Source organism: Rhodococcus ruber (assembly GCF_027270735.1).
Taxonomy (GTDB): Bacteria; Actinomycetota; Actinomycetes; order Mycobacteriales; family Mycobacteriaceae; genus Rhodococcoides; species Rhodococcoides rubrum_A.
Genome location: NZ_JAPWIJ010000015.1, coordinates 17127 through 74797 on the forward strand (window position 1 = coordinate 17127; position 57671 = coordinate 74797).

The 57671-nt window shown below is 64.3% G+C and carries 48 protein-coding genes, 1 tRNA gene and 1 pseudogene (1 of these 50 only partly in view); 28 read left to right on the forward strand and 22 right to left on the reverse strand.

Annotated features, from left to right (window positions below; translation table 11 throughout):
- The 10 genes and pseudogenes from trpC to O4220_RS25350 all read left to right on the forward strand — a co-directional run.
- Nucleotides 1-544 (forward strand): indole-3-glycerol phosphate synthase TrpC (gene trpC, locus O4220_RS25305; RefSeq protein WP_269608308.1); only part of this gene is annotated, 544 nt, incomplete at its 5' end.
- A 69-nt stretch (nucleotides 545-613) separates the two neighbouring features.
- On the forward strand, nucleotides 614-1951 hold the full coding sequence (trpB, locus tag O4220_RS25310; protein WP_420030466.1) for a tryptophan synthase subunit beta: 1338 nt from the start codon (nucleotides 614-616) through the stop codon (nucleotides 1949-1951).
- Nucleotides 1948-2751, forward strand: coding sequence for a tryptophan synthase subunit alpha (trpA, locus tag O4220_RS25315; protein ID WP_269608309.1), 804 nt, complete (start codon nucleotides 1948-1950; stop codon nucleotides 2749-2751). The genes trpB and trpA overlap by 4 nt, the downstream gene beginning before the upstream one ends.
- Nucleotides 2748-3755 (forward strand): prolipoprotein diacylglyceryl transferase, encoded by a 1008-nt coding sequence (lgt, locus tag O4220_RS25320; protein ID WP_269608310.1) that lies wholly within the window; start codon nucleotides 2748-2750, stop codon nucleotides 3753-3755. The genes trpA and lgt overlap by 4 nt, the downstream gene beginning before the upstream one ends.
- Nucleotides 3748-4590, forward strand: a complete 843-nt coding sequence (locus tag O4220_RS25325) for an NINE protein (protein WP_269608312.1) — start codon at nucleotides 3748-3750, stop codon at nucleotides 4588-4590. The genes lgt and O4220_RS25325 overlap by 8 nt, the downstream gene beginning before the upstream one ends.
- A 41-nt stretch (nucleotides 4591-4631) precedes the next feature.
- Nucleotides 4632-5207 (forward strand): annotated as a pseudogene (locus tag O4220_RS27970) (TM2 domain-containing protein); the annotation flags it as partial.
- 266 nt (nucleotides 5208-5473) lie between these two features.
- Nucleotides 5474-10057 carry a glutamate synthase large subunit gene (gene gltB / locus O4220_RS25335; RefSeq protein WP_269608363.1) on the forward strand — a complete coding sequence of 1528 codons (4584 nt, stop codon included), beginning with the start codon at nucleotides 5474-5476 and terminating at the stop codon, nucleotides 10055-10057.
- Nucleotides 10050-11555 carry a glutamate synthase subunit beta gene (locus O4220_RS25340; protein ID WP_269608313.1) on the forward strand — a complete coding sequence of 502 codons (1506 nt, stop codon included), beginning with the start codon at nucleotides 10050-10052 and terminating at the stop codon, nucleotides 11553-11555. The genes gltB and O4220_RS25340 overlap by 8 nt, the downstream gene beginning before the upstream one ends.
- A 122-nt stretch (nucleotides 11556-11677) precedes the next feature.
- Nucleotides 11678-13096, forward strand: a complete 1419-nt coding sequence (gene pyk, locus O4220_RS25345) for a pyruvate kinase (RefSeq protein ID WP_222095777.1) — start codon at nucleotides 11678-11680, stop codon at nucleotides 13094-13096.
- The gene (locus O4220_RS25350; RefSeq protein ID WP_269608314.1) at nucleotides 13097-14023 is read left to right on the forward strand and encodes an acyl-CoA thioesterase; all 927 of its coding nucleotides are present in this window, start codon (nucleotides 13097-13099) and stop codon (nucleotides 14021-14023) included.
- Here the strand turns inward: O4220_RS25350 and O4220_RS25355 are convergent.
- Nucleotides 13989-14513 (reverse strand): DNA-deoxyinosine glycosylase, encoded by a 525-nt coding sequence (locus O4220_RS25355; RefSeq protein ID WP_269608315.1) that lies wholly within the window; start codon nucleotides 14511-14513, stop codon nucleotides 13989-13991. The two genes, O4220_RS25350 and O4220_RS25355, sit on opposite strands and share 35 nt — an antisense overlap.
- A gap of 56 nt (nucleotides 14514-14569) precedes the next feature.
- On the opposite strand from O4220_RS25355, the gene O4220_RS25360 reads away from it, so the two are divergent.
- Entirely contained in the window at nucleotides 14570-14773 is a 204-nt protein-coding gene (locus O4220_RS25360; protein WP_269608316.1) for a hypothetical protein, read from the forward strand.
- Here O4220_RS25360 and O4220_RS25365 read toward each other — a convergent pair.
- Nucleotides 14749-15240: a DUF1772 domain-containing protein gene (locus tag O4220_RS25365; RefSeq protein ID WP_269608317.1), complete on the reverse strand. Its 492-nt coding sequence runs from the start codon at nucleotides 15238-15240 to the stop codon at nucleotides 14749-14751. The two genes, O4220_RS25360 and O4220_RS25365, sit on opposite strands and share 25 nt — an antisense overlap.
- The gene (locus O4220_RS25370) at nucleotides 15237-16118 is read right to left on the reverse strand and encodes an NAD(P)H-binding protein (RefSeq protein WP_269608318.1); all 882 of its coding nucleotides are present in this window, start codon (nucleotides 16116-16118) and stop codon (nucleotides 15237-15239) included. Before O4220_RS25370 ends, O4220_RS25365 begins: the two co-directional genes overlap by 4 nt.
- A 123-nt stretch (nucleotides 16119-16241) precedes the next feature.
- On the opposite strand from O4220_RS25370, the gene O4220_RS25375 reads away from it, so the two are divergent.
- Nucleotides 16242-17216: an AraC family transcriptional regulator gene (locus tag O4220_RS25375; protein WP_269608319.1), complete on the forward strand. Its 975-nt coding sequence runs from the start codon at nucleotides 16242-16244 to the stop codon at nucleotides 17214-17216.
- A 16-nt stretch (nucleotides 17217-17232) separates the two neighbouring features.
- Here O4220_RS25375 and O4220_RS25380 read toward each other — a convergent pair whose 3' ends face one another.
- The 3 genes from O4220_RS25380 to O4220_RS25390 all read right to left on the reverse strand — a co-directional run bounded on the left by O4220_RS25380 (nucleotide 17233) and on the right by O4220_RS25390 (nucleotide 18295).
- Nucleotides 17233-17964 (reverse strand): AAA family ATPase, encoded by a 732-nt coding sequence (locus O4220_RS25380; RefSeq protein ID WP_269608321.1) that lies wholly within the window; start codon nucleotides 17962-17964, stop codon nucleotides 17233-17235.
- Between the two features lie 3 nt (nucleotides 17965-17967).
- Complete coding sequence (locus tag O4220_RS25385; protein ID WP_269608322.1) at nucleotides 17968-18144, reverse strand: hypothetical protein; 177 nt, start codon at nucleotides 18142-18144, stop codon at nucleotides 17968-17970.
- A 74-nt stretch (nucleotides 18145-18218) separates the two neighbouring features.
- Nucleotides 18219-18295: transfer RNA gene (locus O4220_RS25390), tRNA-Leu, on the reverse strand.
- Nucleotides 18296-18415: 120 nt separating this feature from the next.
- Between O4220_RS25390 and O4220_RS25395 the strand changes: the two genes are divergently transcribed.
- Nucleotides 18416-19048 (forward strand): ANTAR domain-containing response regulator, encoded by a 633-nt coding sequence (locus tag O4220_RS25395; RefSeq protein WP_032378977.1) that lies wholly within the window; start codon nucleotides 18416-18418, stop codon nucleotides 19046-19048.
- 173 nt (nucleotides 19049-19221) lie between these two features.
- Nucleotides 19222-20556, forward strand: a complete 1335-nt coding sequence (locus O4220_RS25400; RefSeq protein WP_269608324.1) for an ABC transporter substrate-binding protein — start codon at nucleotides 19222-19224, stop codon at nucleotides 20554-20556.
- A gap of 142 nt (nucleotides 20557-20698) precedes the next feature.
- Here the strand turns inward: O4220_RS25400 and O4220_RS25405 are convergent, their stop codons facing one another.
- Genes O4220_RS25405 through O4220_RS25420 form a run of 4 tightly spaced genes read right to left on the reverse strand, consistent with a single transcriptional unit; the run spans nucleotide 20699 to nucleotide 24926 of the window.
- Nucleotides 20699-21502, reverse strand: coding sequence for an ABC transporter ATP-binding protein (locus tag O4220_RS25405; protein ID WP_032378975.1), 804 nt, complete (start codon nucleotides 21500-21502; stop codon nucleotides 20699-20701).
- Nucleotides 21502-22596, reverse strand: coding sequence for an ABC transporter ATP-binding protein (locus tag O4220_RS25410; protein ID WP_242459193.1), 1095 nt, complete (start codon nucleotides 22594-22596; stop codon nucleotides 21502-21504). Before O4220_RS25410 ends, O4220_RS25405 begins: the two co-directional genes overlap by 1 nt.
- Nucleotides 22589-23578: a branched-chain amino acid ABC transporter permease gene (locus O4220_RS25415; RefSeq protein ID WP_032404006.1), complete on the reverse strand. Its 990-nt coding sequence runs from the start codon at nucleotides 23576-23578 to the stop codon at nucleotides 22589-22591. Before O4220_RS25415 ends, O4220_RS25410 begins: the two co-directional genes overlap by 8 nt.
- Before the next feature lie 7 nt (nucleotides 23579-23585).
- Nucleotides 23586-24926 carry a branched-chain amino acid ABC transporter permease gene (locus O4220_RS25420; RefSeq protein ID WP_269608325.1) on the reverse strand — a complete coding sequence of 447 codons (1341 nt, stop codon included), beginning with the start codon at nucleotides 24924-24926 and terminating at the stop codon, nucleotides 23586-23588.
- Nucleotides 24927-25186: 260 nt separating this feature from the next.
- Between O4220_RS25420 and polA the strand changes: the two genes are divergently transcribed.
- A complete protein-coding gene (gene polA, locus O4220_RS25425; protein WP_269608326.1) occupies nucleotides 25187-27928 on the forward strand; it encodes a DNA polymerase I in 2742 nt (913 codons plus the stop codon).
- A 92-nt stretch (nucleotides 27929-28020) separates the two neighbouring features.
- On the opposite strand, the gene trxA is transcribed toward polA, so the two are convergent.
- The 3 genes from trxA to O4220_RS25440 all read right to left on the reverse strand — a co-directional run bounded on the left by trxA (nucleotide 28021) and on the right by O4220_RS25440 (nucleotide 30186).
- The gene (gene trxA, locus O4220_RS25430) at nucleotides 28021-28392 is read right to left on the reverse strand and encodes a thioredoxin (RefSeq protein ID WP_269608327.1); all 372 of its coding nucleotides are present in this window, start codon (nucleotides 28390-28392) and stop codon (nucleotides 28021-28023) included.
- 84 nt (nucleotides 28393-28476) lie between these two features.
- Nucleotides 28477-29475 (reverse strand): helix-turn-helix domain-containing protein, encoded by a 999-nt coding sequence (locus O4220_RS25435; RefSeq protein ID WP_269608329.1) that lies wholly within the window; start codon nucleotides 29473-29475, stop codon nucleotides 28477-28479.
- A 204-nt stretch (nucleotides 29476-29679) separates the two neighbouring features.
- A complete protein-coding gene (locus tag O4220_RS25440) occupies nucleotides 29680-30186 on the reverse strand; it encodes a 2'-5' RNA ligase family protein (RefSeq protein WP_269608331.1) in 507 nt (168 codons plus the stop codon).
- Nucleotides 30187-30196: 10 nt separating this feature from the next.
- On the opposite strand from O4220_RS25440, the gene O4220_RS25445 reads away from it, so the two are divergent.
- Nucleotides 30197-31294 (forward strand): isocitrate/isopropylmalate dehydrogenase family protein, encoded by a 1098-nt coding sequence (locus O4220_RS25445; protein WP_269608364.1) that lies wholly within the window; start codon nucleotides 30197-30199, stop codon nucleotides 31292-31294.
- A 12-nt stretch (nucleotides 31295-31306) separates the two neighbouring features.
- Here the strand turns inward: O4220_RS25445 and O4220_RS25450 are convergent, their stop codons facing one another.
- Nucleotides 31307-32134: a class I SAM-dependent methyltransferase gene (locus O4220_RS25450; protein ID WP_269608332.1), complete on the reverse strand. Its 828-nt coding sequence runs from the start codon at nucleotides 32132-32134 to the stop codon at nucleotides 31307-31309.
- Between the two features lie 214 nt (nucleotides 32135-32348).
- Between O4220_RS25450 and rpsA the strand changes: the two genes are divergently transcribed.
- Nucleotides 32349-33827, forward strand: coding sequence for a 30S ribosomal protein S1 (gene rpsA / locus O4220_RS25455; RefSeq protein WP_027497255.1), 1479 nt, complete (start codon nucleotides 32349-32351; stop codon nucleotides 33825-33827).
- A 161-nt stretch (nucleotides 33828-33988) separates the two neighbouring features.
- On the opposite strand, the gene O4220_RS25460 is transcribed toward rpsA, so the two are convergent.
- Nucleotides 33989-34198, reverse strand: a complete 210-nt coding sequence (locus O4220_RS25460) for a hypothetical protein (RefSeq protein ID WP_032378969.1) — start codon at nucleotides 34196-34198, stop codon at nucleotides 33989-33991.
- A gap of 129 nt (nucleotides 34199-34327) precedes the next feature.
- Here O4220_RS25460 and coaE point away from each other — a divergent pair, with 129 nt between their 5' ends.
- Nucleotides 34328-35545 carry a dephospho-CoA kinase gene (coaE, locus tag O4220_RS25465; protein WP_269608334.1) on the forward strand — a complete coding sequence of 406 codons (1218 nt, stop codon included), beginning with the start codon at nucleotides 34328-34330 and terminating at the stop codon, nucleotides 35543-35545.
- Between the two features lie 16 nt (nucleotides 35546-35561).
- Here the strand turns inward: coaE and O4220_RS25470 are convergent, their stop codons facing one another.
- Nucleotides 35562-36107, reverse strand: a complete 546-nt coding sequence (locus O4220_RS25470) for a DUF402 domain-containing protein (protein ID WP_269608336.1) — start codon at nucleotides 36105-36107, stop codon at nucleotides 35562-35564.
- 78 nt (nucleotides 36108-36185) lie between these two features.
- On the opposite strand from O4220_RS25470, the gene uvrB reads away from it, so the two are divergent.
- Both uvrB and O4220_RS25480 read left to right on the forward strand, forming a co-directional pair.
- Nucleotides 36186-38348, forward strand: a complete 2163-nt coding sequence (gene uvrB / locus O4220_RS25475; RefSeq protein WP_269608337.1) for an excinuclease ABC subunit UvrB — start codon at nucleotides 36186-36188, stop codon at nucleotides 38346-38348.
- 64 nt (nucleotides 38349-38412) lie between these two features.
- Nucleotides 38413-39279, forward strand: coding sequence for an SCO6745 family protein (locus O4220_RS25480; protein WP_269608338.1), 867 nt, complete (start codon nucleotides 38413-38415; stop codon nucleotides 39277-39279).
- Nucleotides 39280-39285: 6 nt separating this feature from the next.
- Here O4220_RS25480 and O4220_RS25485 read toward each other — a convergent pair whose 3' ends face one another.
- Complete coding sequence (locus tag O4220_RS25485; protein ID WP_269608339.1) at nucleotides 39286-40143, reverse strand: ABC transporter permease; 858 nt, start codon at nucleotides 40141-40143, stop codon at nucleotides 39286-39288.
- Nucleotides 40140-43001: an alpha/beta fold hydrolase gene (locus O4220_RS25490; RefSeq protein WP_269608340.1), complete on the reverse strand. Its 2862-nt coding sequence runs from the start codon at nucleotides 42999-43001 to the stop codon at nucleotides 40140-40142. The genes O4220_RS25485 and O4220_RS25490 overlap by 4 nt, the downstream gene beginning before the upstream one ends.
- Before the next feature lie 182 nt (nucleotides 43002-43183).
- On the opposite strand from O4220_RS25490, the gene O4220_RS25495 reads away from it, so the two are divergent.
- The gene (locus tag O4220_RS25495) at nucleotides 43184-43636 is read left to right on the forward strand and encodes a universal stress protein (protein ID WP_032378962.1); all 453 of its coding nucleotides are present in this window, start codon (nucleotides 43184-43186) and stop codon (nucleotides 43634-43636) included.
- 71 nt (nucleotides 43637-43707) lie between these two features.
- Here O4220_RS25495 and O4220_RS25500 read toward each other — a convergent pair whose 3' ends face one another.
- The 3 genes from O4220_RS25500 to O4220_RS25510 all read right to left on the reverse strand — a co-directional run bounded on the left by O4220_RS25500 (nucleotide 43708) and on the right by O4220_RS25510 (nucleotide 48191).
- Nucleotides 43708-45993, reverse strand: coding sequence for a HelD family protein (locus tag O4220_RS25500; RefSeq protein ID WP_269608341.1), 2286 nt, complete (start codon nucleotides 45991-45993; stop codon nucleotides 43708-43710).
- A 184-nt stretch (nucleotides 45994-46177) separates the two neighbouring features.
- Entirely contained in the window at nucleotides 46178-47368 is a 1191-nt protein-coding gene (locus O4220_RS25505; RefSeq protein ID WP_269608343.1) for a DoxX family protein, read from the reverse strand.
- 133 nt (nucleotides 47369-47501) lie between these two features.
- Entirely contained in the window at nucleotides 47502-48191 is a 690-nt protein-coding gene (locus O4220_RS25510; RefSeq protein WP_269608365.1) for an MBL fold metallo-hydrolase, read from the reverse strand.
- A 260-nt stretch (nucleotides 48192-48451) separates the two neighbouring features.
- Here O4220_RS25510 and uvrA point away from each other — a divergent pair, with 260 nt between their 5' ends.
- Entirely contained in the window at nucleotides 48452-51382 is a 2931-nt protein-coding gene (gene uvrA, locus O4220_RS25515; RefSeq protein WP_269608367.1) for an excinuclease ABC subunit UvrA, read from the forward strand.
- Between the two features lie 78 nt (nucleotides 51383-51460).
- On the opposite strand, the gene O4220_RS25520 is transcribed toward uvrA, so the two are convergent.
- The gene (locus tag O4220_RS25520) at nucleotides 51461-51847 is read right to left on the reverse strand and encodes a DUF1844 domain-containing protein (RefSeq protein ID WP_269608344.1); all 387 of its coding nucleotides are present in this window, start codon (nucleotides 51845-51847) and stop codon (nucleotides 51461-51463) included.
- A 381-nt stretch (nucleotides 51848-52228) separates the two neighbouring features.
- Between O4220_RS25520 and infC the strand changes: the two genes are divergently transcribed.
- From infC to pheT, 6 genes are all read left to right on the forward strand, one after another.
- A complete protein-coding gene (gene infC / locus O4220_RS25525; RefSeq protein WP_052058412.1) occupies nucleotides 52229-52969 on the forward strand; it encodes a translation initiation factor IF-3 in 741 nt (246 codons plus the stop codon).
- Nucleotides 52970-53085: 116 nt separating this feature from the next.
- On the forward strand, nucleotides 53086-53280 hold the full coding sequence (rpmI, locus tag O4220_RS25530) for a 50S ribosomal protein L35 (RefSeq protein WP_008715923.1): 195 nt from the start codon (nucleotides 53086-53088) through the stop codon (nucleotides 53278-53280).
- A gap of 86 nt (nucleotides 53281-53366) precedes the next feature.
- Nucleotides 53367-53756, forward strand: coding sequence for a 50S ribosomal protein L20 (rplT, locus tag O4220_RS25535; protein WP_032378959.1), 390 nt, complete (start codon nucleotides 53367-53369; stop codon nucleotides 53754-53756).
- Nucleotides 53757-53794: 38 nt separating this feature from the next.
- On the forward strand, nucleotides 53795-54601 hold the full coding sequence (locus O4220_RS25540; protein WP_269608345.1) for a TrmH family RNA methyltransferase: 807 nt from the start codon (nucleotides 53795-53797) through the stop codon (nucleotides 54599-54601).
- 104 nt (nucleotides 54602-54705) lie between these two features.
- Nucleotides 54706-55773 (forward strand): phenylalanine--tRNA ligase subunit alpha, encoded by a 1068-nt coding sequence (pheS, locus tag O4220_RS25545; protein ID WP_269608346.1) that lies wholly within the window; start codon nucleotides 54706-54708, stop codon nucleotides 55771-55773.
- A gap of 55 nt (nucleotides 55774-55828) precedes the next feature.
- A protein-coding gene (gene pheT / locus O4220_RS25550) for a phenylalanine--tRNA ligase subunit beta (RefSeq protein ID WP_269608347.1) crosses the window boundary here: on the forward strand, nucleotides 55829-57671 show its 5' portion. The gene runs 644 nt beyond the window's last position; only the first 1843 of its 2487 coding nucleotides appear in the window; the start codon lies at nucleotides 55829-55831; its stop codon lies off the right edge, out of view.

A 57671-nucleotide genomic window follows, 5' to 3' on the forward strand; every position in this document is an offset into this window, starting at 1 on the left:
CACCGAAGAGCGTCGCTTCCACGGATCCCTCGCAGACCTCGACGCAGTTCGTGCCGCGGTCTCGATTCCGGTGTTGCGCAAGGATTTCATCGTCGGTCCGTATCAGATCCACGAGGCTCGGGCCCACGGTGCCGACGTCATCCTGCTGATCGTCGCGGCACTCGAGCAGGATGCTCTGGCGTCGCTGCTCGACCGTACGGAGTCGCTCGGCATGACGGCACTGGTCGAGGTGCACACCGAAGCCGAGGCAGATCGTGCCCTCGAGGCCGGTGCCACCGTCATCGGCATCAACGCCCGCAACCTCAAGACGCTCGAGATCGATCGGGACAGTTTCGGACGTATCGCTCCCGGTCTGCCGAGCGAGGTCATTCGCGTCGCAGAGTCCGGAGTGCGGGGAACAGCCGATCTGCTCGCCTACGCCGGAGCGGGCGCGGACGCCGTCCTCGTCGGCGAGGGCTTGGTCACTGCAGGCGATCCGCGCACGGCCGTCTCGGACCTGGTGACGGCGGGAACGCATCCGTCGTGCCCCAAGCCTGCACGCTGACCCTGCAGAGTTGACTCGGGCACCCGACCCGAGCGCGGCGGCAGTCCGCCGTTGGGGCACACTGGACCGGTGAGCACCAGCAATTCTCCAGGCATCGCGGACGCCCCGCAGGTAGTCCGCTTCAAGGGCGCTGATCTGCCGCAGAGCAGCATCGGCCTCACCGATCGCAGCGCGCACGAGCCCGATGTGGGCGGGCATTTCGGCGTCTACGGCGGCAGGTTCGTCCCCGAGGCACTGATGGGTGTGATCGAGGAAGTCACCGCCGAGTACGAGAAGGTGCGCAGCGACAACGAATTCCTCGGCGAACTCGATCGACTGCAGCGCGACTACACCGGCCGACCCTCGCCGGTCTTCGAGGCGACTCGGCTGTCCGCGCACGCCGGTGGCGCTCGCATCCTGCTCAAGCGAGAAGACCTGAACCACACCGGTTCTCACAAGATCAACAACGTTCTCGGACAGGTGCTGCTCGCGAAGCGAATGGGCAAGACTCGTGTCATTGCAGAGACCGGTGCCGGTCAACACGGCGTCGCGACCGCCACGGCCTGTGCCCTTATGGGGCTCGAATGCGTTGTGTACATGGGCGAGGTCGACACCGAACGGCAAGCACTCAACGTCGCCCGGATGCGCCTGCTCGGATCGAGCGTCGTGGCCGTGAAGTCGGGATCGCGCACCCTCAAGGACGCCATCAACGAGGCTCTACGCGATTGGGTCACCAACGCGGACAACACGTATTACTGCTTTGGTACCGTCGCCGGGCCGCACCCGTTCCCGGTCATGGTCCGCGACTTCCAGCGCATCATCGGCCTCGAAGCACGGCAGCAGGTGCTCGCCTCCACGGGGAGGCTGCCCGACGCCATCGCCGCCTGCGTCGGTGGCGGGTCCAATGCGATCGGAATCTTCCACGCCTTCATCGACGACGCCGACGTTCGGCTGATCGGTTTCGAGGCGGCCGGCGACGGCGTCGAGACGGGCCGCCACGCTGCGACGATCAGCGGTGGAACTCCGGGAGCGCTGCACGGTGCGTACTCGTACCTGCTGCAGGACGAAGACGGCCAGACCGTCGAATCCCATTCGATCTCAGCGGGATTGGACTACCCGGGCGTCGGTCCCGAGCATTCGTACCTGCACGACATCGGGCGAGCGGAGTACCGAGGCATCACCGATACCGAAGCGATGAATGCCTTCAAGCTGCTGTGCCGTACCGAGGGCATCATTCCGGCCATCGAGTCCTCGCATGCCATCGCCGGCGCATTGACCCTCGGCAAGGAGTTGGGCGAAGGCGCGATCATTCTGGTCAACCTGTCCGGGCGTGGCGACAAGGACGTCGACACCGCGGCCGAGTGGTTCGGGCTGATAGACGGAGACGGCGACGCGAACGTGGACGAAGAAGTAGGTATCAAGCCATGAGCAACAACGACTCTCGTCTCTCCGGGACCTTCGCGAAGTGCCGCGCCGAAGGGCGCGCAGCACTCGTCGGATACCTCCCCGCAGGTTTTCCGACCGTGCCGCGCTCGGTCGAGGTGTTCAAGACCATGGTCGACGCCGGATGCGACATCGTCGAGGTCGGTATTCCGTATTCCGATCCGGTGATGGACGGCCCCACGATTCAGGCCGCAGCCGACGTCGCGCTGCGAGCCGGTGCTCGGGTCAAGGACGTGTTCGCAGTGACCGAGCAGGTCTCTGCCGCGGGCGGAAAAGCAGTCGTCATGACCTACTGGAATCTGGTCCTCAAATACGGCATCGAGAACTTCGCCCGCGATCTCGCCGGTGCGGGCGGGCTCGGAATCATCACCCCCGATCTCATTCCGGATGAGGCGCAGGAATGGATCGAGGTCTCCGACAGGTACGGACTCGACCGCATCTTCCTCGTCGCTCCGTCGTCCACCGAGGAACGGCTCGTCAGCACCGTCGAAGCCAGCAGCGGTTTCGTCTACGCCGCTTCGACGATGGGCGTGACCGGTGCCCGCGATGCGGTGTCCTCGATGGCACCCGAATTGTCGGCCCGCATCCGTAAGCACTCCGACATCCCCATCGGCGTCGGCCTCGGTGTTCGCTCGGGTGCTCAGGCCGCCGAGATCGCCCGCTACGCCGATGCAGTCATCGTCGGATCGGCGTTGGTCAGTGCCGTGGACAACGGACTCGACGCGGTGCGTGACCTGACGACGGAACTCGCCGAGGGTGTCCGCTCCGCTAACGTAGCGTCGTGACCTCGACCGAGATTCTGGCCTACATTCCCAGCCCCGCGCAGGGGGTGTGGCACGTCGGACCGCTCGCTCTGCGGGCCTACGCGCTGTTCATCATCATCGGCATCGTCGTGTCGGTGGTGTGGGGCGATCGCCGTTGGGTCGCTCGAGGGGGAACGAAGGGCACCGTCCTCGACGTCGCGGTCTGGGCTGTTCCTTTCGGCTTGCTCGGCGGCCGTCTCTACCACGTTGCAACAGACTGGAAGACGTACTTCGGTCCCGGCGGAAATCCGGTCGAAGCGCTGTACGTCTGGAACGGCGGCCTGGGTATTTGGGGAGCAGTGTTCCTCGGCGGAGTCGGTGCCTGGATCGCCTGCCGTCGCCGAGGGATCCCCTTGCCCGCATTCGGTGACGCTGTGGGGCCCCCGATTCTGCTAGCCCAGGCGATCGGGCGCATCGGCAACTACTTCAACCAGGAACTGTACGGTCGCGCAACCACGCAGCCGTGGGGTCTGGAAATCTACGAACGAGTCGACTCGAACGGCCGACTGGATCCCCTGAACGGCGTGTCGACGGGATTCGTGGAGAAGGTCGTCCACCCGACGTTCCTCTACGAGCTGCTGTGGAGCCTCGCGATCGTCGCCCTGCTGGTGCTGATCGACCGCAAGTACACGATCGGCCACGGACGATTGTTCGCGTTGTACGTCGCCGGATACTGCGCCGGACGTTTCTGGGTGGAACTCATGCGTGACGATTTCGCGACGAAGATCGCGGGACTTCGCGTCAACACCTTCACATCCGCCATCATCTTCGTCCTGGCGGTCGCATACTTCGTGATCGCGACAAAGGGTCGCGAAGACCCCGCGACTCTGAAATCGAACGACGACGTGGACGGTAGTAGCGCCGACTCAGACGGCGATGCCTCCGGCGACGTGGACGAGACCGACGTGAACGACCGAACAGCCGATGCTCAGGACGTGCAGACGTCCGACAAGAAAGCCGAGGAAGAAGGCAGTACACGTGGTTGATTTCGACAAGACCCACGGTCCCGAATCCGGTTCCGGCACCGGCGATTCCAGTGACGGTGACGTCAAGCCGACCACGCCGTTCGGCACTCCGTTCGACTACGGTGCCACCGCCGAGGCGTCGCTCTCGGAGCCGCCGGCAACCTCGGAATCCGCACCGTCGCACGGTCCCACCGGGCCCACGGGGCCGGGCTGGGATACGTACTCGGGTGTCGGAAACGGCCCAGGTTGGTCCAGCACACCGAGCTACCCGGCCCCGAGTCCGGACGGCAGCATCGACAATCCGGTCGGAGGATTCCCGCCGGCTCAGAACTACCCACCCCAGAACTTCCCGCAGCAGAACTTCCCGCAGCAGGGGTACGGCCAGTCGCAGGGCTACCCGCAGCAGGGGTACGGCCAGCAGCAGGGGTACGGCCAGCAGCAGGGTTACCCGCAGCAGGGTTACCCGCAACAGGGTTACCCGCAACAGGGTTACGGCCAGCCACAGGGTTTCGGTGCGCCCATGGGCTATCGGGGCGGACACCCGTACGGCGTCGGCCCAGACGCTCCGTACGGTCGTGATCCGGTCACCGGCGAGCCGTTGTCGGACAAGTCCAAGATCGTCGGCGGCCTGCTGCAGATATTTCTCGGTTGGTTGGGTGTCGGTCGCTTCTATGTCGGCAGTACCGGAATCGGTGTCGCCCAGCTGCTCCTGTTCTTCTTCGGTGTTCTGCTCACCGCAGTGTTCGGCCTCGGACTGATTCTGCTGTTCGGGCTCTTCGTCTGGCACGTCGTCGACGGCGTGCTCATTTTGGTGGGCAATGTAACGGACGCTCAGGGGCGAAAACTGAGAGACTGAGCCCTTGTTCGCACCGCATCCGCACAAGGGAGCCCGAAGTGAGTGACTCAGGTACATCGTCGTCCGACGGATCGCCGGGAGACGGATCCGGTTCGACGGAGCCGACGATCTCGTTCGAGAAAGGCACCCCTGCAGGCTCGGGTCCCGTCTACGGCGCACCCGACCCCAATTACACGACCCCGAACTACGGCACCCCGGGCGGCGCTGATCAGGGTCAGCAGTTCGGACCCCCGCCCGGTGTCGGTTATCCACCGCCGGCCGATGGTTCGGGTCAGTACTTCGCGCCGCCGCCCCCGCCGTACGCGGGTGGTCAGTACGGTGGGCCGCAGTACGCGGGTGGTCCCGGCTTCATGGACCCGATGGCTCCCTACGGCCGTCACCCGGTCACCGGGGAACCCTTCTCCGACAAGCAGAAGCTGACGGCAGGCCTGCTCAACATCCTGCTGGGCGCATTCGGAGCTGGGCGCTTCTATCTCAACCAGCCGGGCATTGCAGTGGCCCAGATCGCCGTCACGTGGCTCACCTGCGGTATCGGTGGCATCTGGCCGTTGATCGACGGGATCATGATGCTCACCGGCAGCGTGCGCGACGAGCACGGTCGACCGCTGCGCGACTGACTACCTCGTCGGCGGCCACCGGAATTCGCGATTGCATCGTTGCGAATTCCAGCTGCTACGATTTCGCCATCCGGGAGCGATCTCGGATTCTTTCGCGGGCCAGGGCTGTCCCGGTGAATTCCCGACAGGCGTTTTGATTTCGGCTGGTCCGACCGCTCAGGTCGAGCCGAGCCGACCAGCCGGCGGGGTTGCCGAGACTCACGGCGCAGCGTTCGAGACACTGCACCGCCCTCACGCACCCACCGGCCTACGTGGAGGTGATCGTGGTGCTGTTTTCTCGGATGCCTGCGGAGCAGGGTCTGTACGACCCGAGCTTGGAGAAGGATTCCTGCGGCGTGGCGATGATCGCCGACATCGCGGGCCGACGCTCCCATTCCATCGTGGCCGACGGCGTTCTGGCTCTGGAGAATCTGGAACATCGCGGCGCTGCCGGGGCCGAACCCAACAGCGGCGACGGCGCGGGCATTCTGATCCAGCTCCCCGTCGAACTGCTCGTCTCCCTTGCGCCGTTCGATCTGCCCGCGGCCGGAGCCGACGGTGACAATACTTTTGCGGCCGGCGTGTGTTTTCTCCCGCAGGGCATCCGGGAACGTGCGCTCGCCGTCGAGCGTGTCGAATCCGTTGCGACCGAAGAAGGTCTGGACATCCTGGGCTGGGTCCCGGTCGAGGTCGATCCCGATCGAGCCGACGTGGGAGTCACCGCTCTGGGCTGCATGCCGTACATGAGCTACCTCTTCGTCACCGCCCCCGAGGTCGACGGCGCGCGCCCGGCGGGCCTCGCACTCGATCGGCTGGTGTACGCACTGCGCAAGCGTTCCGAACGGGTCACCCCCGAGATCGAGGCCGAGGGTTCGGGACTGTTCTTTCCGTCGCTGTCCTCGCGCACCATCGTCTACAAGGGCATGCTCACCACGATGCAGTTGCCGCTCTACTTCCCGGAGTTGCGGAACCCGTTGTGCACGAGCGCTATTGCCATCGTTCACAGTCGATTCTCGACCAACACGTTTCCGTCCTGGCCACTGGCGCACCCGCATCGCTACGTGGCCCACAACGGCGAGATCAACACCGTCAAGGGCAACCGAAACCGAATGCGGGCTCGGGAAGCACTGCTCTCCAGCGACGTGATCCCCGGTGACCTCGAGCGGTTGTTCCCTATCTGCAATCCCGATGCGTCGGACTCGGTGTCCTTGGACGAGGTGCTCGAACTGCTGCACCTCGGCGGACGCAGTGTTCCGCATGTGGTGATGATGATGGTGCCCGAGCCGTGGGAGAACCACCGCACGATGGATCCGCGAGTGCGGGCGTTCTATCAGTTCCACGCGTCGATGATGGAGGCCTGGGACGGCCCGGCCTGTGTGACGTTCACCGACGGCAGCTACGTCGGGGCCGTGCTCGATCGCAATGGGCTTCGCCCCGGTCGCTGGTGGCAGACGGCCGACGGCCGGGTGATCCTTGCCAGCGAGGCCGGCGTGCTCGATGTGCCGCAATCCGAGGTCGTCGCCAAGGGCAGACTCGAACCGGGCAAGATGTTCCTGATCGACACCGTCGCCGGACGACTCGTACCCGACGACGAGATCAAGCTCCAGCTGGCCACCGAACATCCGTATCAGGAGTGGCTGCACGCCGGACTGCTCGAGATCAAGAGCCTGCCCGAGCGTGCGCACATTCAGTACAACCACGACTCCGTGGTGCGCAGACAGGTCGCGTTCGGTTACACCGAGGAAGACCTGCGCGTCGTACTGACGCCGATGGCCGCGTCCGGGGGAGAGCCGCTGGGGTCCATGGGCACCGACACCCCTGCGGCAGTCATGTCGCAGCGCTCGCGTCAGCTCTACGACTACTTCATCGAACTGTTCGCTCAGGTCACCAACCCGCCGCTGGATTCGATTCGGGAGGAGATCGTGACCTCCCTCGCGCGGGTGATGGGTCCCGAGCAGAACCTGCTCGAGCCCACTGCGGCGTCGTGCAGGCAGATCGTGTTGCCGTGGCCGGTGCTCGACAACGACGAGTTGAACAAGATCATCCACATCAACGACGACGGCGACCATCCCGGATTGTCGGCGACAGTGTTGCGTGGCCTGTACGAGGTCGAGCGTGGCGGCGAAGGTCTCGCCGAGGCCATCGAGGATTTGCGGGCCCGGGCCTCGGAAGCCATCGCTGCCGGGTACACCACCCTGATCATCTCCGATCGCGATTCGGACCACACCCGGGCACCGATTCCGTCCTTGCTGGCCACCTCGGCCGTGCACCATCACCTGGTCCGGACCAAGGAGCGCACCAAAATCGCCCTCGTCGTCGAATCCGGCGATGCACGCGAGGTCCATCATCTGGCGTTGCTGATCGGATTCGGTGCCGCCGCGGTCAACCCGTATCTGGCGATGGAATCGATCGAGGATCTCGTCGGCGAGGGTGAGCTGACCGGCGTCGAACCGACGATAGCGGTACGCAACTATCTGTACGGTCTCGGCAAGGGTGTGCTCAAGGTGATGTCCAAGATGGGCATCTCGACCGTCGGATCCTACACCGGCGCACAGGTTTTCGAGGCTGTCGGCCTCGATCGCGAGGTGGTGCGCGAGTACTTCAAGGGCACGGTCAGCAAGCTCGGCGGCGTCGGCCTGGACGTGCTCGCCGAGGAGGTCAAGCTGCGCCACCGTCGGGCGTACCCCGAGAACCCCACCGACCGTGTCCATCGCCGGTTGGAGATCGGGGGCGAATACCAGTTCCGGAGGGAAGGCGAGCTGCATCTGTTCACGCCCGAAACGGTGTTCCTGTTGCAGCACGCCACCCGTACAGGTCGCTACGACGTGTTCCAGAAGTACACCGACGAGGTGGACCGGCTTGCTCGTGAAGGCGGTGCCCTGCGTGGTCTGTTCGAGTTCAAAGATGGCGTGCGGCCCCCTGTTCCGCTCGACGAGGTGGAGTCGGTCGAGTCGATCGTGACGCGGTTCAACACCGGAGCGATGAGCTACGGGTCCATTTCCGCCGAAGCACACGAGACGATGGCCGTGGCGATGAACAACCTCGGCGGCCGGTCCAACTCGGGTGAAGGCGGCGAGGATGTCGACCGCCTCTACGACCCGACCCGTCGCAGTGCCGTCAAGCAGGTGGCCAGTGGCCGCTTCGGGGTGACCAGCGACTACCTGGTCAATGCCACCGATATCCAGATCAAGATGGCGCAGGGAGCAAAGCCCGGCGAGGGCGGTCAGTTGCCCGGGTACAAGGTGTATCCGTGGGTGGCGAAGACGCGACATTCGACGCCGGGCGTCGGCTTGATCTCGCCGCCTCCGCACCACGACATCTATTCGATCGAGGATCTCGCGCAGCTGATCCACGACCTCAAGAACGCCAACGAGAATGCGCGCGTGCACGTCAAACTCGTCAGTTCCGTCGGCGTCGGCACGGTGGCGACCGGCGTCAGTAAGGCGCACGCCGACGTCGTCCTCATCTCGGGATACGACGGCGGAACCGGGGCGGCACCGTTGACCTCGCTCAAGCATGCCGGCGCTCCGTGGGAGATAGGCCTGGCCGACGCTCAGCAGACGCTGGTGCTCAACGGACTGCGTGACCGCATCACGGTGCAGTGCGACGGTGGAATGCGCACCGGTCGCGACGTCATCGTCGCGGCACTTCTCGGTGCGGAGGAATTTGGATTCTCGACGGCTCCGCTGATCGTGGCGGGATGCATCATGATGCGTGTCTGCCACCTCGATACGTGCCCGGTCGGGGTCGCGACCCAGAACCCGGAACTGCGCAAGAGGTTCACCGGTAAGCCCGAGTTTCTCGAGGACTTCTTCAAGTTCATCGCCGAGGACGTGCGAAAGTACCTCGCGCAGCTCGGTTTCCGTAGTATCGACGAAGCAGTAGGCCACGCCGACGTACTCGAGACAGCGGCAGGCGTCGCACACTGGAAGAGCAAGGGCCTGGATCTGGCTCCGATCTTCGCGATGCCCGTCGACCGTCACGGTGCCCCGATGACGCAGCGTCGACGCCTTCGCGGGCAAGACCACGGACTCGATCTCGCGCTGGATCGCACGCTGATCCAGTTGGCCGAGGGAGCGCTCGAGGACGCCCATCCGGTGAAGCTGGAGCTGCCGGTACGCAACGTCAACCGGACCGTCGGAACGCTTCTGGGTTCCGAGGTCACCCGGCGCTACGGCGCGGGTGGACTCTCGGACGACACCATTCGCATTGCGTTCACCGGATCGGCAGGGCAGTCGCTCGGTGCCTTCCTGCCGCCGGGTATCACGATCGATCTGGTCGGTGACGCGAACGACTATGTCGGCAAGGGACTGTCGGGAGGTCGCATCGTCGTGCGCCCCGCCGACGATGCGCCCTTCGTCGCCGAGGACAACGTGATTGCCGGCAACACCATTCTGTACGGCGCAACCTCGGGTGAGGTGTACCTGCGGGGCAAGGCAGGGGAGCGTTTCGCGGTCAGGAACTCGGGAGCGGTAGCGGTGAACGAGGGCGTGGGTGACCACGCGTTCGAGTACATGACCGGTGGCCGGGTCGTGGTGCTGGGCCCTACCGGTCGCAACATGGCCGCGGGAATGTCCGGCGGTATCGCGTTCGTCCTCGGTCTCGATCCGGCCGACGTGAACATGGCGATGGTCGAACTGCAGGTCCCCAACCCGGACGATCTGGTGTGGCTGCGCGAGACCGTCGAGAATCACCGGCGCTGGACCGGGTCCACCGTCGCGACCTCGTTGTTGGCCGACTGGCCACGCCGGTCTGCGCTGTTCACCAAAGTCATGCCCGTCGACTACCAGCGGGTGCTGGAAGCGACTCGAATGGCGCGTGCCGAAGGGCGCGACGTCGATGCTGCGATCATGGAGGCTGCACGTGGCTGATCCACAGGGATTTCTGAAAGTCGTCAAGCGCGAGGCAGTCAAGCGTCCGATCGGCGAGCGCGTCAAGGACTGGAACGAAGTGTATTCGCACCAGCCGACGAGCGAACGGGCCGCGGAGGTCTCCGATCAGGCACGTCGCTGCATGGACTGCGGAATTCCGTTCTGCCACTCCGGAACTGCAGGCTGTCCGTTGGGCAATCTGATTCCCGAGTGGAACGATCTGGTTCGTCGTGACCGCTGGGATGCGGCGAGTGACCGACTGCACGCGACCAACAACTTCCCGGAATTCACCGGTCGGGTGTGCCCGGCACCGTGTGAATCAGCCTGTGTGCTTTCGATTTCAGAGGCGGCCACCGGCGGTAGCGTCACGATCAAGCGGGTCGAGCAGACCATCGCGGATCTGGCCTGGGAAGGGGGCAGCATCGTTCCGCAGCCGCCGACGATCACCACCGGCAAGCGAGTCGCCGTCGTGGGATCCGGTCCTGCGGGATTGGCTGCGGCACAACAGCTCACACGCGCCGGACACGACGTCACGGTGTACGAGCGGGATGACCGCCTCGGCGGGCTGCTCCGGTACGGCATTCCCGAATTCAAGCTCGAGAAGTCGGTGCTGGATCAGCGCCTGATGCAGATGCGGGCCGAGGGAACGCATTTCGTGACCGACTGCGAGGTGGGCATCGACTTCACGGTCGAGCAGCTCCGCGAGTCCTTCGATGCCGTCGTCCTGGCGGTCGGCGCTCTGCGGGCCCGCGACAACACCGAGGTGATCGGTCGCGAACTCGACGGTATCCACCTGGCGATGGAACACCTGGTGCCGTCGAACAAGGAGTGTGAGGGCGACGGTCCCACGTCGATCTCGGCCGCGGACAAGCATGTGGTGATCATCGGCGGCGGCGACACCGGGGCCGACTGCCTGGGTACGGCGCACCGCCAAGGTGCCGCGTCGGTCACCCAGCTCGACTACAACCCTGCTCTGCCCGGGGCCCGCGACGACGGTCTCTCGCCGTGGCCGTCGTGGCCGTTGGTGCTGCGCACCTCGCCTGCGCACGCCGAGGGTGGCGTCGTGCGCCATCAGGTGGCCGTGCAGCGCTTCCTCGGTGACGAGCGCGGACACGTGCGTGCCATGGTGCTGGCCGAGGTGGAAGTGCAGCGCGACGCGGACGGTCGACGCATCGTCACACCGATCGGTGAAGAGGTGGAACTGCCCTGTGACCTGGCGCTGTTCGCCATCGGTTTCGAGGGTGTCGAGCATGGCCCGCTGCTCGACGAGTACGGCCTCACGCTGACCAAGCGGGGTGCACTCTCGTGCGGTCCGGACTGGCAGACCACTGCGCCGGGGGTGTTCGTCTGTGGGGATGCTCATCGAGGTGCGTCGTTGGTCGTGTGGGCGATCGCAGAGGGACGATCGGCGGCTCACGGAGTCGACGCTTTCCTCACCGGACACTCGGAATTACCATCGCCCGTACACCCCACGGCGCTGCCCCTGGCGGTGGTGTGACGCTGGTCTCTGAACCGATGCAGACCCTCCCAGCAGCGAGGTAGCGAGGCTACCGATCGGTAGTATCCAGCTGGGAACGTCTGCGATAGAGAACGGGGCGTCCAGCGGCTAGGCTCGCTTTCGTGAGCCGACGTACGAAGATTGTCTGCACCCTTGGACCCGCAACCGCAACCACAGAGCGAATCCGTGAACTCGTAGAGAGTGGAATGGATGTCGCACGACTGAACTTCAGCCATGGTGATCACCCCGATCATCAGGCCAACTACGAGAGGGTCCGCGCAGCGTCGGACGCCACCGGCAAAGCCGTGGGTATTCTGGCCGATCTGCAGGGACCGAAGATTCGTCTCGGCCGTTTCGCCGAGGGCTCGACCACGTGGGCGGCCGGTGAGCTGATCCGTATCACCGTCGAAGAGTGCGAAGGCACTCACGACCGGGTGTCGACCACCTACAAGGAACTGGCTCAGGACGCGAAGGAAGGCGACCGCCTCCTCGTCGACGACGGCAAGGTCGGCCTCGTGGTCACCGGCGTCGAAGGCAACGATGTGTTGTGCCGTGTCACCGAAGGCGGACCGGTCAGCAACAACAAGGGCGTGTCTCTGCCCGGCATGGACGTGTCCGTTCCGGCCATGAGCGAGAAGGACATCGCGGACCTCGAGTTCGCACTCGCTCTGGGCTGCGACTTCATCGCGCTCTCGTTCGTCCGCTCGCCCGCGGACGTCGAACTCGTGCACGCCGTGATGGATCGTGTCGGTCGCCGAGTTCCCGTCATCGCCAAGCTGGAGAAGCCCGAAGCTGTCGACAACCTCGAAGCCATCGTGCTCGCGTTCGACGCGATCATGGTCGCCCGCGGTGACCTCGGCGTCGAGTTGCCGCTCGAGCAGGTCCCGCTGGTGCAGAAGCGCGCCATTCAGATCGCTCGCGCCAACGCCAAGCCCGTCATCGTCGCGACCCAGATGCTCGAATCGATGATCGAGAACTCCCGTCCGACGCGCGCCGAGGCCTCCGACGTTGCCAATGCGGTGCTCGACGGCACCGACGCGGTGATGCTGTCCGGTGAGACCTCGGTCGGCAAGTACGTCATGGAGACGGTGCGGACGATGGCCCGCATCGTCGAGACCGTCGAGACCGAGGGCGACAGCGTTCCGCCGCTGACGCACGTTCCGCGCACCAAGCGCGGCGTGATCTCCTACGCCGCCCGCGACATCGGCGAGCGGCTGGACGCCAAGGCTCTCGTCGCCTTCACGCAGTCGGGTGACACCGTTCGACGGTTGGCCCGTCTGCACACCAAGCTTCCTCTGCTCGCGTTCACCTCTATTTCCGAGGTGCGCAGCCAGCTCTCGCTCAGCTGGGGAACCGAGACGTTCCTGGTCCCCGACGTGGGGTCGACGGACGCGATGGTCAAAGAGGTCGACAAGGCATTGCTCGAACTCGGTCGGTACAACAAGGGCGATCAGGTTGTGATCGTGGCTGGTGCCCCTCCCGGCACAGTAGGCTCGACCAACTTGATCCATGTGCACCGAATCGGAGAAGAGGACCGGTAAGTGGTCGAAGCGGGGGGAACCGGCGTCAGCGAGAGCGCGCCGAGCAGTACAGCGGTGAAGACCGATCTCGAGACGCTCCTCGATCTCCTCGCACTGGAGGAGATCGAGGAGGACGTGTTCGTCGGTCGTCACCCCGAGCAGGTGGGGAGCCGAACGTTCGGGGGACAACTGGTCGCTCAGGGTCTGATCGCGGCGGGCCGCACCGTGTCGGGCACGTCGCGGGACGTGCACGCGATCAACGCCCACTTCATCCGCGGTGGTGACGTCAAGAAGCCCATCGAATACCGGGTCTCGCGTCAGCGCGACGGCCGCGCGTTCGCCAATCGGCAGGTGACCGCCGTCCAGGACGGCAACGAGCTGTTCGTCATGCTGGCAGCGTTCCAAGATTTCGGAAAAGGCCTGGAGCACAGCGTCGAGGTGCCCGAGGTTCCGTACCCCGACGCGTTGCCACCCCTGGGCGATCATTTTGTCGGGTACGAGGATCGCCTGCAGATGTTCGTCGATGCCCTCAAGCCGATCGACATGCGCTACGCGAACGATCCGGCCTGGATCATGCACGGCACCGGTGAGAAGCTCAATCACAATCGAGTCTGGATGAAGGCCGACGGTGATCTGCCCGACGCCTCGATCTTTCACGCCGCGACCATGGGCTACGCATCGGACACCACCGTGCTCGATTCGATCATCACCACGCACGGCCTGTCGTGGGGACTCGATCGGATCGTCGCAGCCACGGTGAACCACTCCATCTGGTTCCACCGACCCTTCAGGTTCGACGAATGGGCCCTCTACGCCACCGAATCACCCGTCGCCGCCGGCTCCCGCGGCCTGGCCACCGGTCGTTTCTTCTCGATGGACGGCCAGTTGCTGGCCACCGTCGTACAGGAGGGCCTCATTCGACACTTTCCGAAGCGGGTCCGCGACTGAACGCGCTTGCCCAGGCCCGAGTCTTGGCTGCAAGATCCAGTGAGGCGTGCGCTGGGCTGGTCGAGGGCAATCGGGTGAATTCGACGCGGGGGAGCGTCAGTCCGGTAGCCACGTGACGTCGGTAGCTTTCGGCTGCTTTGGCTCCGTTGAAGAACACCCTGACGATGCCGGGGGACTCGGCGAACAGTGCCTCGAAATCGTTTGCCACGATCGAGGATTCGATAATTGCCGAATCGAGACTGCCCGCGCGCGTGCACAGCTTCAGTACGTCCCAGACGGCGATCCCGTGGCCTCGGAGACGCTCCGTGCGTGCGTCGTACGGGAGTTCGGGTCCGGCACCGAACAACGTTCCCATGATCGGCCAGAACGCATTTCGCGGATGGGCGTAGTACTGCTGCGCCGTCAGCGACGCAACGCCGGGCATGGAACCCAGAACCAGGGTGGTTGCGCCCGGGCCGACGATCGGCTCGAAACTGTGCACAACGTTCATTGCGCGATTGAAGCAAATCCCCGCGGGGGTGCCGGAGGTGGGACCACAATGGAGAGATGTTGGATCCACGTGTACTCGACAACCACGAACTCGAAGCCGAACTCGCCGCACTGCGCCGGGGGCGTGACGCGGCGATGGACGAGGGCGCGCGCGACGTCTCGACCGCTGACACCGACCACCTCATCGCGCGGTTCGAGGAAGAAATTCGCAAGCGACACCAGGATTCGACGTCCGATCAGCCCAGTGCCGATCTGCCCTGACCCAGAATCAGGACAGCGCAGGCCGCGGTCGCGGCCGCGGTGCGAATGTTGTTCCACAGCACCCACTTCGTCGTGAACTCTTCCCACGTCGCCGCTCCTGCCGCGGTGGTCGAGTCGGCTGCAGCCAACGCGTCGTTGAGTGGCACGTTCAGCGTGACCGTGACCGCGAAGCACCCGATCACGTACAGCACTGCCCCGGCGATGATCAGTGCGGAGTGACCGCGGTCGGTGAACGGAGTCGACACGGCTGCGATCACGCAGGACAGCGCCGTGCCCATGAACAGGGTGAGAAACAGCGGATTGAGGATCGCCGTATTGGCACTCTGCATCGAGGAGATCGCGACCGGAACCGGAAGGGTCTTCAGTCCGGGCAGCACGCTGATCGAGAACGCCAGCAGCACTCCCGCCATCAATGCTGATCCGATTGCGCCGACAAGTGTTGATGCGGAGGCTATTCGGTCGATCATGACACGGCTGCCGGTGCCGGAATCGAGTCCGCGAATTCTTCGAACGAAATCTCGGTGCTGTTGTCGGGTGACCGGCGCACGTCTCGGGTCAGTTCTTCGGTGTTGAATGCTCGGGTCATGTCGGCGTACAACTGTGCATACGATCGCGAGAATCCAATCGAGACGAGCACGTCTGCCATGGCCTCGTACGGCAGGCGCTCGTAACGCGCCTCTGTGATCGCCAGTCGGTCACCCAGAATTGCCGTGGCCTCGGCGTAGCTGAGGTCTCGCTCGCCCAGCAGAACCTGGGTGCGTACACCGTCCCACGGCGAATCGGTCAGTGCCCGTACGGCGGCGTCGGCGATGTCCGAGGTGGCAATCATTGGAATCGGAAGGTGCGGGTCCACCGAGTCCACGTGTGTACCACTGTCGGTCAGCTGTTGCGCCGCCGGAAGCAAGTTCTCGAAGAACGACACCGGACGCAGCAGGTGCAGGCTCCGATCGGTCGATGTCCGGAGGCGTTCTTCCTGTTCTGCGAGGCAGCCGATGACGCCGGGTGCGTCGAGTCGATCGGCACCGAGGCTGCTCAGCGCCACGATCCTCTCCACCTCGGACACGCGGAGGGCCTCGACGATCGAGGCACCCCACATTGCCTGCTCGGCGGCGAAGTCCTCGGCGTAGGGATTGCTCGGCAGCATCACGAACACGGCCTCGCTCCCCGTGAAGGATGCGGCCAGCGCGGGCGTCAGGTCCGCCTGGATTGCGTGCGCGCCACCAGCCGCCAGCGCGTCGAGACGATCGGTGTTTCGGCCGATTGCGCGCACTTGCTCGCCCTCCTTCAGAAGTCTCTCGGCGACGCGATATCCGACCTGACCGGTCGCTCCCAGAATCGTGATCATCGTGGTGTTCCTTCCGTTGGATTCGTTGTCACTGCATCCACTCTGGACGTCCAGAGCTGGATGGACAATGACTTATCGGCTCGAAAAGATGTCTGATCGTCCAGGCTGTGAGACGATCGGTCAATGCGTGGACTCGACCCGTGGAAGTCGCCCGATCCACTCGGGGAGGCGCTGCACTTTCTGCGAATGACAGGATCCTTCTACTGCAGATCAGAGTTGTCCGGGTCGTGGGGTTTGGAGTTGCCGTCCATGGAGGACGCGCTCTGGTTCCACACCGTCGTCAGCGGGCGATGTCGGTTGTCGGTGCCGGGCGTGCCCACTCGCGACCTCCTTCCCGGTGACTTCGCTCTGGTTCCGCACGGCCGCGGGCACGTGCTCGCCAGCGATGACGATGCAGCAGTGAGTGCGCCTGTTGTCTACGACCTTCCGCACGACTACGTCAGCGATCGATACGCGGTCATCCGAAGCGGCAGCGGGGAAGCGAGCGCGACCCTCATGTGCGGCGCAGTGCGACTGGATCATCCGGCGGCGCAGCAACTCATCGGTGTGTTGCCTGCACTCGTCGTCATCGATGCGGATTCGGGCCCGCGGCAGTCGCGGATGCAATCGCTCTTGGCCATGGTCGCCGACGAGGCGACCTCGCTGGAGCCTGGGGGAGAAGCGGTCATCACCAGGCTGTCCGACGTGCTGGTGATCCAGGCTCTGCGGTTGTGGATGGCGGACGACGAACGGGCACGGTCCGGATGGCTCGGCGCACTCGCGGATTCTCGGATAGGCGCGGCGCTCGCCCTCATCCATCGAAACCCCGACGCACAGTGGACGGTTGCCGCACTGGCTGCCGAGGTGAAGATGTCTCGTTCGGCGTTCTCTGCCCGATTCACCGAGTTGGTCGGTGAATCGGTGATGCGCTATCTCTCGATGTGGCGGATGCAGATCGCCCACGACAGTCTTCGCTCGGGCGATGTCTCGGTAACCGAATTGGCCCGGCGCAGTGGCTATCTCTCGGAGGCGGCATTCGGCAAGGCATTCAAACGCGCGACGGGCGTGTCACCGGGGAGCGTGCGTCGTCGTCAAGAGGTCTCGCTGACGGCAGGTTGAGGGACGGGGCTGCAGGTCAACCGAGCAGATGGCGGAGGTAGCTGTTCGGATCGTCGAGGTAGCGACGCCAGTGCTGCACGAGTTCGAGTTCACCCCAGGTGCTTCGGCGCAGACCGTGTTCACCGACTTCCACGATGTCCGCGCCCGGTGTCGACGCCAGGATCGGAGAGTGCGTGGCACAGACGATCTGTGCCCCCTCGTCGCCCAATTCGGACATCAGCGCAACGAGCTGCAGGCTTGCAGTGAACGACAGCGCCGATTCGGGCTCGTCCAGGACATAGAAGCCGGGTTCGGTCAACATTGCACCGAACATGGCGAGAAAGCCTTCTCCGTGACTCATCTCGGCCGTGTTCTCGTCCCAGTAACCCGGCACACCGGCGAGATTTTCGGCCATGTCGAATGCGGTCTCGGCACGGAGAAAGAAGCCGCGCTTCTGCAGTCGTGGGCCACGCAGCATTCGGGAACCCCGCGGCGTGGTTTCCAACTCGAGTACCTCGCCGAGGGCGCTGGTCACCTCGTCGAGTCGACGCGATTGCTGCGCCGCCCGACCGCCGCGAGCGTCGATTCCGAATCCCTCGGCGATCGCCTCGACGAGGGTGGATTTACCGGAACCGTTGTCGCCGACCAGAATTGTGACCGGTGCCAGGAATTCGAGTCCGTCGCGAGCGAGGTCGGCGACTGCAGGCACAGTGAAGGGCCAATTCGATCCGACGTCGTCGGCATCGACGTAGGCGCGCTCTACGAACATGATTCAGGCTGTGACCAGGCGGTCGACGTAACCGGTCTCGTGAGCGGAGTCCGCGCTGCAGGTGTAGTAGACCCACTGAGCGGACTGGTCCTCGGAATCTCCGAAACGGTGGTCGACCTTCTGCGCGCACAATTTGCCCGCGCTGGTGTCATGGCATCGAAGACTGCTGGGTATGTACATGACTCCACTGTAGGCGCGATCATGGGCGGCCTTTACCGACCGCGCGATCGTGTGAAGAACGCGCTTCGCTGCTGTGGTGCCCTCGGTGAGACTCGAACTCACACTGGACGGGTTTTGAATCCGTTTCCTCTGCCAATTGGGATACGAGGGCTGGCGTCTTTCAAGCAACGATTGACGAGTTTAGAAGATGCGCTTTCGGGGGCGCGCACCGGTACCCTTCAGATGCTCGACGGCCCTGATGGGCGATGACTGTCAAAGGAGACCGATACAGATGAACGCTCCTGGTGCGCACGGTACTGGCAAGCCCCCGCTTCGTGTGGTGGTGGCAGAGGACGAATCCCTGATTCGATTGGACCTCGTGGAGATGCTCCGCGAAGAGGGCTACGACGTGGTCGGGGAGGCCGCGGACGGTCAGCAGGCGGTGGACTTGGCCGTCGAACTGCGTCCCGATCTGGTCATCATGGACGTCAAGATGCCGCGTCGAGACGGGATAGATGCGGCGTCGGAGATCGCCGAGAAACGCATCGCACCCGTCGTCATTCTCACCGCGTTCAGCCAACGTGAGTTGGTCGAGAAGGCGCGCGACGCCGGAGCGATGGCGTATCTGGTCAAGCCGTTCACCAAGGCAGATCTGATGCCCGCGGTGGAGTTGGCGGCCAGTCGGTTCAGTGAGATCTCTGCACTCGAATCCGAGATAGCCGATCTGCAGGATCGACTGGAAACGCGGAAGTTGATCGAGAAGGCCAAGGGCATTCTGATGGAGTCGCAATCGCTCACAGAACCGCAGGCGTTCAAGTGGATTCAACGCGCAGCGATGGATCGCAGAACGACGATGAAGGCTGTCGCCGAGGTTGTGATCGAGACACTCGGTACTCCTGCGAACAAGCCTGCGGCAGAGGGATGATCGGCTCGCGAAAGCTACGGCCACGTAAAACTTCGTCTCTCTAGGTCACAGTCAGGTCACGAGCGTCGTTCTAGGCCTTGCGAATCGACTCCGAGCATTAGCGTCTGATCCACACGTGAGCCACATGTAACTCAGGTGCGCTTCAACGACGAGCAATTTCAAGGAGAACCTAGATGGCAATTCGGACCTATGTCCGCACGGCTGCGGTGCTGAGCGTCACCTCGCTCGCACTGTTCGGCTGTTCGTCGAGCGACGACTCCGGCTCGACCGATACCACCAGTGCCAGCGGCGGCACTGCAGCCGCGGAAACGACCGTCTCCACCGACTGCACGCCCGAGCAGGCCACTGCCGGGGCAACCCCCGACACGTCGCCTCTGGTGGTGGGAACCCTTCTCCCCGAGACCGGAACCCTGGCCTTCCTCGGCCCGCCCGAGGTTGCCGGTGTCCAGTTGGCCGTCAACGACGTCAACGGTGCCGGTGGCGTCCTCGATCAGCCCGTCACCCTCATCCCCGGTGATTCCGGCGATACGACGACCGATACCGCCAACACCACGGTCGACCGCCTGCTCGCCGGCGGCGCGAACGTCATCGTCGGTGCAGCATCGTCCTCGGTCTCCCTCAAGGTGATCGACAAGATCGCCAGTGCAGGCGTGGTGGAGTTCTCGCCCGCCAACACCTCGGACCAGTTCGTCTGCTACCCGGACAAGGGACAGTACTTCCGTACCGCCCCCACCGACGTACTGCAGGCACAGGCGCTATCGCAGTTGATTGCCAATGACGGCGCACAGCGTGTGGCCATCCTCGCGCTCAACGATCCGTACGGCACGGGCCTGGCCAAGAACACCGCGGACAACCTCGAAGAGGCAGGCATCGCGGCAGACCAGATTCAGACGACCATCTACGACCCGAACGCACAGTCGTTCAACGCCGAGGTCGACGGCGTGAAGAACTTCAACCCGGATGCCGTCGCCATCATCGGCTTCGAGGAGTCCGCGAAGATCATCACGCGCATGCACGAGATCGGCATCGGACCGTCCGACGGCACATTGGTCTACGGCGTCGACGGCAACATGGGTAACGCTCTGGGCGAGTCGGTGGCAGCAGGCCTGTTGGACACCATGCGCGGCACCACTCCGCTGACGGATGTCGGAACGGCCTTCCAGGATCGCCTCAAGGCAGTGAACCCGGCACTGGTGGACTTCAACTACGCCGGTGAGTCCTACGACGCAGTCGTCATCTCGGCGCTCGCTGCCGAGCAGGCGAAGTCGACGGCAGGCACCGATATCGCTGCCAACATCAACAGCGTCACCAAGGACGGCACCAAGTGCACCAGCTATGCCGAGTGCCTTCCGCTCGTCAAGGCCGGAACCGATATCGACTACGACGGAATCACCGGCGCGCTGAATTTCAGTGACGCAGGTGAGCCCGCCACGGGTTCGTACGGCAACCTGGTCTTCGGGCCGGACAACACGCTGACGACGGACGGATACATCGTCGTCGGTGAGTGATCTGTAACTGCCACACACGCACTGGGCCCGAGTCCTCGATCAGGACTCGGGCCCAGTGTTGTGTGTACCAGTCGATGCGGGCGCACAGACGAAGCCCCGGTTCGACATCGAGTCGAACCGGGGCTTCGTCGTCGAAGAAGTTCTAGGTCTTCTTCTCTTTGCTGCCGGCCAGCGTGCCGAGGTACAGCTCGATCACCTTCGGGTCGTTCATCAACGCAGGCCCGGTATCGGTGTACGCGTTGCGGCCCTGATCGAGAACGTAGCCACGGTCGCAGATCTGGAGGCAGCGACGGGCGTTCTGCTCGACCATGATGATCGAGACGCCCGCCGCATTGATCTTCTTGCAGCGGATGAACACTTCGTCCTGGAACATCGGTGACAGCCCGGCCGACGGTTCGTCGAGCAGCAGTACCGACGGCTCCATCATCAATGCGCGGCCCATGGCGACCATCTGACGTTCGCCACCGGACAGTGCGCCTGCCTTGACCTTCTTGCGCTCTCCGAGCAGGGGGAACAACTCGCTGACGAACTCGAAACGCTCACCGAACTTCTTGGGACGCAAATAGATTCCCATTTCGAGGTTCTCCTCGATGGTCAGCGACGGAAACACGTTCTGGGTCTGCGGCACGTACCCGACACCCTTGGTGACCAGCACGTGCGCCTCGGCAGAGGTGATGTTGTCACCGCGTAGCTTCACGCTGCCTTCGCGGACGGCGACGAGCCCGAAGAGCGTTTTGAGCAAGGTCGACTTACCGGCACCGTTGGGCCCGATGATGCCGACGATCTCGCCGTCGTTGAGGAAGAAGTTGCATTCGCTGAGGATGTTGACTCCGGGGATGTAACCGGCCACCAGTCCGTCGGCGCGCAACAGTGCACCTTCGGCCAGGCGAGCGTGCTCCTCGGGTGTGGCGGCGAATTCCGCCGGCGTCAATGTCTGTTCGCTCATCAGTTGTCCTCCTTGGCCCGGTGCGAGCCGCCCTCGGCGACGTCGGGCGTCACTGGGCTGACGAACTCCGGTTCCGAAAGATCGCCTCCCGCTTCGAGTTCTTCCTTCTCGGCCTGTTTCAGTGCCTCCGCCAGTTCGGCGGTCGCCCCGACCGGATTACCGTCGGCGTCGAACTCGAGAGCCTGATCGTGGTGGCTGCCGAGGTACGCGTCGACCACAGCACCGTTGTTGGAGAGTTCCTCCGGCGTGGACTCGGCGATGATGCTGCCCTGAGCCATCACCACCACCCAGTCGCTGATGTCGCGGATGACGTCCATATCGTGTTCGACGAACACCACGGTCATACCGTCGTCACGCAGAGACTTGATGTGCCCCAGAAGTGACTGCGTCAGAGCGGGATTGACCCCGGCCATCGGCTCGTCGAGCATGACCACCGACGGATCGGTCATCAGCGCACGTGCCATCTCCAGCAGTTTGCGCTGACCGCCCGATAGTGAGCCGGCCAGATCGTCGGCCTTGGCGTCGAGCTTGAAGCGCCCCAGCAGTTCGTAGGCGCGTTCGGTGATCTGACGCTCCTGAGCCTTCCACGTCCACGGCATGAACGTGTTGATCATGCGCTCGCCGCGCTGACCTGTTGCACCCAACCGAACATTGTCCAGCACAGTCAGTTTCGACAGCGCTTTGGTCAGCTGGAACGTGCGCACCACACCCTTGCGGGCCACCTGGTGTGGATGCATCCGACCCAGCTCCTGGCCATCCATCGACCATGTCCCGGTGTCGGGGCGATCGAATCCGGTGAGCAGGTTGAACAGCGTGGTCTTGCCCGCACCGTTCGGACCGATCAGGCCGGTGATGCAGCCCCGCTGGATTTCGAGGTGCGCCACGTCGACGGCTTTGAGGCCGCCGAAGGTGCGGGATACCCCGTCGACCACCATGGTGGCGTCCGGTTTCGGTGCGCCGGGTTCGTTGGGCACACCGGCGAACAGGGCGGCGCGTTGATCGCTCGACAACGCCTGGGCAGCGCGTGATTCGAGTGTGCTGGCTTTCTTGCTCGGTGCCGCCGTTGCAGCAGCATCCTTGCTCAGGTCAGGCATTGAGTTGAACCTCTCGCTTGTTGCCGAGAATGCCCTGAGGTCTGAACACCATCAACACGGCGATCAGGATTCCCAGGAGCACGAATCGCGTGGCGCCGACCTGGGCACCGGTGAGGTTGAGCACCGGGTCGTCGCCGGAGATCAACTGCCGCAGAATCGCATCGGGAATGGACAGCAGGAACCAGAAGAGCATCGCGCCCAGTACCGGGCCGAACACTGTTGCCGCCCCACCGAGAATCAGTGCGCCGAAGGCGAAGAACGTCTGCGCGGTCGAGTAGAAATCGGGGTTGATGGACTGGGTCTGCAGTGCGTTGAACACACCGCCCATACCGCCGATGACGCCACCGAGAACCAGTGCCTGCATCTTGTAGACGAAGACGTTCTTGCCCAGTGAGCGGGCCGCGTCCTCGTCCTCACGGACGGCCTTGAGGACGCGTCCCCATGGGCTGTGCGTCAGGAGGTAGATCACTCCGCACAGCAGCAGCACCAGTGTCCAGCCGACGAGCATGGCCCACAGGTCGTTGCCCAGAAAGCGCACGCCGAGGAAGCTGTACGACTTGCCGCCCTCGAACGGACTCATGCTGGTGAACGGGCCCGCGAAACCGGTGATGCCGTTGGTGGACTTGGTCACCGAATCCGTTGCGGTCGAACGGAACACCAATCGCAGGATTTCCGAGGCCGCGATGGTGACGATCGCGAGATAGTCGGCTCGCAGTCGCAGAGTCGGTATACCGAGAACCAGAGCCAGCAACCCTGCCGCGGCGAGACCGACCAGAATGCCGAGCCACAGTGGCTGCTCGTAGGTGATCGTGGTGATGCCGACGCCGTAGCCGCCGAGAAGCGCGAAGCCGATCTGGCCGAAGTTGAGCAGCCCGGCGTAGCCGAAGTGCAGGTTCAGGCCGATAGCGAGCAGAGCGTAGAAGATGGCCGACGGTCCGACCAGCTGAGCGAGTGAAATCTGAAGTGCGCCGATGATATCCATGTGGTGGTCACCCGATCCTTTGTCGCGAGCCGAGGATGCCCTGTGGGCGGACGACGAGGATGAGAATCAAGACGAGCAACCCTCCGATGTATTTGAGATCGGGATTGATGACCAGTGTCGACCACTGCACGAGCAGACCCACGATGACGCAACCGAGGAATGCGCCGTAGGCCGTCCCCAGTCCACCGAGCGTGATTCCGGCGAACATCAGCAGCAGGAGCTTGAATCCCATCTCCCACTGGACGCGTCCGCCGAGTTCGGAGAGCCCGAACAGCACGCCACCGAGTGCGGCCAGGCCGCCACCGAGGCACCAGACGAACGTGACCACGCGCTCGACGTTGATGCCAGAGGATGCAGCGAGGTCACGGTTGTCGGCCACCGCTCGCATGGCCTTTCCGATCTTGGTGCGCTGCAGCATCAGTGCAACGCCGACCAGAACGACGACGCTGATGACGATGCACGCCAGGTTGACGTTGGTGATCGACAGCGGGCCCCAGTTGTTCTCGGTCTGGGCCTGGTAGTCGTCGAAGGGCTCGGAGCGATCCGAGAAGAAGATCAGGATGAGGTAGCGCAATGCGATCGCAAGTCCGATCGTCACCACGAGCTGTGCGATCAGGCCGGTTCGACGCTTGCGTAGTGGTCGCCAGATCAAAGCATTGTTGAGCCATCCGATCGCGACTCCGACGATGATCGCCAGCACCGTGGCCGGGATCAGTTGTATTCCGAGGCTCACGTTGAAGAACCATGCCGCGACGGCCCCGAGGGTGACGAGTTCGCCGTGCGCGAAGTTGGTGAGGCCGGTGGTGCCGAAGATCAGGCTCAGCCCGACCGCAGCCAGTGCGATGACCAGGCCGAATCGGAAACCGTCGACCGTGGTGCGAACGAACTTCTCGTAGAACGGAATGCTGGTGGCAGTTCTGGCTTCACCGAACGAGAAGATGACGGTGTTGGAACGCCCGGCCTGAACGTCACGCTGGACTTCTGCCTGGACGCTCACCCCGTCGGGAAGCGTTTCCTGCACTACCTGGAATGTGTATGTCCCGGGGGACAATTCGAGAGTCCAGCGGCCGCCGGTTTCACTGGTGGTTCGAGCGACTTCGGTGCCGGTCGCGTCGAGTGCTGCGACATCGACGCCGACGAGTCGCTCGCCACCGTTGTTCAGAGATCCCGCGACGCTGACGGCGTCTGCGGGCGGTGCCTGCTCGGCACTGGTCCCCGGCGCAGCCGGGGGAGTGGGCGTAGGTTCCTGAGCCAATGCCGGCGCACTGAACAGCAGTGCGGCGATCGAACTCAGAACGGCGAGTAGGAGAGTTCGCTGAAGGAGCCGAACGGCAGATCTTGCGCGCAACCTCGGCGGTTGCACCTTTCTGGTCCATCGAACATTTGGAGCCACGCACGTCCTCCGGACGGTTGTCGTTGAGTCACGGGTTGGGGATTTACTGCAATTGTCGGACTCTATCCGTTGAAACGACGCAAAATCGGCGACTGAGATTTCCGGAAAGTATCGGTTGTGTTTCGCGGTGCACGACGCGCGTCGTGAGGGCGAGCGCGATGCCCAGCGAGCATCCGGCTACGAGTTGTCGGACCCGCTACCTAGACTGGTCAACCGTGAGCCCAGTAACCGAGAAAAGCGCAGCGCCCGCGGCCGAGACCGATGCGAAAGCAGGCGGGCAGCGTCCCACTCTGCTCCTCATCGACGGTCACTCCATGGCGTTCCGCGCGTTCTTCGCGCTGCCTGCGGACAACTTCAAGACCACCAGCGGGCAGTGCACCAATGCGGTGTACGGGTTCACCTCGATGTTGATCAATCTGCTCAGGGACGAGAAGCCGACGCACATCGCCGCGGCCTTCGACGTCTCGCGGCAGACCTTCCGCGCCGAGCGATTCCCCGAGTACAAAGCCAACCGGAGCAAGACTCCCGACGAGTTCGCCGGCCAGGTGGACATCACCAAGGATGTTCTCGGGGCCATGGGTATTCCCGTGATGGCGGAGGCCGGATTCGAGGCAGACGACATCATCGCCACGCTGGTGACGCAGGCAGAGGCGCTCGGCTATCGCGTGCTCGTGGTCACCGGTGACCGGGACGCTTTGCAGTTGGTCACCGACAACGTCACTGTCCTGTACCCGCGCAAGGGCGTTTCGGATCTCACCCGGTTCACCCCCGAGGAGGTCGCCGGCAAGTACGGGTTGACGCCGTCGCAGTATCCGGACTTCGCCGCCCTTCGCGGCGATCCGAGTGACAACCTCCCCGGCATTCCCGGGGTCGGGGAGAAGACGGCGACCAAGTGGATTACCGAATACGGTTCGCTCACCGCCCTTGTCGACAACGTGGACAAGGTCAAGGGAAAAGTTGGAGATGCACTGCGCGCGAACCTGTCGAGTGTGGTGCTCAACCGCGAGCTCACCGAAATGGTGCGCGATGTGCCGTTGCCGTACACCCCCGATCAGCTCGAACTGGCCCCGTGGGACCGCGAGAAGATCCACGCGCTCTTCGACGATCTCGAATTCCGCATTTTGAGGGACCGCCTGTTCGAGACCCTCGCGTCGGTCGAGCCCGAAGCCGAGGAAGGCTTCGACGTCCGCGGTGGCATCGTCGCCCCGGGTGAGTTGGCCGCGTGGTTGGACGAGCACGCGTCCGACGGCCGCCGCAGCGGCCTGTCCATTCTCGGTCCGCGCAGGCCCTTCGACAGTGACGCGACTTCCTTGGCCATCGCCGCGGCCGACGGTGAGGGTGCGTTCGTCACGACAACAGCCCTCGACGAATCCGACGAGCGCGCGCTCGCTGCCTGGCTGGCCGATCCGGCGCAACCCAAGGCACTGCACGAGGCCAAGTGGGCGTTGCACGCGGTGCGGGGGCGTGGCTGGATCCTCGCGGGGTTGACCACCGACACCGCGCTCGCCGCGTACCTCGTGCGGCCGGGTCAGCGTTCGTTCAATCTCGACGACCTGTCACTGCGCTACCTCAAGCGCGAACTCCGCGTCGAGGACGCAGGTGAAGGCCAGATGTCGTTGCTCGATGCCGAGGACACAGCTGATGCGGCATTCGCCGAGGGCGAGATTCTCAAGGCGCGTGCCGTCATCGACCTGGCCGAGGCCCTGGATGCCGAACTCGCTTCCATCGAATCGACGACGCTGCTCTCCGAGATGGAGATGCCGTTGCTGACGGTCTTGGCAGACGTCGAAGCGACCGGCATCGCCGTCGACAGCGACCACCTTCGCTCGCTGCAGTCCGGTTTCGCCGCGCAGGTCGACGAGGCCGCGAACTCCGCGTACGGCGTGATCAACAAGCAGATCAACCTCGGGTCACCGAAGCAGTTGCAGGTAGTGCTGTTCGAGGAACTGGACATGCCCAAGACCAAGAAGACCAAGACCGGGTACACCACCGATGCCGATGCGCTGCAGGGGTTGTTCGAGAAGACCGAGCATCCCTTCCTGAAGTTCTTGCTCGATCACCGAGACGCGACACGTATGAAGGTGACGGTCGACGGCCTGCTCAAATCCGTCGCCGACGACGGTCGTATTCACACCACGTTCAACCAGACCGTTGCGGCCACCGGGCGACTGTCCTCGACCGAACCGAATCTGCAGAACATCCCGGTGCGCAACGAGGCAGGACGCCACATCAGAGACGGTTTTGTCGTCGGTGCCGGCTACGACTCGTTGCTCACCGCCGACTACAGCCAGATCGAGATGCGGATCATGGCGCACGTGTCCGGCGACGAGGGTCTGATCGAGGCGTTCAACACCGGCGAGGACCTCCACAGCTTCGTCGGTTCCCGCGCGTTCGGGGTGCCGATCGAGGAGGTCACCCCCGAACTGCGTCGTCGAGTGAAGGCGATGTCCTACGGATTGGCCTACGGGCTCAGCGCATTCGGCCTCGCTGCGCAGCTCAAGATCTCCACCGACGAGGCGAAGCAGCAGATGGAGGCGTACTTCGCGCGGTTCGGTGGCGTCCGCGACTACCTGCGCAACGCTGTCGAGGAAGCGCGCAAGGTGGGATACACCTCCACGCTGTACGGCAGGCGCCGGTACCTACCGGATCTCAACAGTGACAACCGTCAGCGGCGAGAGGTAGCCGAGCGCGCTGCACTCAACGCACCCATCCAGGGCACCGCCGCCGACATCATCAAGGTCGCGATGATCGATGTGCACCGCTCACTCGCCGAGTCCACTCTGAAGTCGCGCATGTTGTTGCAGGTTCACGACGAACTGGTGCTCGAGGTCGTCGACTCCGAGCGCGAGGAAGTAGAGGCTCTGGTGCGGAACAAGATGTCGTCGGCGATCGAACTCTCGGTGCCGCTCGAAGTGTCGGTCGGTACCGGCCGAAGCTGGGATGCCGCAGCTCACTGAATCGGGCCAGCTCACTGATCCAACCCGTGGCACAGCGAAGGGCCGCTCACCGAACTCGGTGAGCGGCCCTTCGCGTCGTGCTGTGTGACGAGCTACTCCTGTGCGGGAGCCTGCTCGGCGATCTGCTGGCGTACTACGTCCATGTCGAGTGCCTTGATCTGTCCGACGAGGTCTTCGAGCGCCGGTGCAGGCAATGCACCGGGCTGCGCGTAGACGAGAATCCCCTCGCGGAACGCCATGATCGTCGGGATCGACTGGATCTGTGCAGCGGCGGCAAGGCCCTGCTCAGCCTCGGTGTCGACCTTGGCGTGCACGACATCGGGGTGGGCATCGGACGACTTCTCGAATGTCGGAGCGAACTGGCGGCAGGGGCCGCACCAGGATGCCCAGAAATCGACCAACACCACGTCGTTGTTGGTGACGATCTCGTCGAAATTCTGCTGGGTCAAAGTCTGAGTGGCCACGCGGTCCCTTTCGATTGATTGCGCTTCTGGTGTGTTAACGCAGGTACGCGCCGGAATCTTCCCGGCTGCGTCGGAGTGCAGGTGTCAGGCGGGCTGGGGTGCGGCGCGGAACGTCCGGCGGTACGAGTTCGGGGTGGTGCATCGCAATCTGACGAAATGCTGCCTCAGAGCGGCGGCGTTTCCGAAGCCGACCACCTCGGCTATCGAATCCATCGGCAGGTCGGAGTTCTCCAACAACTGCTGCGCTGCCAGCACACGTTGATCGTTGAGCCACCGCGCGGGCGTCGTTCCGGTTTCGGCTGCGAACTTACGAGCGAAGGTGCGTGCCGACATGTTCACCCGTGCTGCCAATCGACCGATCGTGAGTTCGGAGTCGAGGTTCTCGGTCATCCAGTCCAGCAGCGGTGCCAATGTCTCGGTGTGTGTGGCGGGTAGGGGACTGGTGACGAATTGGGCCTGGCCACCGTCGCGATGCGGCGGGACGACCATTCGGCGGGCAATCCCGTTGGCCACGACGCTGCCCTGATACTTACGCACGATGTGCAGGCACAGGTCGATTCCGGCGGCCGTGCCTGCGCTGGTGAGCACGTTGCCCGCGTCCACATAGAGGACGTTCGGATCCACCTGAGCCAGCGGGTATTTCGCGGCCAGCGAAGCCGAATGCCGCCAGTGCGTCGTACACGGCCGATTGTCGAGCAGTCCTGCCTGGCCCAGCACGAAGGCACCGTTGCACAGGCTTGCGACCATGGCACCCCGGTCCACCGCCGCACGGAGTTTGGCCAGCAAGGGCTCGATGGACGAGTTGTATCCGGTGCCGCACACATAGCTGCCGTCGTGTGCCGCCTCGGTGCCGCCGGCCGGAATGATGATCAGGTCGGCGCTGTCCAGACTGTCGAGATCGTGTGGCACGTCGATGGTGTAGCCGACGCGGGTGCGGATCGGTTGGGGGACACCCGCGATCAGGGAGAAATCGTAGGTGGGAAGGCCCTCGTCCGAGCGGTCGAACCCGAACACCTCACATGCGACGCCGAGCTCGAACTGTTCGGTCAACGGCATCAGCGCAACGACCACTCGTTTCAGCATGTTGACGAGTATGGCAGAAATTCGAGGATATGTGGCTTTACTGCCACTCGTGGAGACTCTGCGCAGGTAGGACGCTAGGTGCATGACAATTGTATTGGTAGTTGTGCTGTCGTTCCTGGCCATCGACGCGCTCGTCGCAGGCTTCGCTTCCGACACCCACGCGGAGGTGACACAGTTCGGCGACTTCACTTTCTGACGTTGCGATCAGCCGATTCGCCACGCCCGCTTGGCCTCGCCGTCCCATCGACGCAGGGCCACGGCGGAGCCCACCAGGTCCTCGATGCTCGTCGACAGCAGGCGTACGGCGGATCCCGCCTCCTCGGACGTCAATCGCCGTGCCAGTGTCACGTGCGGTGTCCACCGGCCGGGGGCGAGGTGCTCGAGCGAATCTTCGCCCACAGCCTCGTGCATCCGGGCGTGCAGATCGAGCAACTCGCTGGTCGAAACGACCAGGCGTGCCAGGGTGATCGTCCGACCACCGAACACGACGAGGCCACCGAGGCGCACATCGAACGGATCGAAACGAACGGCCACGCCGTCGTCCACCGCGACGGGCATCGAGGCCGCCACCGCGACGGTGATGTGCGGTCGGTTCGATTCACCGCGGTGCCGGTTCTGGCTCGGGAGTCCGGCATCCGACAGCGCCGCCCACTCGCGGCGAACCGCAGCATCGAGCCCGGAGTCGAGTAGAAGTTCTGCGGACTGCACCATGGAGGCCATGATGTCGCAGACGGACGGCCGGAATACAACGACGCTTCGGATCGGGGCCATGACCGGCGACGGAATCGGTCACGAGATCGTGCCTGCCACGATTCGGGTTGTCGATGCGGCAATCGCGGCAGTCGGGGGGTCGGCGGTCGAGTGGGTGCACCTCCCGCTCGGTCGCGGTGCCATCGACGAGTACGGCACACCGATACCCGAGAGCACGCTGCAGGAGCTGGGCGAGCTCGAGTGTTGGATTATGGGGCCACACGACAGTGCCTCGTATCCGGAGCCGTTTCGTTCACAGCTGACCCCAGGCGGGCGGATTCGGAAGGATTTCGACCTGTTCGCCAACATCAGGCCTGCGAAAGCCCTTGCCGGCGTGCGAGCGATGTCGCCGAACATGGATTTGATAGTGGTGCGGGAGAACACCGAGGGGTTCTATGCCGATCGCAACATGTTCGTCGGCAGCGGGGAATTCATGCCGACTCCCGACGTGGCGCTCGCGGTGGGAGTGTTCACCCGCCGGGCATGCGAACGCATTGCGCGCGAGGCATTTTTGCTGGCAGACAGACGCCGCCGCAAGCTCACCATTGTGCACAAGACCAACGTGCTGTCGATGACGACGGGGCTGTTCCGCGATGCGTGCCGCGCCGTGGGCGAGCAGTTCCCGCACGTCGAGGTCACCGAGGAACACGTCGACGCGCTGGCCGCACACCTGGTTCGACGCGGTGAGGACTACGACGTCATCGTGGCCGAGAACATGTTCGGCGACATCCTGTCGGATCTGACGGGAGAGCTGTCCGGCTCGCTCGGTACCGCCCCGTCGATCAATTCCTCGCAGACCCAGGCCATGGCACAGGCCTCGCACGGATCGGCACCGGACATCGCCGGCAAGAATCGCGCCAACCCGACGGCGCTGTTCCTGTCGGCAGCGATGCTGCTCGAGTGGCTCGCCGATCGGCACGGGAACGAACGGCTCGCCGCAGCCGCCGGACGGATCCGACACGCTGTCGACGACACCGTCGAATCCGGCGTGGCGACAGCAGACCTCGGTGGGCAGGCCTCGACCAGCGCATTCACCGAGACCGTCGAGGCGCGGGTGCACCGGCGCTGATCGACGACGGACTCAGCGCGGCTTTCGACTGCTGAAGATTGCGGTCCCGGGAAAGAGCTGCCCACGCAGCGGACTCCACTGCCCCCATTCCCGATCCAGCCACTCCGGCCAGTCCGGCTCGACGATGTCTCGCACCTCGAGGCCGGCGGCAACCAGTTCGCGTACTCGGTCACCGATCGTGCGGTGATGCTCCACGTAGTTAGGGGTCCCGTCGGCGTCGTATTCGACGTACGGGGTTCGATCGAAGTACGGAATCGTCGCGGTCAGGCCGCCGACCCCTGGATCGTCGGGGAATACCCAGCGCATCGGGTGATTGACGGCGAACACCCAGATGCCGCCCGGTCGGAGCACTCGCGCGACTTCCTTCATGACGTTGGCGGAGTCCGCGACGAACGGAACTGCGCCGAAGGCCGAGCAGACGATGTCGAATCGCTCGTCGCCGAACGGCAACGATTCGGCACTGGCCTGGACCAGCGGAACCGTCGAACCGCCCGCGGCCATGGCGTCGATGCCTCGTTGCAACATGCCCATCGAGATGTCGAGACCGACGGCACGGGCACCCTGAGCACCGAGCCAGCGGGCGCACGGTGCGCTGCCGCAGCCCACTTCGAGGACGTCTTTGCCTGCGACGTCGCCCAACAGGTGCACATCTCCCTCGTGCAGTCCCTCGGGGCACCAGACGAATTCGCCGGTGTCGGTCGACACACCGAGAAACGCGCCGTGCGTACGGTGGTAGTTGTCGGCGTCGGAGTCCCACCAGAGTCTGCTGGCGCGGTCGCTCGCGGCGGAATCGACACGGCCGCGGCCGGGAGTGGACGACGGCACAGGAAGATCGCTCACACGCCGACTCTAACCGGGTTTGTGCTGGTACTGAGGCATCGCGTACCCTGAGCACCGCGAGTGTGTTCATGCTGCGCTCAGGTCGGGTCCGCCCGTCCTCGGCGTTCGCGGAGTCGGCATCGATGTCGCCGTCGACACTCGTGCTGCACATGTTCCACAGGTCCGACCGAACATCCATCAACCGATACCCAACCCGTCCGGAGCAACTCAACACATGCCCTCAACCACAACCTCACCGCAGGTGGCCGTAAACGATATCGGCTCCGCAGAGGATTTTCTCGCAGCCATCGACGCGACGATCAAGTACTTCAACGATGGTGACATCGTCGAAGGCACCATCGTCAAGGTCGATCGCGACGAGGTTCTACTCGACATCGGTTACAAGACCGAAGGCGTCATCCCTTCTCGCGAGCTCTCCATCAAGCACGACGTCGACCCCAACGAGGTCGTCTCCGTGGGAGATGAGATCGAAGCACTCGTCCTCACCAAGGAGGACAAGGAAGGCCGCCTGATCCTGTCCAAGAAGCGAGCTCAGTACGAGCGCGCTTGGGGCACGATCGAGGAGCTCAAGGAGAAGGACGAGGCCGTCAAGGGCACCGTCATCGAGGTCGTCAAGGGTGGACTCATCCTGGACATCGGTCTCCGCGGCTTCCTGCCTGCCTCGCTCGTCGAGATGCGTCGTGTCCGCGACCTCCAGCCGTACGTCGGCAAGGAGATCGAGGCCAAGATCATCGAGCTCGACAAGAACCGCAACAACGTGGTCCTGTCGCGCCGCGCATGGCTCGAGCAGACCCAGTCCGAGGTCCGCAGCGAGTTCCTGCACCAGCTCCAGAAGGGCCAGGTCCGCAAGGGCGTCGTGTCCTCCATCGTCAACTTCGGTGCCTTCGTGGACCTGGGTGGCGTCGACGGCCTCGTGCACGTCTCCGAGCTGTCCTGGAAGCACATCGATCACCCGTCCGAGGTTGTCGAGGTCGGCACCGAGGTCACCGTCGAGGTTCTCGACGTCGACCTGGACCGCGAGCGTGTGTCGCTGTCGCTCAAGGCAACTCAGGAAGATCCGTGGCGCCAGTTCGCTCGCACCCACGCGATCGGCCAGATCGTGCCCGGTAAGGTCACCAAGCTGGTTCCCTTCGGTGCGTTCGTGCGCGTCGAAGAGGGCATCGAGGGCCTCGTGCACATCTCCGAGCTGGCCGAGCGCCACGTGGAGGTTCCGGACCAGGTCGTGGGTGTCGGCGACGACGCTCTCGTCAAGGTCATCGACATCGATCTCGAGCGTCGCCGGATTTCGTTGAGCCTCAAGCAGGCCAACGAGGACTACGCAGAAGAGTTCGATCCGTCCAAGTACGGCATGGCCGACTCGTACGACGAGGGTGGCAACTACATCTTCCCCGAGGGCTTCGACTCCGAGACCAACGAATGGCTCGAAGGTTACGAGAAGCAGCGTGAAGAGTGGGAAGGTCGCTACGCCGAGGCCGAGCGTCGCCACAAGATGCACACCGCTCAGATGGAGAAGACGGCCAAGGACGAAGCTGCCGAAGCCGCCAACACCAACTACTCCTCCGAGTCGGGTCAGGCCCCCGCCGATGCAGAAGGCGATGCTCCCGCAGCATCGGCTCCGGCCTCGACCGGTGGATCGCTGGCCAGCGATGCGCAGCTTGCTGCACTTCGCGAGAAGCTGTCGGGCAACGCCTGATAGAAGTTGTCCACCCGTGAGGGTGTGACCACAGCCCCGGTTCTCTTCATGAGAACCGGGGCTTTCTCGTTCGAAGCAGTCGAGCGGACATGATCAGCTCGCGAGACGACAATGGACCCGGTTCCGATGAACCGGGCCCATGTGTGAGGGGGAAGTGCGAACTACGCGGCGGTGGCTGGACTCCACTGACCGACGCTCTCCGTGCGCTTGCGCATGCTCGCGAAGCTGTGGCGGGCGGGGGTCAGGAGGTTGGTGAACCAGTTACGCCGGTGGTCGGCCAACGCCGAGGCAACTTCCGGAATGAGAACGCAATGTACGCCTGCATCCATGCCAAGGCGGTGCCGACCCGGTTGGATCTGATTGCTTCGCATGGGTGTCCTTTTCAATAGCTGTGGGTCGGCACATCGAGGTCGCGCTCGTCGAAGATAACCGACAGGCCTCCGAAACCGGTGCATTTGGGGCTGGTGTGCTTCGGCGTGTTCGAGTGTCAGACTGGGTGCATGCTGAGACTGGGACTGACCGGTGGAATAGGTGCCGGAAAATCGACCGTTGCCAAGGTGCTGACCGAGCTGGGTGGAGTTCTCGTCGACTCCGATGTGCTCGCCCGTGAAGTCGTGGAACCGGGAACGCTTGGCCTGCAACAACTGACGGATACGTTCGGGGCCGACATTCTCGCACCGGACGGTTCGTTGGACCGTCCGGCGTTGGCGGCCGTGGCGTTCGGGAACGAGGAATCCCGCAAGAAGCTCAACGGCATCGTCCACCCGCTGGTCGGTAAGCGTACTGCTGAGATCATCGACGGTGCGGCCTCGGATGCCATTGTGGTGCAAGATATTCCGCTCCTCGTCGAAGGCTCGATGGGTCCGTTCTTCCACCTGGTCGTGGTCGTCTGGGTCGACGCCGAGGAGCGCGTACGCCGACTCACCGGCCAACGAAACATGCCCGTGGCCGACGCCCGCGCCCGTATCGCAGCGCAGGCTACCGATGACGCACGCCGAGCCGCAGCGGACGTATGGATCGACAACACCGGTGCGCCGGGGAGCGTCGACGAGCAGGTTCGGCTCCTGTGGAACGAGCGCCTGATTCCCTTCGAGCGCAACATCAGAGAGGGCATCGTCGCCCGCACGCATCCGGAGCAGGTGACGGCCGACCCGGCATGGGAATTGCAGGCCCGCCGAATCATCGGCCGCCTGGCTCCCGCCTGTGCGGACGAAGCCGTCCGAATCGACCACGTGGGATCCACCGCAGTGCCCGGTCTGGACGCGAAGGATGTCATCGACATTCAGATCACGGTGCGTTCTCTCGTCGACGCGGATGCAGTCGGTGATCGGTTACGTCTTGCCGGGTTCCCCGGAGTCGAGACCAGTAACTTCGACGACCCCAAGCCTGCGTACGGAATGGGCGGTGAGGCGGATCCTGCAGTGTGGGGCAAGCGCTTTCACGGCAACGCGGACCCCGGGCGACCTGCCAACGTGCACGTTCGGGTCGACGGTTGGCCGAACCAGAAGTTCGCCCTCTTGTTTCGCGACTGGCTGCGCGAAGACTCGTCTGTTGCGACCGAGTACTCGGGGATCAAGCGACGTGCCTCGGAGGCGGCCGCTGGGATCACGGACTACCGTGCGGCAATCGAAGCGTACGAGAACGCCAAGGCGCCGTGGTTCGACGTTGCCTACCGTCGGGCGTGGCAATGGGCAGAGGAGACGAACTGGACTCTGTGACGTAGAACTGCGCGCATCAGGCCGGTTTGCCGTTCCACACGGTCGGCATTCCGACGGATGCGAGCCACGCGTTCAGGTCGTAATCGTGCCGCGTCAGTCCTTCGATGGCCGCGATCGACCTGGACAGCGCACGCTCGGCCGTCGGGGTGTCCAGATGTTGCGCCACCCGCGCGTCGAACAGCTCGTCGACGTCGAGCAGGTCGTAGTCGCGGCCGGTGCGGACACTGAGGTCCAGATAGTGGTCGACGGATGTCCACTCGGTGGTGCCGGCCGTGTACTCGCCGACGTCGACGTAGTAGTCCTGGTCCCTCGCGTGTGCCGGCAGGTAGTGGAACACCGAGGCGCGGAGCCCGAGAGCTGGCAGTAGCCAGGACTCCAAGTAGTCGAAGTGAGCATGATCCGAGGGTCGGGCCATGTACAGCCCCCATGGCTCGACGCGATATTCGTCGACCACGCGTACGAAACCTTTGGGGTCCACGTTCGTCTTGGCAACGAGGTCGAACGTCTCGTGCTTGGGGGCATGTACGACGGTGTGCGCACCGACTGACGTGTGAGCGACCATGCCTGTAGAAGCTACCGGGAACAGACCTCCGAGGTCTCTCCGACGGAACTTGTCGGTGGGCGCGTCTACGCTTGTGTAATGGCGTTTGCATCCGAACATCCCGTTGTCGCGCACTCCGAACACCGTCCGGTAGGCGCGATCGAGCGCACCGGGCCGGCGTTCGAGGTCGTCAGCGAACACGTACCGGCCGGTGATCAGCCGACCGCCATCGCCGAGCTCGAACGGCGGATCAAGGCGGACGAGAAGGACATCGTGCTTCTCGGTGCCACGGGTACCGGTAAATCGGCCACCACGGCCTGGCTCATCGAGAAACTGCAGCGCCCCACCTTGGTGATGGCACCGAACAAGACTCTCGCAGCGCAGTTGGCGAACGAGCTGCGAGACATGTTGCCCAACAACGCCGTCGAGTACTTCGTGTCGTACTACGACTACTACCAGCCCGAGGCGTACATCGCGCAGACCGATACCTACATCGAGAAGGACTCGTCCATCAACGACGACGTCGAGCGGCTGCGGCACTCGGCCACGGCATCTCTGCTCTCCCGCCGAGACGTGGTCGTGGTGGCCTCGGTGTCGTGCATCTACGGTCTCGGCACCCCGCAGTCGTACGTCGACCGGTCGATCGAGCTGGAGGTCAACGTCGAGGTTCAGCGCGATGCGCTGCTCCGCCTTCTGGTCGACGTGCAGTACACGCGCAACGACATGGCTTTCACTCGGGGATCGTTCCGGGTTCGCGGCGATACCGTCGAGATCATTCCGTCCTACGAGGAACTGGCGATCCGCATCGAGTTCTTCGGCGACGAGATCGAAGCGCTCTACTACCTGCATCCGCTGACCGGTGACATCGTCCGGCAGGTCGATTCGGTACGCATCTTCCCGGCCACTCACTACGTTGCCGGGCCGGAGCGCATGGAACGAGCGGTCAAGGACATCGAGGCCGAACTCGAAGGAAGGCTTTCCGAACTGGAGAGCAAGGGAAAGCTGCTGGAGGCACAGCGGCTACGGATGCGGACGCAATACGACCTGGAGATGATCAAGCAGGTCGGGTTCTGCTCGGGTATCGAGAACTACTCGCGACACATCGACGGACGAGGGGCCGGCACCGCACCGGCGACGTTGATCGACTACTTTCCCGAGGACTTCTTGCTCGTGATCGACGAGTCGCACGTGACCGTGCCGCAGATCGGTGCGATGTACGAGGGTGACATGTCGCGTAAGCGAAACCTGGTCGATTTCGGTTTCCGCCTCCCGTCGGCTACCGACAACCGTCCGTTGACGTGGGAAGAGTTCACGCAGCGGATCGGCCAGACGGTATACCTATCCGCCACCCCGGGAAAGTACGAGCTCGGTCAGACCGGAGGGGAATTCGTCGAGCAGGTCATCAGGCCCACCGGACTCGTCGATCCCCAGGTGGTCATCAAGCCGACCAAGGGACAGATCGACGACCTGGTGCACCAGATCCGGGAGCGAGCAGAGAAGGACGAGCGCGTGCTGGTGACCACCCTGACCAAGAAGATGTCGGAGGATCTCACCGACTACCTTCTCGAACTGGGCATTCGCGTGCGTTACCTGCATTCCGATATCGACACGCTGCGCCGAGTCGAGCTGCTCCGGCAACTTCGACTCGGAGAGTACGACGTACTGGTAGGCATCAACCTGCTGCGTGAGGGCCTGGACCTACCGGAAGTGTCGCTCGTGGCGATTCTCGATGCCGACAAGGAAGGCTTCCTCCGCAGCGGTACGAGCCTGATCCAGACCATCGGTCGTGCTGCCCGAAATGTGTCCGGCGAAGTGCACATGTACGCCGACAAGATGACGGACTCGATGACCTACGCAATCGAGGAAACCGAACGTAGGCGCGAAAAGCAGATCGCGTACAACAAGGAGCGAGGTGTCGATCCGCAGCCGCTGCGCAAGAAGATCGCCGACATCCTCGATCAGGTGTATCAGGAAGCCGAGGACACCGACAACGTCGTCGAGATCGGTGGGTCCGGCCGCAACGCCAGCCGGGGGCGACGTGCTCAGGGCGAAGCAGGGCGGTCGGTCAGCTCCGGCGTCTACGAGGGGCAGGACGTCTCGTCGATGCCGCGCGCAGAGCTGGCCGATCTGATCAAGAACATGACCGACCAGATGATGAACGCTGCCCGCGAGTTGAAATTCGAGCTCGCGGGACGCTTACGAGACGAGATTCAGGATCTGAAGAAGGAACTGCGCGGGATGGATGCGGCCGGGCTCAAATAGCGCACGCTGGAGACGCGAGTGGAGCCTGCGGAATGAGCCGAAATGGTTCGGATACGGTTCAGCGATGGACGCAACCACCGCCGGCCGCACTTCTCGCGCGCTCGAACTGATTCACTCGATGACCTACTTCCTTCCGGAGACACAGGATGCTCTGGTCGCGGCGGGGTTGCCGCCGCGGGCCTGCTATTTCGCGGGCCGGGCAGCACCCCTGGGACGGGTCGGCGCAGGGGTCGTCACTGCTACGTTCTACAACTTCAACCGTGAACTGGTGGCACCGCTCATCCCCGCCGCCTGGGACATCGCATCACCCGACGAGATCATGGCCATCCGGTACGAGACTCTCGACGCTGCCTTCGGTCGACTGCTCGGCCCCGAGGTTCTGACGTCTGCGGACATGTCCGAGGCTGCCGATCTGGCATCGATCGCGGCCCGTGGAATCCCCGGTGACGACGGTCGTCCCTTGTACGCTGCGTACGCCGAGCTCGACTGGCCCACTGCGCCCCATCTGGTGCTGTGGCACGCCCTGACTCTGATCCGCGAATACCGCGGCGACGGTCACATTGCGGCGCTGCAGACGGCGGGCCTGAGCGGTCTCGAAGCGCTGATCACACACACCGCCACCGGCTACGGCTTCGAGAAGGAGTTCGCGCGCAAGCGTCGCGGATGGTCGACCGAGCAGTGGGACGGCGCGGTCGCATCTCTGGCCGACCGAGAGCTGCTCTCGTCCGACGGCGCTCTGACTCAGGACGGCAAAGACCTCCGCACGTTGGTCGAGGACATCACCAACGACCTCGCCGTAGCGCCGTGGGCCGCCCTCGGCGAGGACGGTGCAGCTCGGCTGGTCTCGCTCGCGACGCCGTGGCGTGAATCGATCGTGAGCCAGGGCACGATTCCCGAGGGCGTCTTCGGGCCAGCGATCAAGAAGAAGTAGGCGGCCTCAGCTGGTGATGTCCTTGGTGGCGAAACGTCGCCACGCGATCAACCCGAATACGGCCGCGTACGTGATGGCCGAGAACGATCCCACGACCATGTCGTTCCAGTCGATACTCGTTCCGAAGGCATCGATCCACGAATTGGCGTAGTGCCCGGGCAGGTAGTTGCGCAGTGATCCGAGTGCGGTGATCTGATCGAGAATCTGCATCAGGATCGACGTCATCACGGCACCGCCGACGGCCCCGAGCGGGGCGTCGGTGAGCACCGACAGCAGCATCGCCAGGCCGGCCACCCACAGCAGGTTGATGCCGATGTAGGCGACTGCGATCAGTAGCCGCACCAGTGAGGTTCCGTACGACAGCCCCTCGCCCAGTGGGGTGATGAGCGACTCTGCGCCGTACATCACGGTGCCGATCAACAGCGATACGCCGACCAGCACGACGATCGCTGCACTCGACAACGTGGCCGACACCAACGCCTTCTGCGTCAGCAATCGACTCCGAGGTACTGGGATGGCCAGGAGGTATCGCAGACTCGACCACGAGGCCTCGCTTGCCACCGAGTCGCCGAAGAACAGTGCCACCACGACGATCAGCAGGAATCCCACCGACATGAACAGAGCGAAGACCGTGAAGTTCATGCCTCCACGAGTACCGAGCTCGATCAGTCCACCGGCATCCGTGTCGGCACTCGAGCTGCCGACGGTGAAGGCGATCGCGAGAATCACCGGGAGCAGGGCTAGAAACCCGATGGCCAGCTGAGTGCGGCGACGTCCCAGTTGCCTGCGCAATTCGGTACGGAAGGGCAAGGTGCTGCCGCCGGTGTAACCGGCAGCGCGCCCGTCGGCGTGTGCGGTGCTCATGAGCGATCCTTGCTGGTGTCGGGCACTGGGGTGTCTCGGTGGACCAGGTCGAGGAACACATCCTCGAGGCGGGTCGATTGGGAGAAGCCGCGCACCGAGACGCCCGCGGTGACGAGTTCTCTGATGACGACGGCGGAGTCGGCGTCGGTCAGGTCGACGGTCACCGTTCCGTCGTCGACGATCACCGCGCCGTCGTGGCCGGAGGCGTCGAGCACCGACCGCGCGCGGGTGGCGTCGTCGACCCTGATCTCCGTTTGCCCGCCCGCTGCGGTCAGTTCGCGGACGGTGCCGGAACTGATCACCGATCCGCGATTCATGACGACCACATGGGTACAGGTCTGTTCGACCTCGGCGAGTAGATGGCTCGACACCAACACCGTCCGGCCGGTCTTCGCGTAGTTGATCAGCACGTCGCGCATCGTCCTGATCTGCGGTGGGTCGAGTCCGTTGGTCGGTTCGTCGAGAACCATCAGATCCGGCAGCCCCAGCATGGCTTGGGCGATGGCCAGCCGCTGCCGCATGCCCTGGCTGTACGACTTGACCTTGCGTTCGATCGCGGTGCCGAGGTCGGCGATCTCCAGTGCCACTTCCAGATGGGCGTCCTCGATCGGCCGCCCGGTGGCCTCCCAGTACAGCCGTAGATTCTGGGTTCCGGTCAGGTGGGGAAGGAATCCTGATCCCTCGACGAACGAGCCGAGTCTGGACAGCACCGGCGCGCCCGGCGTCACCTTGTGGCCGAAGACGCGGATGTCACCGCCGGTGGGAGTGATCAGGCCCATCAGCATCCGCAGGGTGGTGGTTTTTCCAGCACCGTTGGGCCCGAGGAGACCCAGAACCTGGCCCTGCTTCACCTCGAAGCTCACACCGTCGACCGCGCGGAATCCGTTGGAGTACGTCTTGGCCAGATCGGTGATCACCAGGGGAGTATCGATCAGACTCTCGTCCACTTCGGCGACCGCGCGGCGTCTGGTCCGAACGATTCCGGCCACGATCGCACCAGCGACCGCGAGCAGCACGACCCCGATGCCGATCAGCGGAGCCACCGGAACGGTGCTGTTGGAGCTCTCCTCTGCGGGGACGGTGGGCAACGCGATGGTGTTGTCGGTCATGGCCACGCTGAACTGTGCCGGTTCGAGCGGAACGGCGTAGGCCTGATCCGTGGTGGAGATACTCAGCTCGAGGCGATGACCCTGCTGGACGGTGTAGCTGATGCCGGGCAGTGCAACGGTGATATCGACGGGATCGATGCCCTCGGTATCGGGGAGGCGGATCGCCGAGACTGCGCCGCCGGGAAGCGTTCTCGTGCCGTTCGGAGCAACGTCGTACAGCTTCGCGAACAGAACCGCTTGACCTGGTGAGGCCAGTGATGCCACTCGTAGGTTCACTCGTGGGGCACCGGTGATCGTCACGGACGAATCGACGGGATCGCTGGTGAACGTTGCCGACTGGCCCGGCAGGTCCGCGGTCAGGGCCGCTCCGGCTCCGGTCGAGCCGAGAGTCGAGAGCACCGAGCCCAATCCGGGTACCGACGAGATCGCCGACGGCGACGCTCCGGGCGGACGGATGATCGACTGGTTCTCCGCTCTGGGAGTGAACGAAACGGATTCGGTTCGGGTGGCGTCGGAGTCCGCAGCCAGTCCCGGGTAGTCGGGAGCGGTCATCCGGCGGTTGCGGTCGCCGCCGCGCTCGTCGGCTGCCCGTTGAGTGGAGTACACGAACGGCTGGCTACCGGTGGCAGTGTCGTTGTCACGCAATGTCGTGTCGAAGAAGTCGGCGATGGCCCGATCGCTCGTGCCGTCCGTTCCGCCTGCGTCGTGGCCGCCGTCGAACCATCGCACGGTGACGTTCCCACCGGCTGCCGCGATCTGACGCGCCGTCGCATCGGCCTGATCCAGGCCGAACAGTGTGTCCTGGGTGCCCTGCACCAGCAGAGTCGGTGCGGTGATGTTCGACGCCACCGCGACGGGTGAGTGTGCGGTCAGCAGATCGAGGAGCTGTTGGCTGGGGATTCCTGTGACCGCGGATTGGGCGTAGGCGTCGCAGAACTCGGGTGAGAACCTGCCGCATGCAGACGCGCCGTCACCGGTCCCCGATGTTTCGGTCCCTGCATCACCGCCGTCATCGCCGTCGCCGGGCGGTGTGCTCGCTGCGCCCGCTCCGAAGAACACGCCGGCCCAGCCGCGCTTGAGCACGCCGGGTCCGCCGTACTCCGCCGCAGCGGGAGTGATCGTGTTGCCGAGGGCTTCTCGGCCCTCGGTCGAGGTAACGCCGTAGTTGGGGAACAGGGCCTGACCCAGGTCGTTCCAGGTGATCGCGGCGGCGATGGAATCGATGCGGGGGTCGGTGCCGCCTGCACTCAGTGCCAGCGCGCCGCCGTACGAGCCACCGGCAACTCCGATGTGAGGGTCGCCGGGAGCGTCGAGTTCCACCTCCGGTTGTTCGGCGAGCCAGTCGATGAGTCCGCGAGCGTCGGCGACTTCGCGATCGGGATCGTTGATCGAGATCGAACCCGTGCTGTCGCCGAACCCGCGTGCGCTGTAGGCGAGGACGGTGTACCCGCGAGCCGCGAGGTCACGTGCCTCACCGTCGACCGAGTCCTTGCTGCCGCCGAAGCCATGGGCGAGCAGCACCGTCGGTGCGGGTGTGACGGCGGGGGCATAGAGCCGTGCGTCGATGTCGACGGTGCCCGTCGAGCCGGGGCTGTCCGGTAGCGTGATGCGCGCATCACGCGTGGATGTGTCGGCGCTCGAATCCTGGGGGAGGACTACGAATGCGAGAGCGGCTACCGCCAGAACTGCAATCACTGCGGTGCCGACGGTCATGGCCCGTCTCGACAGTGGCGGGCGGGGAATCGGCATGCAAACCAATGTATGTGAGTGGCGCGGATCGTGTTGTTCCCCAAGTTCACGTGCCGATCGGCCGGTTGCGGCTAATGTCAGCGAATCAGTCCCCGGACCACGTCTTTCGGTCCTGTGACTTGCACCAATCGAGTTCGACCAGAAGTGTCACATCTGTGTGTGACCGACAAATGGAGGAATGAATGAGCGCCTACCGCACCGTCGTCGTCGGGACCGATGGCTCCGAATCGTCACTGCGGGCAGTGGAGAAGGCCGCGGCTCTGGCGGGAGACGCCGATGCCACCCTGGTGATCGCCTGCGCGTACTACCCGGCCGATCCCAAGGACACGTCCGCTGCCGCCGACGCATTGCGCGAGGACGCCTACCAGATCACCGGATCCGCACCGACGCGTGAGATTCTGCGCACTGCGCGCGAGCATGCCACCAAGGCCGGTGCGAAGAACATCGAGGAGAAGGCGATCGTCGGCGCTCCCGTCGAGTCGCTGCTGGCACTCGTCGACGAGGTGAAGGGCGATCTGCTCGTCGTCGGCAACCGCGGCCTGAACTCGTTGACCGGGCGCCTGTTGGGTTCGGTTCCGTCGGACGCCGCTCGCAAGTCCACCTGCGATGTCCTGATCGTGCACACCGTCCGCTGATTTCACCCCGCACACGCCTTACGGCCCGCTCCATCGAATCGACGGAGCGGGCCGTTGGTGTGTTCAGGTCTTCAGGCCTCCGGCTCGAACGGCTGCAGCGCAGAGAGTTCCTTCGGTAGTGCGTCGACGTGCACCACGCCCAGTCGCTGGGTGGCTCGGGTCAGTGCCACGTAGAGGTCGTTCATTCCCTTCGGCGACTCGGCCACGATGGCACTCGGCTCGACGATGAGAACCGAGTCGAACTCGAGCCCTTTCGCGTCCCTGACCGATGACACGGTCACCACGTCCGATGCGAGATGTCGGAAGTCGGAGACGCGACCGGCTGGAACGAGCACTGCGCTCAGTCCAGGTCGTGGGTGCTCTGCGACCCGCTTCTCCACTGCGGTGAACAGGTCCGCCTCCTGCACGTGTAGCGACCACGGTCTCACGCCGGTGCTGCGGATGGAACGGGGCTCGGACTGCTCGGGATCGATCGCGGCCAGCACGTCGTGCGCCACCACCATGATCTCCGACGGAGTCCGGTAGTTGACCGTCAGTTCGGTCCGCTTCCAGCGCTGTGCCACATACGGTTCGAGAACCGAGCTCCACGAAGACGTTCCGGCGGGATCGCCGGTCTGCGCAGTATCGCCCACCAGTGTCATCCACCGGTTCGGTATGCGTCGCATCACCATTCGCCACGCCATGGTCGAGAGTTCCTGAGCCTCGTCGACGATCACGTGCCCGTACGTCCAGGTCCGGTCGCCGGCTGCCCGTTCGGCGGTGGTGAGGCGTTGACCCGAATTCTGTCGCCGCGCAAGCTGATCGGCGTCGATCAAGTCGTACGCCATCAGGATTTCCGGATCGAGTTCGTCCTCGAGGTCCTGCGGTGCCGAACCGGTCAGGATGTCCAGTGCACCCTGGGCGTCGGCGATCTGGCCGCGCCACTGACGTTGTGCCTGCTCACGTTCGGCCGCATCGTCCACGCCGAGCAACTCGGCCAGCTCGTCGAGCAGGGGAGCGTCGGCAGCGGAGAAGCCCCGACCCCGACGGGTCAGCGAGTCGCGCTCTTCCGCATCCAGTTCCGGTGCGGCCGAGGCGATCTTCTCGGGCGACGCGAACAGGTCGTGGAGAACCTGTTGGGGAGAGAGATCCGGCCACAGCTCGTCGACAGCGGCCATCACGTCCTGGTCGTCGCGCATCTCGTCGCGCATGTCCGCGATGTCGTCGGCGCTGAGCAGGCTGGATCCGTCGACCAGGTTCTGGCCGAGCTTCGCTGCCAGTTGGTTGGCCAGTTGATCGATCACCGAGGACACGAACAGGGGACGAGCAAGGTTGTGCGGTCGCCGCGACGAGCGAGCGCGTCCGCGAGCTCGGGTGACGATCTTGCGGTCCAGCGTGATGTCGTAGGTGTCGAATTTCAGCCGCCTCGGCTGCGCGGGAACTTCCTGCCTGTCGCGTACTGCTCGGGTCAGCACGTCGACCATCGACAGTCTGCCCTTGACCTCGGTGGCCAGGGCCGAATCCTCTCGTTGCGCACGGACTCCCGGGTAGAGGTCACCGATCGTGGACAACAGGACGCCGGTCTCGCCGAGCGAGGGCAGCACCTGTCCGATGTAGTCGAGGAACGTCGCGTTGGGTCCGATGATGAGCACGCCGCTCTTACCCAGCTGCTGGCGGTAGGTGTAGAGCAGATACGCGGCGCGGTGCAGCGCGACGGCGGTCTTGCCGGTGCCCGGTCCGCCTTGAACGACCAGCACACTGCGATGCTGCGACCGGATGATCGCGTCCTGTTCGCTCTGGATCGTTTCCACGATGTCGTTCATCTGGCCGGTACGGGCAGCATCCAGTGCCGAGAGCAGCGCACCTTCGCTCGCGACGCCACCTGCCACGGCAGCATCGCTCGACGATCGGGCAGAGTTCAGGTCGAGGAATTCGTCGGCGATCGACGTCACGCGGCGGCCGCGGGTGCGAATGTGCCTGCGCCGCAACACGTTTTCCGGTGCAGCCGGCGTCGCAAGGTAGAACGGGCGGGCCATCGGTGCTCGCCAGTCCAACAGCAGCGTCTCGTAGTCGTTCTTGTCGTCGAGAATTCCGACACGGCCGATATAGCGCTCGGGCCGGTCGTCGACCTTGGGGTCGAGAGACTCCGGATCGAGGTCGATACGTCCGAAGCACAGTCCGTTCTCTGCGGCGTCGTACTTGGCGATGTCCTCGGTGTACATCTGGTTGAACGATTCGCGTTCGCTTCGGGCCTGCGGTGTTCCACCGGTCTCCAACAGCACGGCCCGCAATCGGTTCGCCGCGTATTCGCGCAGCGCGTCGAGCTGCGTGTACAGCCTCGTCAGATGCGCTTGCTCGAAGTCTTCTTCGATCGGCATGTCGGAGCCGCTCGATGTGTGGCCGTCGTCCGGCAAAGGGTCTCCTCGGGAGTTCGGCCGAGGCGAAGATATCGCCTCGAAATCAGCCAGAGCAGTCTACGCCGCACAACGGCCCCGCCGCAGAACCGCTGGTTCCGGGGCAGGGCCGCTGTGCACGAACGTGCGTTCGTTCTGTCGGCGAGGACTACTTGGCGTACTGCTGGATCTTCTTGTCCAGGTTCTTCTGAGCCTTGGCGACTCGCTTCTCGAGTTTGGCGCGAGCCTGCTCGGTGACCTTTTCGAGTTCCTTGCTCTGCTTCTCGGCGCGCTTGCGAGCGCGCTTGCCGAGTGTCTCCACCCGATCGGACGCCAGATCGGCCCACGTGACTCCGCGCTTCTGAGCTTCGTCGGCGAGGACGGAGCCCTTCTCGGCGGCCAGATCGGCGAGCTTGGATGCCCGCTTCTGCGCGACGTCGGCCAGTTCGACTCGACGATCAGCGGCAACGTCGACGAGCTTGGATCCGCGCTTCTGCGCGAGTTCGGCCAGGTCGGTTCCGCGATGCGCTGCCTTGTCTGCAAGCTTGGAACCGCGCTTCTGTGCTTCTTCGGCCAAGTCGCTGCCGCGGTCGGCGGCAAGGTCGGCCAGCTTGGAACCGCGCTTCTGGGCTTCCTCTGCCAGTTCGGAGCCCTTGTCGGCTGCGATATGAGCCCAACGGTTCAATGCCGGCTGAGCAACCTCGGCCAGTTCCGAGCCCTTCTCGGAAGCGATGTCGGCCAGCTTGGCCAACTTCGGCTGGGCTGCGTCGGCGAGCTTGGCCAGTTTCGGCTGGGCTGCGTCGGCGAGATCGGCGCTGCGGCTCGCGGCAATGGATGCGATTTCCTTGACCCGCTCGCCGGTGTCGTGGGTGGTGTGCCCGGGAAGCGCCGAGACGACGGTCTCCTGCGCGCGGCGTGCTGCCCGCTTGCTACGCCATGCCACGGACGGCTTGCCCTCGGTATCGACGGCCGCGATGAGCAGTCCGCCGAGGAGGCTCAGGTTCTTGAAGAAGTGGATCCGCTGCGCAGCCTTGGTCTCCGGATCGGTCTCGTTCCAGAAGGCGTGACCGGCCAGCGTCGTCGGAACGAGGCTTCCGGCCAGTGCGATCGATGCGATACGCGGTGCCTTGCCGGTCGCCAGGAGAATGCCGCCCGCAACCTGAATGCCGCCGTTGATACGAACCAGCGTCTCCGGGTCCTCGGGCACATTCGCGGTGACCTCGTTCGGCAGCGCGTCCTTGCCCTGCTCGATCAGCGGAGCGGCGACCTTCGCCTTGCCGCTGGGGTTACGGAGTGCGTCGACGCCCCCGGCGATGAAGATCGTTGACATCAACGGACGGGCGATACGGCGGACCAGCATTGACAGCCTCCTGCGTAGTTTCTCGTGTCATCGGCGTTAGGACATCGCACAGCGGTCGGGAAAACCTACCGGGGTGCGTCCTTTTGTCACACTATTCATACCCCGTGTTCGACGGTCTCAAGCGCGCCGATGGTCACCAGCCCCGTTCGCGCCATTCGGCCAGGTGAGGGCGCTCGGCACCGAGTGTGGTGTCCTTACCGTGGCCGGGGTAGACCACGGTGTCGTCGTCGAATCGGTCGAACAACTTTGCCGTCACGTCGTCGAGCAGCTGGGTGAAATCCTCGGGGCTTCCGGTTTTTCCGACGCCACCGGGGAAGAGTGAATCTCCGGTGAAGAGATGGGTGCGGGTGCCGTCGGTGTCGGTCAGCGCGAGTGCGATGGAACCGGGGGTGTGTCCGGTCAGGTGCACCACGTCGAACGTGAGCTCGCCCACCGTCACCGTGTCCCGATCGGCCAGCAGGCGGTCCGGAGCGACCGGCAGCGGCTCGGCATCGAGAGCGTGGGCGGCCGTGGGTGACTCCGTGCCACCGGCGATATCTGCCAGCGCCTGCCAGTGGTCGGCGTGCTGATGCGTCGTCACGATGAGCGAGAGCGTCGGTGCGTTCTCGTCGATGAGCAGCGAAATGCGTTCGGCCTCGTTCGCGGCGTCGATCAGCACCGAATGACCCGTTGCGGAACAGACGACCAAGTAGGTGTTGTTGTCCATGGGGCCGACCGACATCTTCGTGATCGTCGCGCCGGGAATCGTGCGCCGCTGCGGCTGCGAACCCTGAGAGACGACGCCGGTGTAGTTGTCGTCGATGACCATGAGGTGCTCGTCCATTTCGAGGACGCTACCGTCGGCGGCCCGACGAGGGGCGTCGGGGTCGTGCACGTGGAAAAGTGTGTCGGTGCCTGGATCTACCATTGCTACTGCGTGAGGTTCGTCCCTCACCAATACAGGTTTTCGACGTGGGGTCGACGGTTACACGACGTGTAATCGGTGCATCGGCACCACACGTCATCATGCGACTCGACAGTTGCGCAGTGCTGCATCGAGCAGCGCATCGACTGGACGTGCTCGTTCGGAAAGAAGGGAACACAGTGGCGGATCGCCTGATAGTGCGAGGTGCACGGGAGCACAATCTGCGGGGAGTCGACATCGACCTGCCTCGCGATGCGCTGATCGTGTTCACAGGTCTGTCCGGCTCGGGCAAGTCGTCCCTCGCCTTCGACACGATCTTCGCCGAAGGTCAGCGTCGCTACGTGGAGTCGCTGTCCGCCTACGCGCGGCAGTTCCTCGGCCAGATGGACAAGCCGGACGTCGATTTCATCGAGGGGCTCTCGCCTGCGGTCTCCATCGATCAGAAGTCGACCAACCGCAACCCGCGGTCGACCGTCGGCACCATCACCGAGGTCTACGACTACCTCCGGCTGCTGTACGCCCGCGCCGGCACGGCGCACTGCCCGGTGTGCGGTGAACAGATCGCGAAGCAGACGCCGCAGCAGATCGTCGATCAGGTACTGGACATGGAGGAAGGGCTGAAATTTCAGGTCCTCGCTCCGGTGGTCCGTACTCGCAAGGGTGAATTCGTCGACCTGTTCGACTCGCTCAACACGCAGGGCTACTCCCGTGTGCGCGTGGACGGCGTCGTGCATCAGCTCACCAGTCCTCCTGTTCTCAAGAAGCAGGAGAAGCACGACATCGAGGTCGTCGTCGACCGCCTGACCGTCAAATCCAGCTCGAAGCAGAGATTGACGGATTCGGTCGAAACGGCCCTTCGATTGGCGGACGGCATCGTCGTTCTGGACTTCGTCGACCGCGACGAGAACGCTGCGGACCGCGAGCGCCGATTCTCCGAGAAGCTCGCGTGCCCCAACGGTCACCCGTTGTCCATCGACGATCTCGAACCGCGGTCCTTCTCGTTCAACTCGCCGTACGGTGCCTGTCCCGACTGCGTCGGACTCGGTGTGCGCAAGGAGGTCGACCCGGAGCTGGTCGTGCCCGACGGCGATCTCAGCCTCGCCGACGGAGCCATCGCACCGTGGTCGATGGGCCAGACATCGGAGTACTTCGGCCGCCTGCTGTCCGGGCTCGCCGACGCCATGGGATTCGACCTGAACGCGCCGTGGAACAAGTTGCCCGCCAAGGTCAAGCGAGCGGTCCTCGAAGGCAGCGACCATCAGGTGCACGTGAAGTACAAGAACCGCTACGGCCGAACGCGCTCGTACTACGCCGAGTTCGAGGGTGTGATGCCGTTCTTGCACCGTCGTCTCGAGCAGACCGAGTCGGAGCAGATGAAGGAACGCTACGACGGGTACATGCGAGACGTACCGTGCCCCACCTGCAACGGAGCCAGGCTGCGGCCCGAGATCCTGTCGGTCACGATCGCAGCGGGCGATTTCGGGCCGAAGTCGATCGCCGAGGTGTGTGAGCTGTCGATCGCCGATACCGCGAACTTCCTGAACAGCCTCACTCTCGGTCGTCGCGAGGAGGCGATCGCGGGCCAGGTACTCAAGGAGGTGCAGGCGCGCCTCGGCTTCCTGCTCGACGTCGGCCTGGAATACCTGTCACTCGCTCGAACGGCCGGCTCACTGTCCGGCGGCGAGGCTCAACGAATACGGCTCGCCACCCAGATCGGATCGGGCCTCGTCGGCGTTCTCTATGTGCTCGACGAGCCCTCGATCGGTCTGCACCAGCGAGACAACCGTCGGTTGATCGACACACTGACCCGGCTCCGCGACCTCGGAAACACACTGATCGTCGTGGAGCACGACGAGGACACCATCCGCACCTCGGATTGGATCGTCGACATCGGTCCGTTGGCGGGTGAGCACGGCGGACGCGTCGTGCACAGCGGTTCGTACGAGGACCTACTGACCAACGAGGAATCGCTGACCGGTGCGTATCTGTCCGGGCGAATGGAGATTCCGCTGCCCGACACTCGTCGTGTTGTGGACAAGAAGCGTCAGGTCACCGTGGTCGGTGCCCGTGAGCACAATCTCCGTGGCATCGACGTCAGCTTCCCGCTCGGCGTGCTGACCTCGGTCACCGGGGTGTCGGGTTCGGGCAAGTCCACACTCGTCAACGACATCCTCGCGACGGTGATGGCGAACAAGCTCAACGGTGCCCGTCAGGTTCCCGGCAGGCACACGCGCATCAACGGCCTCGATCAGCTCGACAAACTCGTCCGGGTCGACCAGTCACCGATCGGACGCACGCCGCGCTCGAACGCGGCCACGTACACCGGTGTGTTCGACAAGATCCGCACGCTGTTCGCAGCTACCACCGAGGCCAAGGTGCGCGGCTATCAGCCCGGTCGATTCTCGTTCAACGTCAAGGGCGGCCGGTGCGAGGCATGTTCGGGAGACGGCACACTCAAGATCGAGATGAACTTCCTCCCGGACGTCTACGTTCCGTGCGAGGTGTGTGAGGGTGCGCGGTACAACCGCGAGACACTCGAAGTCCATTACAAGGGCAAGACCATCGCCGAGGTTCTGGACATGCCGATCGAGGAGGCAGCGGACTTCTTCGAGGCCATCACCTCGATTCACCGATACCTCAAGACGCTCGTCGAGGTCGGCCTCGGGTACGTGCGGCTCGGGCAACCGGCGACCACGTTGTCCGGTGGTGAGGCCCAGCGCGTCAAGTTGGCGGCTGAATTGCAGAAGCGGTCCACCGGTCGCACCGTCTACATTCTCGACGAGCCGACCACCGGCTTGCACTTCGAGGACATTCGGAAGCTGCTCGGCGTGGTGAACGGTTTGGTGGACAAGGGCAATACCGTGGTCGTCATCGAGCACAACCTCGATGTCATCAAGGTCTCCGACTGGGTGATCGACATGGGTCCCGAGGGCGGTTCCGGCGGCGGAATGGTTGTGGCGCAGGGTGATCCGGAGGCTGTCGCGGCTGTGCCGGAAAGCTACACGGGTAAGTTCCTGCAGGAAGCGCTCACTCGTGAGTCGATTGTCTCGCAACCGGTCAAAGCAGCCCCGAAGAAGCGCAAGCCGCGAAAGGTCGCCGCAGTCCGGTAGCGCCCGTGTACGCAGAACGCCGCATCCGGTAGTGCACCGGATGCGGCGTTCGTGTATTCGGGTCGTCGTCGCTTTCGCTCAGTGCACCGGACCGGTGTACTTCTCGCCGGGGCCCTTTCCTGGCTCGTCCGGGTGGGCCGATGCTTCCCGGAATGCGCGCTGCAGTGCTTGCAGTCCGTCGCGAATGGGTCCGGCATGGGGGCCGAGGTATTCGACCGAGGCGGTGACCAGGCCTGCCAGTGCGGTGATGACACGCCGTGCCTCGTCGAGGTCCAGGTACGGACTCTCTGCGGGATCCGGCTCGGAGAGCCCCAGCTTCTCGGCTGCGGAACTCATCAGCATGACCGCAGCGCGGCTGATGACCTCGACCGCGGGGACCTCGGCGAGTTCACGGACTTCGGGCTCGGTGCCGACTGGGTCGACACCCGCGGGATCGCCATCGGCGGAAGTGGGGGAGCTGGTCATGCCTACGAGAATCCCACGCCGCCTGCGGCGGGGAGAATCGGGTGCCGACGAGTTCGGGTGCGATCGGGCTCGATTGTGGGTTTGTCGAATCGGCTGGTAGTGTGACTCGACGACCGTCTTCGGCGTGCGCTCCTCGATGGAGTTCACCGCACGGAGGCAGCAAGTGGAGCCCGACTCCCACCGGCACGTAGCCTTCAACAAGCTATTTCCGGTCCGGTCGCACGACGGAGATCGTTACAGGTCTTCGATGTGCTTCCTCCCAGTGAGGAGACTGTACGACGCCAGTTGTCGTGCGGGTCGACCGGTCGACATCGGGCCCTGCTATCGGTTCACACCGAGAGCGGGGTTTTTTCTTTGTAGCGGTTCGCATCGCTGCGGGGAATGTCGAGGATCGACGGCAACGGGCTGTGCCAGTGGCAGGCGGTCGGGTTACACACCACACCGCACTACCTAGGAGGCCCCATCAGCACTGAGACCCGCATCAACGATCGCATCCGAGTTCCCGAGGTCCGGCTTGTCGGACCGGGCGGTGAACAGGTGGGGATCGTGCGTGTTGAAGATGCACTCCGCTTGGCTCTCGAAGCCGACCTCGATCTTGTCGAGGTAGCTCCCGACGCACGTCCGCCGGTCTGCAAGATCATGGACTACGGGAAGTTCAAGTACGAGGCTGCGCAGAAGGCGCGCGAATCGCGCAAGAACCAGACGCTGACCGTCATCAAGGAGCAGAAGCTTCGCCCCAAGATCGACGCGCACGACTACGAGACCAAGAAGCGCAACGTCGTTCGCTTCCTCGAAGCCGGCTCGAAGGTCAAGGTCACCATCATGTTCCGCGGTCGCGAGCAGTCGCGACCCGAACTCGGTTTCCGTCTGCTGCAGCGTTTGGGCGCGGACGTCGCGGAGCTCGGCTTCGTGGAGACCTCGGCCAAGCAGGACGGCCGCAACATGACGATGGTGTTGGCGCCGCACAAGGGTGCCAAGACTCGCGTCAAGGCACAGGAGAGTGCAGCGGCACCGCCCGCGCAACGCGCACCGGCTCCCGCGCCGGAACAGCCCGCCGATGCAGCCCCGGCTGCCGAGGCACCGGCCGCAGCAGCTCCGGCTACTCCGGCGCAGACCAACTGAGCTTCGTGCTCTACCAGTAAGACAGCCCTACAACTGCTTCGGTGCACAGGTTTTCCGTGGCGCTGTACGGCTGTGCCAAGCAACACCGAAGAGCTATTACAGAAGAAGAGGATTTCATGCCCAAGCAGAAGACCCACAGTGGTGCCAAGAAGCGATTCAAGGTGTCCGGCAGCGGCAAGATCCTGCGCCAGAAGGCCGGCCGTCGCCACCTGCTCGAGCACAAGCCCACCAAGGTGACTCGTCGCCTCGATGGTGTCGCCGTTGTCAAGAAGGCCGACGTGCCGCGGATCAAGCGCCTTCTCGGTATCTGATCCGGCCCGCCGCCGACTGATCTCGGTCGGCTTCATCCCTTACCATTCGGGGTTTACACACACCCCCAGATCGACAGGATTCACCAGTGGCACGCGTAAAAAGGGCCGTCAACGCCCAGAAGAAGCGCCGTTCGATTCTCGAAGCGTCCAAGGGCTACCGCGGACAGCGCTCACGTCTGTACACCAAGGCCAAGGAGCAGCAGCTCCACTCGCTCACCTACGCGTACCGGGACCGCCGCGCGCGCAAGGGTGATTTCCGCAAGCTGTGGATCACGCGAATCAACGCTGCAGCACGGGCCAACGACATCACGTACAACCGCTTCGTCCAGGGCCTGAAGGCCGCGGGCGTCGAGGTCGATCGCAAGATCCTCGCTGAGCTTGCTGTGTCGGATGCCGCGGCATTCGCAAGCCTGGTCGCCATCGCCAAGGCTGCACTGCCTGCCGATGTCAACGCTCCTGCCGGAGAAGCAGCCTGAGCGAGTCGCCGTACGACGATTCAACTCCGAAACGACCCGTGGATTCGCTGACCGAGCGAACACCGCGGGTCGTTTCGGCCGTCAAGCTCGCGCGCGCCGCCGAGCGCAAGAAGACCGGGCAGTTCCTCGCCGAGGGATTCAATGCGGTCTCCGAGGCCGCGAAGTCCGGGCTGGTCCGCGAGCTGTTCTTCACTCCGGATGCCTTCGATCGTCACCACACCCTCATTGCGTCCATCGAGGCCGGTGGCGCACGAGTCTTTCCGATCACCGACCGCGCCGCGAAGGCGCTGTCCGACACCGTCACCCCGCAAGGGCTCGTTGCGGTCACCGGACTGGTGGACGTCTCGCTCGAGCGTGCGTTGGCCGACAGTCCGCGTCTCGTGGCTGTGCCGGTCGAGGTCGCCGAGCCGGGCAATGCGGGGACGGTCATCCGCGTGGCAGACGCCGCCGGAGCGAATTCGGTTGTTTTGCTGGGTGATTCGGTGGATCCCCACAACGGCAAATGCGTCCGCGCGTCAGCGGGCAGTGTGTTCCATCTCCCGATCGCTCGGGAGCGTTCGATCCAATCCGGACTCGACGCGTTACGCAGCGCGGGGCTGTCGATCGTGGCGACGGCCGCCGACGGAGAGGTCGACCTGGACGACGCCGACGATCTACTCGAGCAACCGACGGCGTGGTTGTTCGGCAACGAGGCACACGGACTGCCCGAGTCGGTGGCTCGCGACGCCGATCACCGGATTCGGATCCCTATCCACGGTCGCGCCGAGAGCCTCAATTTGGCAACGGCCGCTGCGATCTGCCTGTATGCGAGCGCCCGCGCACAGCGACGCTCCGGAACCTCGTGAGCGCCTTCGCCTAGGATCGATACCTGTCTGCCCGCGCAGGAGTGAAGCCTGCGCAACGACCCATCGTGGCAGACACCGACTATTACTCGAGGAGTGCAGCTGTCGTGGCGAAGAAAGATGTCGGACCCGAGCCGGTAGATCCGAGCGTGCTCGAGGAGTCAGCGCTCGGATCCGCAGTGGACTCGGCGGAGCAGGCGTTCGCCGACGCAACGAATCTCGACGCCTTGACCAAGGTCAAGATCGACCACGTGGGCGGCAAGGCTCCGTTGGCGCTGGCGCAGCGCGCACTCGGAGCGATACCGGGTGAGCAGAAGGCCGACGCGGGTAAACGCGTCAAGGCAGCGCGCGATCGAGTTCAGAAGGCCTTCGACGAGCGACGTGCGCTTCTCTCGGCCGAGCGGGATGCGGCAATCCTGGTGGCCGAGACCATCGACGTGACGCTGCCGACCGGCCGGGCTCCGGTCGGGGCTCGGCATCCCATCACGATCATTTCCGAACAGGTAGCCGACGTGTTCGTGGCAATGGGCTGGGAGGTCGAGGAAGGCCCCGAGGTCGAGACCGAACACTTCAATTTCGACGCGCTCAACTTCCTGCCCGACCACCCGGCACGCACGATGCAGGACACGTTCCACATCGCGCCCGAGGGATCGCGACAGGTGTTGCGCACTCATACCTCACCGGTGCAGGTGCGGTCGATGCTCTCGCGTGAACGTCCGATCTACGTGGTCTGCCCGGGGCGAACGTTCCGTACGGACGAACTAGACACGACGCACACTCCGGTCTTTCATCAGGTCGAGGGTCTCGCCATCGACAAGGGTCTGACCATGGCGCACCTGCGCGGAACACTGGATGCGTTCGCCAAAGCGTTGTTCGGCAACGACACCCGCACTCGGATGCGACCCAACTACTTCCCGTTCACCGAACCGTCCGCCGAGGTCGATGTGTGGTTCCCCAAGAAGAAGGGCGGAGCCGGCTGGGTCGAGTGGGGTGGCTGCGGGATGGTCAACCCGAAGGTGTTGCAGGCCAGCGGCATCGACCCTGAGGTCTACACCGGATTCGCATTCGGAATGGGCCTCGAACGCACGCTTCAGTTCCGCAACGACATCCCGGACATGCGTGACATCGTCGAAGGCGACATCAGATTCACGCTGCCATTCGGTGTTCGGGCCTGACGCCGCTTCACACCCGCCCCACTTCTTCTCGGATACAAGAAAGAGCTGAGCACACGTGCGAGTCCCACAATCCTGGCTGACCGAGGTCCTGCACGCGGGGACTCCCGACTGGGCTGTCTCGCCCGAGGAGCTCGACGCCGGTTTCGTGCGGGTCGGTTTCGAGGTCGAAGAACTCGAATCGCTGGACAACGTGACCGGACCACTGGTGGTGGGCCGGGTGAGCTCGATCGAGGAACTGACCGAGTTCAAGAAGCCGATTCGATTCTGTCTGGTGGATGTCGGGGCCGACGAGCCACAGGAAATCGTCTGTGGTGCACGAAATTTTGCCGAAGGTGACCTGATCGTCGCCGCTCTGCCGGGCAGTGTTCTGCCCGGCGGATTCGCCATCGCATCGCGCAAAACGTACGGCCGCAATTCCAACGGCATGATCTGCTCGACGCTCGAGCTCGGACTCGGCCGAGATCACTCCGGCATTCTGGTGCTGCCTGCAGACACGGCCGCACCAGGTGACGACGCCAAAGAGGTTCTGGGGCTGAAGGACTCGGTCATCGAGCTGAACGTGACCCCGGATCGCGGGTACGCCTTCTCGGTCCGCGGCCTCGCCCGTGAGCTGGCGTGCAGCTTCGACTTGCCCTATGTGGACCCTGCACGGACGGTGCCCACCGAGGTCACCGGTGAGGCATGGTCGGTTACCGTCGAATCGAACTCGGGCGCATCACGATTCGCGTTGCGCAAGATCGTCGGCATCGATCCCACGGCGACCACTCCGTGGTGGATGCAGCGTCGACTCCTCCTGGCCGGCGTGCGCCCGATCTCGGCTGCTGTCGACGTCACCAACTATGTGCTCCACGAGCTCGGCCAGCCGCTGCACGCGTTCGATGCGGCCAAGCTGAACGGCGATCTCGTCGTCCGCCGTGCGAATGCGGGGGAGAAGCTGACGACACTGGACGGAGTCGAGCGGTCTCTCGATCCTGAGGACGTCGTCATCGCCGACGGGTCGGGAGCCGTTTCGTTGGCCGGCGTCATGGGCGGAGCGTCCACCGAAGTGGACGACGCGACCACCGAGGTCGTACTCGAAGCAGCGTCGTTCGATCCGCTCGCGGTATTCCGAACCGGCCGCCGCCACAAGCTGTCCAGTGAGGCGAGTAAGCGTTTCGAGCGAACCGTCGACTCTGCTCTTCCGGTCGCCGCGCTCGATCGTGCGGCACAGTTGCTGGTCGAGATCGCCGGTGGCCGGATCGAGCCGGTGTTGACCGACATCGGCGGGGCCGCCGAGTACCCGGCAGTCACCATGGACTTCGATCTACCCGACCGAATCGCCGGCGTGCAGTACCCCAATGGAACCGCTGCCCGACGGTTGACGCAGATCGGCTGCAGAGTCGACGTGTCGGTCGACGATGCCGGGCACGGTCAACTGACCGTGACGCCGCCGTCGTGGCGCCCGGACCTGGTGCAACGTGCCGACCTGGTGGAAGAGGTGTTGCGACTCGAGGGGCTGGAGAAGATCCCGTCGGTGCTGCCGTCGGCCCCCGGCGGTCGCGGCCTCACCGCTGAGCAGAAGCGCAGACGAGCGGTCGGCAAGGCGCTCGCATTCTCCGGATACGTCGAGGTGTTGCCTCCGGTGTTCCTGCCCAAGGGCGTCTTCGATACGTGGGGCCTGGACAAGAGCGATCCACGCCGCTCCACCACCTCGGTGCTCAACCCGCTCGAGGCCGATCGTCCCGAACTCGCGACCACGGTGCTTCCCGGTTTGCTCGAGATGCTGAGCCGAAACATCGCCCGCGGTCAGCGTGACGTGTCGCTGTTCGGAATCGCCCAGGTGGTGCTTCGGCACGATGCCACTGCTGCGGTGGATGCGCTACCGGTGGATCGTCGTCCCACCGACGACCAGATCGCCA

Bases quoted from the DNA above. Each gene is read 5' to 3' on its own strand.
- O4220_RS25385 (WP_269608322.1), bottom strand. From the start codon at position 18,144: ATGTACATACCCAGCAGTCTTCGATGCCATGACACCAGCGCGGGCAAA.
- O4220_RS25370 (WP_269608318.1), bottom strand. From the start codon at position 16,118: ATGATCACGATTCTGGGAGCGACCGGTCAGGTCGGATATCGCGTCGCC.
- O4220_RS25520 (WP_269608344.1), bottom strand. From the start codon at position 51,847: ATGACCAGCTCCCCCACTTCCGCCGATGGCGATCCCGCGGGTGTCGAC.
- O4220_RS25505 (WP_269608343.1), bottom strand. From the start codon at position 47,368: ATGCTGGTCCGCCGTATCGCCCGTCCGTTGATGTCAACGATCTTCATC.
- O4220_RS25495 (WP_032378962.1), top strand. From the start codon at position 43,184: ATGAGCGCCTACCGCACCGTCGTCGTCGGGACCGATGGCTCCGAATCG.
- O4220_RS25400 (WP_269608324.1), top strand. From the start codon at position 19,222: ATGGCAATTCGGACCTATGTCCGCACGGCTGCGGTGCTGAGCGTCACC.
- O4220_RS25435 (WP_269608329.1), bottom strand. From the start codon at position 29,475: ATGCTGAAACGAGTGGTCGTTGCGCTGATGCCGTTGACCGAACAGTTC.
- O4220_RS25410 (WP_242459193.1), bottom strand. From the start codon at position 22,596: ATGCCTGACCTGAGCAAGGATGCTGCTGCAACGGCGGCACCGAGCAAG.
- O4220_RS25510 (WP_269608365.1), bottom strand. From the start codon at position 48,191: ATGGACGAGCACCTCATGGTCATCGACGACAACTACACCGGCGTCGTC.
- O4220_RS25480 (WP_269608338.1), top strand. From the start codon at position 38,413: ATGGACGCAACCACCGCCGGCCGCACTTCTCGCGCGCTCGAACTGATT.
- trpA (WP_269608309.1), top strand. From the start codon at position 1,948: ATGAGCAACAACGACTCTCGTCTCTCCGGGACCTTCGCGAAGTGCCGC.
- rpmI (WP_008715923.1), top strand. From the start codon at position 53,086: ATGCCCAAGCAGAAGACCCACAGTGGTGCCAAGAAGCGATTCAAGGTG.
- O4220_RS25365 (WP_269608317.1), bottom strand. From the start codon at position 15,240: ATGATCGACCGAATAGCCTCCGCATCAACACTTGTCGGCGCAATCGGA.
- O4220_RS25395 (WP_032378977.1), top strand. From the start codon at position 18,416: ATGAACGCTCCTGGTGCGCACGGTACTGGCAAGCCCCCGCTTCGTGTG.
- uvrB (WP_269608337.1), top strand. From the start codon at position 36,186: ATGGCGTTTGCATCCGAACATCCCGTTGTCGCGCACTCCGAACACCGT.
- O4220_RS25440 (WP_269608331.1), bottom strand. From the start codon at position 30,186: ATGGTGCAGTCCGCAGAACTTCTACTCGACTCCGGGCTCGATGCTGCG.
- O4220_RS25415 (WP_032404006.1), bottom strand. From the start codon at position 23,578: ATGGATATCATCGGCGCACTTCAGATTTCACTCGCTCAGCTGGTCGGA.
- O4220_RS25355 (WP_269608315.1), bottom strand. From the start codon at position 14,513: ATGAACGTTGTGCACAGTTTCGAGCCGATCGTCGGCCCGGGCGCAACC.
- O4220_RS25360 (WP_269608316.1), top strand. From the start codon at position 14,570: ATGTTGGATCCACGTGTACTCGACAACCACGAACTCGAAGCCGAACTC.
- infC (WP_052058412.1), top strand. From the start codon at position 52,229: ATGTCGAGGATCGACGGCAACGGGCTGTGCCAGTGGCAGGCGGTCGGG.
- O4220_RS25460 (WP_032378969.1), bottom strand. From the start codon at position 34,198: ATGCGAAGCAATCAGATCCAACCGGGTCGGCACCGCCTTGGCATGGAT.
- O4220_RS25380 (WP_269608321.1), bottom strand. From the start codon at position 17,964: ATGTTCGTAGAGCGCGCCTACGTCGATGCCGACGACGTCGGATCGAAT.
- coaE (WP_269608334.1), top strand. From the start codon at position 34,328: ATGCTGAGACTGGGACTGACCGGTGGAATAGGTGCCGGAAAATCGACC.
- O4220_RS25490 (WP_269608340.1), bottom strand. From the start codon at position 43,001: ATGCCGATTCCCCGCCCGCCACTGTCGAGACGGGCCATGACCGTCGGC.
- rpsA (WP_027497255.1), top strand. From the start codon at position 32,349: ATGCCCTCAACCACAACCTCACCGCAGGTGGCCGTAAACGATATCGGC.
- O4220_RS25405 (WP_032378975.1), bottom strand. From the start codon at position 21,502: ATGAGCGAACAGACATTGACGCCGGCGGAATTCGCCGCCACACCCGAG.
- O4220_RS25445 (WP_269608364.1), top strand. From the start codon at position 30,197: ATGTCGCAGACGGACGGCCGGAATACAACGACGCTTCGGATCGGGGCC.
- O4220_RS25500 (WP_269608341.1), bottom strand. From the start codon at position 45,993: ATGCCGATCGAAGAAGACTTCGAGCAAGCGCATCTGACGAGGCTGTAC.
- O4220_RS25375 (WP_269608319.1), top strand. From the start codon at position 16,242: ATGCGTGGACTCGACCCGTGGAAGTCGCCCGATCCACTCGGGGAGGCG.
- O4220_RS25485 (WP_269608339.1), bottom strand. From the start codon at position 40,143: ATGAGCACCGCACACGCCGACGGGCGCGCTGCCGGTTACACCGGCGGC.
- O4220_RS25470 (WP_269608336.1), bottom strand. From the start codon at position 36,107: ATGGTCGCTCACACGTCAGTCGGTGCGCACACCGTCGTACATGCCCCC.